Source organism: Streptomyces sp. NBC_00210, from assembly GCF_045160975.1.
GTDB lineage: Bacteria > Actinomycetota > Actinomycetes > Streptomycetales > Streptomycetaceae > Streptomyces.
Genome location: NZ_CP108120.1, coordinates 6,258,102 through 6,314,603, shown reverse-complemented (window position 1 = coordinate 6,314,603; position 56,502 = coordinate 6,258,102). Strand labels below are relative to the sequence as shown.

Sequence of the window (56,502 nt, the reverse complement as noted above, 5' to 3'; positions counted from 1 at the left end):
CCGCCCGGAGCGGGGAGATCAGGGTCCCAGGAGACGGCTGTCGAAGCCGTCGGCGAGGAGAGATTCGTACGCGGCATGCACGTCCTCCGGGACGTCCTGCTCGATGGCGAAACCGAGCTTCGGATACTCGATCACCCGCTGGAGGTCGCCGACGAGCATGTCCAGGACGAGTTTCTCGTCGCCGATGCTCTTGAGGTAGCCGTCGAACTTCAGTGGCTCCGAGGCACAGACGATCTCGACCTCCGGCCACAGCTTGCGGGCGGTGGCGAAGGAGCGTCGCTCCATATAGGGCTTGGAGACCAGAAGCACCGTCTTCGGCGTGATCCCGGCGGTGGCGAGCACGGCGCGCGACAGGGCGATGTTCTGGCCGGTGTTCCCGGCGTTCGGCTCCAGCAGGATCGCCGAAGCGGGGACGCCGAGCTCGATGGCGTGCTCGCTAAAGTGCACGGCCTCCCCGCGCGGGAACACCTTGGCGGTGGTGGGGCTGTTGCCGCCGGTGAAGACCAGGTGCGGGAAGAGCCCGGCGCGATACAGCTCGGCGGAGAACGCGGCCACTCCGAGGTCGTGGCTGCCCAGGCCGATCGCCGCGTCGGCGGGCCGGGTCTCGTGGTGCATCTGGTGGTAGTCCCAGATCAACTTGGCCTGCTGCCACTGGTCCTCGGTGAGGGCCTGCTGGTTGTCGTTCACGCGCGTCTCTCCCTGGTCACCGTTGCCGGGGCCCCGTCGGCCCCTCACTCATGGCCCTGATGCCCTCGATACTGCGCAGTTGGTGCACGAGTCCGTACTGCGCGGCCACCTTGGCGGCCTGGTCGAGGACGAGAAGTCCATCATCGCGGGTGTCCCGGTCGGAAAGCAGGATGTGACCGTGGGCGGTGTCCAGTCGCACGCGTTGCATCGGTGAGTCCGTCGCCTGGCTGCTGCGGGCGATGTCGATGAAGTGCAGGGCGCCAGTGAGATCGCCGGCACCGCGGTGGGCGAGGGCGAGTTTCTGGTGGGCCACAGACCAGTCGTCGGGCTCGGCCAGGTCCTCGAACTCGCGGGTCGCCGCCTGCATGACGCAGGCCGCATAGTCGTGGTTGCCGTCCTTGCTCAGCGCGGTCCCCACCCACAGCCGGGCACGGGCCCGGTCACGGCGCGAGAGCCGGTCGTCGACGGCCAGGGTCTCGTAGTGGCGGGCGGCGATCTCCAGCTTCCCGGACATCTCCGTGACCACCGCCAGCGACAGGTCGAGCTGGGCGACGCGGCGGGGGATGTCGAGTTGGGCGAAGACCGAGCGGGCCCCGGCATAGGAGTGCTGAGCCGACAACGGCCCGAGCACGGCGCCCTGGTCGCGCTGGAGGTCGCCGAGCAGGGCGGTGGAGCGGGCGAACAAGTACAGGCCCTTGTCGTCCAGCTCCGGCGGTCTCCACTGGTTGATCCACCGGGTCAGCAGGCTGGAGGCGAAGGTGAAGTTCTGGCGGGAGAGCGCGACCACGGTCCGGTCCAGGTCGTCGGTCCACGACTCGTAGTCCCACATCCGGGGTCCGCTGGTGGTGACCCGCCGCCCCGGGCCTGCGGCGGTGGTCCGGCCGCTCTCGTACAGCAGTGTCTCGAACCGCAGGTGGACGGCGGCGTCCGCGCGGGCGAGCGCGGTGTCGAGGATGGCCTGGGTGTCCGGGCGCGGTTCGGTGGCGGCGGCGAGCTTGTCCCACTTGGAGACGGTGCGGACGGCGACACCGAGGTGTTCGGCGAACGCACGAACGCTCATCCGCAGCGCGAGACGCAGAGCATGGGCCTCCAGGCCGCTCCAGTGGTGCACGGTCGCCACGCGTCGCTCCTTTCCGAGAAGTCATCGAAGCACGGAGCACGCACGGCGGGGGACGCAAGTGCAACGGAAGTACAACACCCGGTCATTTCACGTCCGTTGGATTGCCGTCACGCTCAATTGAAGGGGCCGAAACCGCAAGCCACGGCCCCCGCCCGCTCTCTGTCTACTTCCCTTTGGACGGTTGGAAGCATGGAACCCCTCACGGAGCATCGCCGTGTCAGCGGCCCGGTCGTCTATGGCTTCCTGCGGCTGGTGAACGTCTCCGGCGCCCGGGAGATCGCCCTGACCGCATCGCTTGCCGAGTACTGCCAGCAGCACGAGCTGACGCTGTCGGGGGTGTTCACCGACCGCACGGCCACGGCCGGGCCCGTCTCGGCGGCGTTCACCGGGCTGCTGGACGTGCTCGCGCTGCCCGACACCTACGGCGTCGTGCTGCCCGCCGCCTCCCACCTGGGCCCCAAGGCGATGGCGGCCGAGCGGAAGAGGCGCATCGAGACGGCCGGAGCCCGCCTGCTGCTGGTCCGCGGCACCCGCCGGTCCCGCCCGGCCGGCCACGGCCACTCCGTCCCTCCCGGCGGGCCCGCCCGCCGCCAGATCCCAGGACACGCCCCGGCCCTGGACGCTGAGACATGAGGCTCACCATGCCCGACCCCACGCAGCAGTACTTCACCGCGAAGCCCGAATCGGTGGGCCAGGCCCGCGACTTCGCCCTGACCACCCTGGACTCCTGGGGGTTGTCCGCCCGCGCCGAGGACATCCGCCTCTGCGTCTCGGAGCTGGCCTCCAACGCCGTCGTCCACGGATCCGCTCCCGGTCACGGCTTTCTGGTCAAGCTCGAAGCCGACGACGACTTCGTACGCCTGGAAGTACACGACAGCCGCAGCCACCGCCCCGCAGTCCGGCATCCTTCCGGCACCGACCCGTCGGGCCGGGGCCTGCGGATCGTCGAGGAGTTCTCCGACGGCTGGGGGGTCGAGGACCGCCTGCCGTTCGGCAAGGTCGTCTGGTCGCACTTCAAGGCCAGGGAGACGCCTTGCTGACACGCCCTGCGGCGCCAGCAGCCGCCGCTTCCGGTCCCGGTCTGCTGGTCTCGCTGGGAGCCTGGACCTGGCCGGGCACCGATCCGGCCGGGCAGAGCATCGCGCACATCCTGCTCGCTCATCCGCCCGGCCGCACCAGCCACGACACCGCTGAGATGATCGAGGCCCGGATGCGCCACATCGCCGAATCGCTCGGCGGTCTGGCCGCAGCCCGCGAGAGCATCCCGGACCTTCACGGGCGTCTGCAAGTCATCGGCGGCCGGGTGCTGCTGAGGTTCCACGGCGCCCGCTACGGCCTGCGGCTGCCGACCCACCCGAGCTGGACCGATCTCCTCACCGGCAGCGGCCGGGCCGTCCTTCTGCTCGGCCTGGACCCGCTGCCGCATTCCGCCGACGCCTCCCGCGTCGACGCCTACCTGGACGCCACCCTCGCCACCGACCGACTCCCTGTTCGGCCTCGCCCACACCACCTGAACCACCAGCCTCCCCATGCACGGCCCGCACTCTCAACGAGAGGGAACTGCCATGGAATCCTTCGAACGCGCCCGGCTGGACGCCTACTTCGCCAAGATCGCCGCCGAGTTCGCCCCCACCGAGCAGGCAGCGTCGTTCCTGGTCACCCACCTGCTTCCCGAGCGGCCCGGCTTCGTCCGCGCGGTCGCCTCCCTCTCCAGGCTGCGGGCGGTGCTGCCCAAGCCGAAGTCCATCAGCCCGTCCGCCCAGCGCGAGGTTGAGCAGAGCTTCCCGGTCGACGCACTGACCCGCGAACTGTTCGCCGAGACCGACACCGCGCTGGACTACTTCGAGTCCCGGGCCGCCGGCGAGCCGGTCGCACTGCTGGACGTCGGCGGCAACTTCGCCCCGACTCTCACCGACCTCCACGGACGCTTCTCCGGCCGGATCGCCGGGGTGATCGAGGACACCGAGAACGGCCACCGCCGTTACGAGGACCTCGACAAGCTGCCCTGCCCGGTCATCTCGGTCGCCCGCTCGCCGCTGAAGGACCCCGAGGACTTCCTCGTCGGCCAGTCCGTGGTCTTCTCCACCGAGGCCGTCATGCGCGGACGCGGCGACATCCTGCACGGACGGCCCGCCCTGGTCATCGGCTTCGGCAAGCTCGGCTCCAGCATCGCCCGGCTGCTGCACGCGAAGGGGGTCCAGGTCACCGTCTTCGACATCGACCCTGTCCGCCGCACCCAGGCCCTCTCCCAGGGTTTCGCCGTCGCCCGCGACCGTGAGAGCGCGCTGACCGGGGCCGGGCTGGTGCTCTGCGCGACCGGCGCGGTCTCCCTGCACGGCGAGGACTTCCCGCACCTTCGCAACGGCGCCTACGTCGCCACCGTCACCAGCAGCGAGGACGAACTCGACCTTGCCGGGCTGCCGAACGTCTACACCCGCACGATGGTCGGCGACCACGTCACGCGCTACCAGACCACGGGTCATTACTTCTATCTGGCGAACGGCGGGAACGCCGTCAACTTCCTGCACGGCGCCAGCGTTGGACCGTTCATCTTCCTGGTCCAGGCGGAAATCCTCGCCGGGATCAGGATGCTCACCCGCGGTGACCTCGACCCCGGTATGCACGAGGTCAGCGCGGCTGACCGAGCCGCTGTCGCGGCGACCTGGCTCTCCTACTTCAACAGGTGATCGACTTGCCCATCACTGAAGCCCACCTCCGCACCACCCTGACCGCCTACCTCGACGAACACCCCGAGGAGAAGCCCGGCCTCGCACCGGTCCTGGACCTCCTGGACTCCGGCGCCGACCTCAGCGCCCGCAGCGAGTTCCGCGGCCACGCGACCGCCGGCGCGATCCTCTCCGGAGCGGACGGGCGCATCCTTCACGTCCACCACCTGGCCCTGGACAAGTGGCTCCTGCCCGGCGGCCACTTGGAGAGCGTGGACGATGCGCTGCTGGAGGCGGCCCTGCGGGAGCTCACCGAGGAGACGGGTATTCCCGCTGACGCCGTCACCACGGTGACGCACCGGCCCGTTCACATCGACGTCCACCCCATCGCCGCCAACGACACCAAGGGTGAACCGGACCACCAGCACATCGACTTCCGCTTCCTCTTCCGCACCACGGCCGACATCGGTCAGCTCCAGGCCGAAGAGGTGACCGGCGCCGCATGGCGCGACGCCGACACCATCGGCGACCAGACCCTCCGGCAGCGCATCGCCCAAGCCCTGCGCTGACACCCGATCCGGCCGCCCCTGCGCGCGCCTTGGGGGGCAGCGCAGGGGCGGCTTTCCCTGCTCCTCTCCCGAACGTGCCTCAGGTCCCTGCATGCCTCTCAGCGAGCACGGGAAGTTGCACGCCTCAAGGCCGCGTAGAAGAGCGTTTTCTACCGGCGCGCCTGCGCGGTGGTGCCCCGGACCACGAGTTCGGGCTGGAACACATACTCCGTGCTCTGTACGGGACTTCCCTGCAGCTCCTCCAGCAGCGCACCGACCGCCGCGGCCGCCATCGCCTTCACCGGCTGGCGCAGCGTCGTCAGCGGCGGATCCGTGAACGCCACCAGCTGCGAGTCGTCGAACCCGACCACCGAGAGGTCGTACGGCACATCGAGGCCACGCTCCCGGGCCGCGCGGATCACGCCGAGAGCCATCATGTCGCTGCCGCAGACGACGGCGGTGCACCCCTTGTCCAGCAGCGCACCGGCCGCCGCATGGCCACCCTCGACGCTGAACAGCGAGCGCTGGACCAACTGTTCGGCCGCCGCGGCGGTGTAGCCCAGGATGGAGCGGAGACCGTCGGTGAAGCCCTCGGCCTTGCGGTGGGCCGGCACATAGCGGAGGGGGCCGATCGCGAGGCCGATCCGCTCGTGCCCCAGCTCGGCCAGATGGTGTACGGCCGTCCGCATCGCCGCACGGTCGTCGCACGAGACGCACGGCGCGCTGATGTGCTCGCTGTAGCCGTTCATGAGGACGAACGGAACACCCCGGTCCACGAGTTCGGCGTACCGGGTGTGGTCGGCCGAGGTGTCGGAGTGCTGCCCGGACAGGAACACGATGCCGTTGACACCGCTCTCCTGGAGCTGCTCGACCAGCTCGTCCTCGGTCGCGCCGCCCGGCAGCTGGGTGCAGAGCACCGGGGTGTAGCCGTGCCCGGCCAGGACCTGCTCGACTGCCTGCGCGAAGGCGGGAAAGATCGGGTTGGTGAGCTCGGGAGTCAGCAGGCCGATGAGGCCCGCGCTGCGCTGCCGCAGCCGTACGGGCCTCTCGTATCCGAGCACGTCGAGCGCCGCGAGCACCCGCTGACGGGTGCCGCTCGCCACCCCCGGTTTGCCGTTCATGACCCGGCTGGCGGTCGCCTCGCTGACCGATGCCTGGGCCGCGATGTCCGCGAGCCGCGGGGCGGCGCCGGACTGGACGGCGCCGACCCGTGACGGGGAGATCGTCACACCGTCCACCACACAGCGCAGTCCGCGGGCAGTTCGGTCTCGCCGTTCTCCGACTGCACGGCGCTGCTGGCCAGCAGGACATGGCCGGGGGCCGATATCCGTACCGCCGCGCCCGTCGTGTTGACGGTGCAGACGAAGCCGCCCGGGCGACGGAGGACGAGCACGCCCTCGGGGGCGTCCAGCCACTCGACCGCGTCGCCCGCGCCCAGCGCCGGGTGCTCACGGCGTGCCGCGAGGGCGCTGCGGTACAGCTCCAGCGTCGAGTCCGCGTCGCCGGTCTGCGCCTCGACACTGAGCCCGGCCCAGCCCTCCGGCTGGGGCAGCCAGCTGCCGCCCGCGCCGAAGCCGTACGAAGTTCCCTCGGCGGTCCACGGAATCGGCACCCGGCAGCCGTCGCGGAAGCCGTCCTGGCCCTCTGTGCGGCCGAACGCCGGGTCCTGGCGGACCTCGTCGGGCAGGTCGGTGACGTCGGGAAGTCCGAGCTCCTCGCCCTGGTAGAGGTAGGCGGAGCCGGGCAGCGCCAGCATCAGCAGGGTCGCGGCGCGGGCCCGCCGCAGACCCAGTTCACGGTCGCCGGCCTCGCGGATCTGGGTGCCGGCCGCCGGGCCCGCGAAGCGGGTGGCGTGCCGGGTCACGTCGTGGTTGGAGAGCACCCAGGTGGCCGGGGCGCCGACGGGCCGCATGGCGTCCAGCGACGCATCGATGACCCGGCGCAGCTCGGCCGCGTCCCACTGGGTGCCCAGATACTGGAAGTTGAAGGCCTGGTGCAGCTCGTCGGGGCGTACATAGTTGGCGGTGCGCTCGACGGTGGGGGTCCACGCCTCGGCCACCGCGATGCGGTCGCCCGGGTACTCGTCGAGGATCGTGCGCCAGGCGCGGTAGATCTCGTGGACACCGTCCTGGTCGAAGAACGGCATGACATCGTTACCGAGCAGCTTCAGCTGGTCGCTCCCGCCGATGTCGGGCAGACCCGCCGCCTTGACCAGGCCGTGGGCCACGTCGATCCGGAAGCCGTCGACGCCCATGTCGAGCCAGAAGCGCAGGATCGAGCGGAACTCGTCGGCGACGGCCGGGTTCTCCCAGTTGAAGTCGGGCTGCTCGGGGGCGAAGAGATGCAGGTACCAGTCGCCCGGGGTGCCGTCCGGGTTCCGCGTACGAGTCCAGGCGGGGCCGCCGAAGATGGACTCCCAGTCGTTGGGCGGCAGTTCACCGTCGGCGCCCTTGCCGGGACGGAAGTGGTAGCGGTCGCGCAGCGGGGATCCCGGGCCCTCCTTCAGCGCGCGCTTGAACCATTCGTGGGCGTCGGAGGAGTGGTTGGGCACCAGGTCGACGATGATGCGCAGCCCGAGGTCGTGCGCGTCCCGGATCAGCGCGTCGGCGTCGAGGAGCGTGCCGAACATCGGGTCGATGGCCCGGTAGTCGGCGACGTCGTAGCCGGCGTCGGCCTGCGGCGAGGCGTAGAAGGGGCTCAGCCATACGGCGTCGACGCCGAGTTCCCTGAGGTACGGCAGTCGGCTGCGGATGCCCGGAAGGTCGCCCATGCCGTCGCCGTTCCCGTCGGCGAAGCTGCGGGGGTACACCTGGTAGATGACGGCGTCTCTCCACCAGTCCGCGCGCGCCGCGGTCAGGTCGGTGTGATGGGCGTCAGCCAGGTACTGGGTCATTCTCGATCCCTCTGAGGCTCGGTGCAGCGATTCGGGCGAAACATCAGGCAGCGGGGCGCACCCGGCCGGTCAGGCGGCCGGGTGCCCCGGTTCGTGGGGGTCAGGATTTGGCGGCGCCGGCGGTGAGGCCGGTGACCAGGTGGCGCTGGACCAGGTAGAAGAACAGCGACGCGGGGATGGCGATCAGCACGGAGGTCGCGGCCATCAGGTCCCACTGGGTGTCGTGCTCGCTGATGAAGGTGGTCAGGCCGATGGCGAGGGTGTACTTGTCGTCGCTGAGCATGAACACCGACGCATAGGCGACCTCGGCCCAGGCGGTGAGGAAGGTGTAGAACGCGGCCACCGCCAGGCCCGGCCGGGCGAGCGGCAGGATCAGCCGGTAGAAGGTGCCGAACGGGGTGAGTCCGTCGATCCGGCCGGCTTCGTCGATCTCCGCGGGGATGGTGTCGAAGTACCCCTTGAGCAGCCAGGCGCAGTACGGGATCGCCGTGGTGCAGTAGACCAGGATCAGGGCCCAGTAGGTGTCCAGCAGACCCAGGTTGGCCAGGATGTTGTACAGCGGCACCATGAGGATGGCGACCGGGAACATCTGGGTGACCAGGAAGGTCCACATCAGCTGACGGTGGCCGGGGAAGCGCATCCGGGAGACCGCGTAGCCGGAGCTGGCGGCGATGAAGACGCCGAGCAGGCAGGTACCGAGCGCGACGATCAGCGAGTTGACGAACCACTGGAGGAACGACGTGTCGTTCAGGACCGTCGTGTAGTTCTCGAAGCTGATCTTGTCGGCGATCTTGCCGGGGTGAAGGAAGTCGGTCTTGTCCGGGCCGAGCGAGATCCAGGCGATCCAGCCGATCGGGAAGGCCGCTATGAAACTCGCGATGATCAGCACGGAGTGGATCAGCAGGGATGCGGAACGGGGACGCTCTCCGCGCTTCAGCTGCCGCTTGCTCGCAGAGCGCTTGCGGGGCGGGACGGCGCCAGGCGCCTCGGCCGCTCCCGCGACCGGGAGATCTGCTGTGGTGCTCATGGGGTTGGCTGCCCTCTCTTTCGTCATGGCTGGTGCTGTTGCTCGACGGCCCGGGGCGGCCGTCAGGCGGCCTTCTCGTTGCGGGCCAGCCAGCGCCGGTAGAAGGAGGCGAAGACGATGAGCATCGACAGGATGATGACGCCGTACGCGGCGGAGCCGGCGTAGTCGCGCGGGTCCTGTCCGAAGCCGAGGCGGTACGCCCAGGTGACGAGGATCTGGGCTTCGGTGCCCGAGTTGTTGCCGAACAGCAGGAAGATGACGACGAACTGGTTGAAGGTCCAGATGACGCCGAGCAGAACGACCGTGCTGCTGACCGAGCGCAGGCCGGGCAGCGTCACATACCGGAAGCGCTGCCAGGGCGTGGCGCCGTCCACCTCGGCGGCCTCGTAGAGCTCGGGCGGGATCGACTGCAGTCCGCCGAGGAGAGAGACCATCATGAAGGGGACGCCGACCCAGGTGTTGACCATGATGGCGGCGGTCTTCTGCCAGAAGGGATCGCTGAGCCAGGCCGGGGTGGGCAAGCGGGCCCATTCCAGAGCCATGTTGAGGACGCCGCCGTCGTCGGCGAGGATCAGCCGCCAGGCGAAGACCGTGACGAAGGTCGGCACCGCCCACGGCAGGATCAGGACCATCCGGTAGAAGGTGCGGCCGCGCATCTTGCGGTTCAGCAGCAGGGCGAGCCCCAGGCCGATCCCGTAGTGCAGGGTCACACAGACCATCGTCCAGACGATGGTCCAGGTGAAGTGGGGCCAGAACTGGTGGTCACCGCCGGAGAGGATCTCCGTGTAGTTGTCGAAGCCCACCCACGAGAAGCTGTCGGGGATCTTGTTGACGCCGATCGTCCGGCCGACGTTGCTGCTGTCGGCATCGGTCAGCGACAGGTAGATGCCGCGGCCCAGGGGGTAGAGCACCAGCACGCCGATGACCGCGACGACCGGGGCCACCATCGCCCAGGCATACCAATTCCGGTTGTACGACTGCCTGATACGGCTCATCGGCCCGGGGCGCGGTGCATTGCCACGCTGGGTCTTTCGGCTTCCGCCCTCGACGGCGACGGTCATCTTCGACACCTTTACGACAGATTCTTGAGCGGGTGTACGCGGGGCGTGGTGGTACGGACCGCCCCGGACGGGGACGTGGCCGTACCACCACGGGCGGCCGTCCGTCCCGTCCCTGTGCGGGAGCGGTCCGGACGGCCGGTGGGTGCCTTAGGAGAAGTCCTTGAGCAGCTTCTTGTAGGACTCGGCGGTGGTGTCGAGGCCCTTCTGGGTGCTCACCTTGCCCTGAAGGATCGCGGCGAGGTTGGTGCCGAGGTCGGCGAAGAGCGAGCTGTACTCGGGCAGTTCCGGACGGGGCCGGGCGGAGCCGGAGAGGATGCTCTGGAACTCGGCGATGCCCGGGGTGGCCTTGACCGCCGCGGTGTAGGCGGAGGCGCGGGTCGGCAGGGTGCCGTTCTTCAGCGCGATCTTGGCCTGGGTCTCACCCGAGGTCATGAAGCCGACGAACTTCTGGGCCGCGACCTGGTGCGCCTTGTCGGAGCCGGCGTAGACGGAGAGGTTGTGGCCGCCGGTCGGGGCGCCGGCCTTGCCGGTGGAGCCGGCCGGGACACCGGAGATGCCGAGGTTGGCCTTGTCCTTGAAGGCGGCGCCCTTGTAGATGTTCGTCAGCTCCCACGGGCCCTGGACGATCATCGCGACCTTGCCGGTGTTGAACGCGTCCATCATGTGGGCGTAGGAGTCGGCGGTCACATCGAGCTTGGCGACACCCGGCGAGGCGAGCAGAGCCTTGCTCGCCTCGACGGCCTTGACCGCCTCGGGCGAGTTGACCGTGATCTTCTTCCCGGCGGCGTCGACCATGTCGGTGCCCTCGCCGAAGAGGTACGGAAGCTCGAAGTAGGCGTCGGCGCGGAGCTGGAAGCCGTTGACTCCGGCCTTGTCCTTGATCGCCTTGGAGACCTTCTTGACCTCGTCCCAGGTGGTCGGCGCCTTGTCGAAGCCGGCCTTCTTCAGGATCTCCTTGTTCCACATCAGGCCGAGGGAGTCGGTGACGAACGGGGCACCGTAGGTCTTGCCCTGGTACTGGGCCTGCTTGAGCAGCGAGGGAGTGATGTCCCCGGTGTCCTTGAGCGCGTCCGTGCCGTCCAGGGGGGCCAGGAACTGCGACTTCGCCCACGAGGCGGTCCAGCCGACCTCGGCGCGGATGATGTCGGGAGCGCCCTTGCTGCCGGCCGCGGTCTGGAACTTGTTCTGCGCCTGGTCGAACGGGACGTTGACGTACTTGACCTTGATGTCCTTGTTCGCCTTCTCGAACTCGGCGATCATCGCCTTGTACGTCGGCGCCTCGTTCGTCGCGTTGGACGTGTCCCACCAGGTCAGGGTGACCGGGCCGGCGGCCTTGTCGCCATCGTCGCCCCCACCGCACGCCGTCGCTGCCAGTGCCAGTGCCGCTACCAGCGCGGTGGCCGCTATGCCACGCCGCATGTGAACTCCTTCAGAGATGCCCGAGATGGCGGAGGCGACCAGGCCCCCTGCCGACCGCTCCCTCGCGGCGCCGGGTTCGGCAGGAACGTAACAAGGATGAAAGAGAGCCGAAAGACCTTGCGGCAATTTTCTGCAAGAGCGAGGGATCGTTACATCCACGTGTCCTGAGGGTTGCCATTGCATCGCTTGACGGCGGCCCAGTTGCGCTACTCGGGGCACCCTACGGAGGTCTGCAAAGACCTTCGCAAGCCCTTGCAGAGACTGTATTTTGGTCCTCAGCACACCGTCACTACGGGCCCACACCCACGTTGACCTCGTTAGATGTACGTCCCCCCGCCCCGGACAGTAACGAGAGGGACCCCTTTATGACCCACGAGCTCGCTGCCGCCATCGGCCTTCCGGCCCCCACGGCCGCCGAAGGGCCGCACCCTGCAAGCTCTTCCAACGAGGGCCCGGGCTGGTGGCGCGATGCCGTCATCTACCAGGTGTACGTGCGCTCCTTCGCCGACAGCGACGGTGACGGCATCGGCGATCTGCGCGGGGCCACCCAGCGCCTGCCGTATCTCGCACAGCTGGGCATCGACGCCGTCTGGCTCACGCCCTTCTACGCCTCCCCGCAGGCCGACGGCGGCTACGACGTCGCCGACTACCGGGCCGTCGACCCGCTCTTCGGGGATCTCGCCGACGCGGACGATCTCGTACGCACCGCGCACGAGTTGGGCCTGAGGGTGATCGTGGACGTCGTCCCCAACCACACGTCGGACCAGCACCCGTGGTTCCGGGCCGCGCTCGCGGACCATGCCAAGGGGGCAGACCGCGCCGGGGGTGCGGACCGTGCGCGCTACCACTTCCGGCCCGGCAAGGGCCCGGCCGGTGAGCTGCCGCCCAACGACTGGGAGTCGGTCTTCGGCGGCCCCGCCTGGACCCGGACTGGGGACGGTGAGTGGTACCTCCATCTCTTCGCGCCCGAGCAGCCCGACCTCAACTGGGAGAACGAGGAGGTGCACGAGGAGTTCGACTCGGTGCTGCGTTTCTGGCTGGACCTCGGCGTCGACGGCTTCCGTATCGATGTCGCGCACGGCATGGTCAAGGCGGCCGGCCTGCCGGACATCGGCCACAAGGAACAGGCCAAGCTGATCGGCGCCCAGACACTGCCCTTCTTCGACCAGGACGGGGTGCACGAGATCCACCGCTCCTGGCGCAGGCTCCTCGACTCCTACCCCGGCGACCGGATCGGCGTCGCCGAGGCCTGGGCCCCCGGCCCGGACCGGCTCGCGCTGTACGTACGCCCCGACGAACTGCACCAGGCCTTCAACTTCCAGTTTCTGCGGTGCCCTTGGGACCCTCAGGCGATGCGCAGCGTGATCGACGAGTCACTGGCCGCCACCGCCTCGGTGGGGGCGCCGACCACCTGGGTGCTCTCCAACCACGACGTGGTCCGCCACACCACCCGCTACGGCGGCGGCCGGCAGGGGCTGCGCCGGGCCCGCGCGGCCGCGCTGCTCACGCTGGCGCTGCCCGGTTCGACGTACATCTACCAGGGCGAGGAGCTCGGGCTGCCCGAGGTCACCGACCTGCCGGACGAGGTGCGCCAGGACCCCGCCTTCTTCCGGGCGGCGGGGCAGGACGGCTTCCGCGACGGCTGCCGGGTGCCGATCCCGTGGTCGGGCCAGGAGCCGCCGTACGGCTTCGGACCCGGAACCAGCTGGCTGCCCCAGCCCCGCAGCTGGCGGGGACTGTCCGTGGCGGCCCAGACCGGCGACCCGGATTCGACGCTCGAGCTCTACCGCTCGGCGCTGGCGCTGCGCCGTGCGCTGCCGGGCGGCGCGATGCGGTGGCTGCCGGGGCCCGAAGGGCTGCTCGCGCTGTCCCGCACGGGCCTGGTCTGCACCCTCAACACCACCGGATCGGAGATCGAACTGCCCCTGCCGGGTCGGCTGCTGATCTCCTCCGCGGCCATGGAGCCGGTGGGTGACACAGCCCGTATTCCCGGTGATTGCTGTGCGTGGTGGGCAATCTGACGTGCGACCGGTAAGGTCCAGTCCCGTGACCGCACGGCTTGCCGACATCGCAGCCCAGGCGGGGGTCAGCGAAGCCACAGTCAGCCGCGTGCTCAACGGCAAGCCCGGTGTGGCCGCGGCCACCCGCGAATCCGTACTCGCAGCGCTCGACGTGCTCGGATACGAGCGCCCCGTGCGGCTGAAGCAGCGCAGCGCCGGCCTGGTCGGCCTGATAACTCCGGAGCTCGACAACCCGATCTTCCCGGCGCTCGCCCAGGTCATCGGCCAGGCCCTGACCCGGCAGGGCTACACCCCGGTCCTGGCCACCCAGACCCCGGGCGGCTCCACCGAGGACGAGCTCACCGAAATGCTGGTGGACCGCGGCGTCTCCGGAATCATCTTCGTCTCGGGCCTGCACGCGGACACCACCGCCGACATGCAGCGCTACGACCAGCTGCGCGGACAGGGTGTCCCCTATGTCCTCCTGGGCGGCTTCTCGCCCAAGGTGAAGGCCCCCTTCGTCTCGCCCGACGACCGGGCCGCGATGCATCTCGCCGTGACCCATCTCGCCTCACTCGGCCACACCCGGATCGGCCTGGCGGTCGGCCCGAAGCGTTTCGTGCCCGTACTGCGGAAGATCGAGGGCTTCCAGCAGGCCATGGAGGCCCGGCTCGGTCTCGCGCCCGAGGAGTCCGAGGAACTGATCCAGCACTCCCTCTACAGCCTCGAAGGCGGCCAGGCCGCGGCGGCCGCCCTGATCGGGCTCGGGTGCACCGCGGTGGTGTGCGCGAGCGACATGATGGCGCTCGGCGCGATCCGCGCCGCGCGTGGGCAGGGCCTGAAGGTACCGGGCGATGTCTCTGTGGTGGGCTTCGACGACTCTCCGCTCATAGCGTTCACGGACCCGCCGCTGACCACCATCCGGCAGCCGGTCCAGGCCATGGGGCAGGCCGCTGTGCGCACCCTCCTGGAGGAGATCGGCGGGACCCCCGCACCGCACAGCGAATTCGTCTTCATGCCGGAGCTGGTGGTACGGGGATCGACCGCTTCGGGGCCCGTACAGCGCCCCTCACCGGGACCCGGTGCAGACAGTCGTCCCTAGGGCGTAGACAATGCAAACAGGACCAGACCGAGGGATGATCGGTGTGGGACGCGAATCTGACAGACTCTCTCCCTATGGGCGAAGCGACCGTGAAGACACTGGAAGGCCGGACGGCTACCCCGTCACCCATGGTGGACGAAGCCGCCGCCGACGTGCCGCCTGCGCGCACCCGGCTGCAGAAGCTGCGGTCGCCCCGTCGCCCGCGCATCTGGTTCGAAATCCTTCTGATCGCGGTGAGTTACTGGACGTATTCACTGATCCGCAATGCGGTGCCGGAGCAGAAGGCACAGGCGCTGCGTAACGCGGACTGGATCTGGGACGTCGAGCACTCGCTGGGCCTGGCGGTCGAGCAGTCGGTCAATCACGCGATGAACTCCGTGACTTGGCTGATCGTGTCGATGAACTACTACTACGCCACACTGCACTTCGTCGTGACGATCGGTGTGCTGGTGTGGCTGTACCGCCGGCATCCGGGCCGCTATGCATCTGCCCGTCTTGTCCTTTTTGCCACTACGGGTGTGGCACTGGTCGGCTACTACCTGTATCCGCTCGCGCCGCCTCGGTTGATGAACGGCCACGCCTTCATCGACACGGTGCTGATCCATCACACGTGGGGCTCGATGGCCTCGGGCAACCTGAAGAACATGTCGAACCAGTACGCGGCGATGCCGTCGATGCATATCGGCTGGTCACTGTGGTGCGGACTGATCATCTTCGGGCTGGCGGCCACGCCGTGGGCGAAGATTCTCGGCCTCCTCTACCCGACGCTCACGCTCGTGGTCATCGTGGCCACGGCGAACCACTTCTGGCTGGACGCGGTAGGCGGCATGCTCTGTCTGGCCTTCGGCTTCGCCCTCTCCTACGCCTGGTACCGGCAGCTGCCGCACCAGCTGCCGCAGCTGGTTCCCGCGGTGGCTGAGGACGCGAGCCGCCCGCGGCTCGCCCGCCGCCCGGTAAGCCTCTCGCGCCGCTAGGGCCTGCCTTCCGGAAGACGGGCCCTAGCGCCGGACGGCTTCGTCCGCGTCCTGCTCACCGGGGAACGCGTCACGCCCCGTAGAACAGCTCCTCCACCACTGCCCGTGCCCGCCTCGTCACCCTCCGGTAGTCGTCCAGCATGTCCCCCACATGCCCCGGTTCATAGCCCAAGTACCGCCCCACCGCCGCCAATTCCCTCCCGTCCGACGGGAACGTGTCGCCCGGGCGGCCCCGGACCAGCATCACCCCGTTCCGCACCCGGGTCGCCAGGACCCACGCCTCGTCGAGGATCTGGGCGTACTCGGTCGCGATCAGGCCCGCCGCATGCGCAGCGGCCAGGGCGAGCCGCGTGCGGGTCGTCCGCAGGCCCGGCTCCGCCCAGCCGTGGCGCATCTGGAAGAGCTGGACCGTCCACTCGACGTCGCTCAGACCGCCCCGGCCCAGCTTTGTGTGCAGCGTGGGGTCAGCCCCGCGCGGCAGGCGTTCGGACTCCATCCGGGCCTTCAGCCGGCGGATCTCCCGGACCGCGTCCTCCCCGAGCCCCTCCGCGGGGTAGCGCAGCGGGTCGACCAGATCGATGAAGCGGCGCCCCAGCTCCTCGTCCCCCGCCATCGACTCCGCCCGCAGCAGAGCCTGGCTCTCCCAGACCAGCGACCACCGGCGGTAGTACGCCTCGTAGGAGGCAAGCGTGCGGACCATCGGCCCGCTCTTGCCCTCCGGCCGCAGATCCGCGTCGATCAGCAGCGGCGGGTCGGTCGTCGGCAGCTGCAGCAGCCGACGCATCTCCGTGACGACCGTGTTCGCCGCCCGCGTCGCCTCCTGATCGTCCACGCCCTCCCGCGGCTCGTGGACGAAGAGCACATCCGCGTCGGAGCCGTAGCTCTGCTCGTGTCCCCCGAAGCGCCCCATGCCGATGACCGCGAACCGTGTCGGCAGCTCGTCGCCCCACTGTTCGCGCACCGCGGCCCGCAGAGCGCCGGCGATCGTCGCCGCGTTCAGGTCGGTGACCGCGTTCCCGACCCGGTCCACCAGGGCACCGGGGTCCGCCTCGGCGGGATTGTCCTCGGTGCCGTACGAGCCGATCAGGTCCGCCGCGGCGGTACGGAACAGCTCGCGGCGGCGCACCCCACGAGCCACCGCGACCGCCACCTCCGCGGTGTCCGCCCGCCCCACCGCCGCCAGGATCTCCTGCTCCAGATGGTCCCGGCTGCGCGGCTTCAGGCCCTCCGGATCGCCGAGCAGGGCGACCGCTTCGGGCGCCCGCAGCAGTAGGTCGGGAGCGAGCCGCCCGGCGGACAGCACCCGGGCCAGATTCTCCGCGGCCGCGCCCTCGTCCCGCAGCAGCCGCAGATACCAGGGCGTCTTGCCGAGCGCGTCGGACACCCTGCGGAAGCCCAGCAGACCGGCGTCCGGATCGGCCGAGTCCGCGAACCAGCCAAGCAAAACCGGCAGCAGGGTCCGCTGGATCGCCGCCTTCCTCGACACCCCGGACGAGAGCGCCTCCAGATGACGCAGAGCCGCCGCGGGATCCGCGTAACCGAGCGCTTCCAGACGCTGCCGCGCCGCCTCCGCGCTGAGCCGCGTCTCGCCGGGGGCGAGCTGCGCGACTGCGTCGAGCAGCGGCCGGTAGAACAGCTTCTCGTGCAGCCGCCGCACCACCGCCGCGTGCCGCTTCCACTCCTTGTTGAGCTCGGCGACCGGGTCCGTACGCAGTCCGAGCGAGCGCCCCAGGCGGCGCAGATCGGCCTCGTCCTCCGGCACCAGATGCGTACGCCGCAGCCGGTACAGCTGGATGCGGTGCTCCATGGCGCGCAGGAAGCGGTACGCGGAGTCCAGCTGCGCCGCGTCCGCACGCCCCACATAGCCACCGGCCGCCAGCGCCCGCAGGGCCTCCAGCGTGCTGCCGCTGCGCAGCGTCGCGTCGCTGCGCCCGTGCACGAGCTGCAGCAGCTGTACGGCGAACTCGACGTCCCGCAGCCCGCCCGGGCCGAGCTTGAGCTCGCGCTCGATCTGGGCCGCCGGGATGTTGTCGACGACGCGGCGGCGCATCTTCTGTACGTCGGCGACGAAGTTCTCGCGTTCGGCGGCCTGCCAGACCAGCGGCTCGACGGCCTCGATGTAGTCCTCGCCGAGCGCGGGGTCGCCGGCGACCGGCCGGGCCTTGAGCAGGGCCTGGAACTCCCACGTCTTGGCCCAGCGCTGGTAGTAGGCGAGGTGGCTGGAGAGCGTGCGCACCAGCGGGCCGTTGCGTCCCTCGGGCCGCAGATTGGCGTCGACCGGCCAGATCGTGCCCTCGACCGTCGGCTCGGAGCAGATCCGCATCAGATGGGACGCCAGCCGGGTCGCGGCCTGCATGGCCTTGCTCTCGTCGGCGCCCTCGGCCGGCTCGCCGACGAAGATGACGTCCACGTCGGAGACGTAGTTGAGCTCGTGGCCGCCGCACTTGCCCATGGCGATGACGGCGAGCCGGCACAGCACGTCGTCGCCGGGGGCCGCGGCGCGGGCGATGGCGAGGGCGGCGCGCAGCGTGGCCGTGGCGAGGTCGGCCAGTTCGGCGGCGGCCTCGGCGACATCGGTCGTACCGCACACATCGCGCGCCGCTATGGACAGCAGGCACCGGCGGTAGGCGATCCGCAGCGACACCGGGTCGGTGGCGTCGGCGAGTCCGCGCTCGAACTCCGCGACGCCGGGATGCAGATCGGTCGCCTCATAGGTGACGAGGGCCTGCCAGTCGCCCGGGTGGCGGGCCAGGTGATCGCCGAGCGCCTCGGACGCGCCGAGCACTCCGAGCAGCCGGTCGCGCAGCGGTTTGGCGGTGACGAGGGTGTCGAGGAGGCGGCGCCGGGCCGTCGGCTCCTGGGCCTCCACCAGCCGTACGAGACCGCGCAGCGCGAGGTCGGGATCGGCGACGGCGCCGAGCGCGTCGAGCAGGACCGGGTCGGACCGTACCGATGCCATCTCGGGGAGGCCGAGGAGCCGTTCGGCGACAGCGGGATCGGTGAAGCCGTGCCGCAGCAGGCGGGTGAACGTACTGCTCCTGCGCCCCGGCACCGTCATCCCGCCGTCTCCCGTCCTGCGATCAAGGTCCGGACTCGAGCTTAGGCCGAACCACCCGCGGTGGACCCCAGTGATCCGCGCCCTTGCGGCGAGCGGGCGCCGATGGCATGACATTCACAATCTTGGGCCCGCCCGCCACCTGAGGCCACCCGTACCGGGGCCGGGGCGGACCGATGAGTACGGGAACCGACCACGGTCTACACATTCGGTGACCCCCGGACGGAGAGGACCCCGCCATGCCCGAACCAGTGCTCCAACCAGTGCCCGAGCTGGACCCCCGCTACAGCGACCCGAAAGCCACCGTCGGGGACTGGTCCCGGGCGGTCGACCGCCTGAAGGCCGCCGAGCTCTTCTGGCTGTCGACCGTACGACCCGACGGCCGCCCGCACGTCACCCCGCTGATCGCCGTGTGGCACGACGGCGGGCTGCACTTCTGCACCGGCGTCGAGGAGCGCAAGGCTAAGAACCTCCGCCAGAATCAGGAGGTGGTCCTCACCACGGGCGCGAACGCCCTGAACGAGGGCTATGACCTGGTGATCGAGGGCGAGGCGGTGCGCGTCACCGACGAGGCGCAGTTGCGCGCCATCTCCACGGCGTATGTCCAGAAATACGGCCCGGACTGGGAGTTCGAGGTCAGCGAGGGCGGATTCATCAGCTCGGGCGGCCCCGACCTGGTGTTCCGGGTGGCGCCGCGCACGGCATTCGGCTTTGCGAAGGGCGACCCGTTCGGCCAGACCCGCTGGCAGTTCACGCGGTGAAATTCAGTGAAATCCGTGCAACTCAGTGAAATCAGTGAATCAGCGAAATCAGTGAAGGAGCTCCGTCGATGGAACTGACTCTTGAAGTGATCATGGTCCCGGTCTCCGATCCCGACCGGTCGAAGACGTTCTACGAGGAGGGCTGCGGCTTCAAGGTCGACCTCGACCAGGAAGTGGCCCCCGGCGTCCGCATCATCCAGCTCACCCCGCCCGGCTCCCGCTGCTCGATCGCGATGGGCAGCGGCCTGCCGGGCAACCCGGACCAGCCCGCGATGCCCCCCGGCTCGCTCCAGGGCCTGCAACTGTGCACGACGGACATCGCCGCGACCCGAGCGGCGCTCGTCGAACGGTCGGTGGACGTGAGCGAGATCCAGCACGTGGGCAAGACGGGCTGGGAGCCCGGCCCCGGCGAGCGGTGGAACTCGTTCATGTTCTTCAAGGACCCGGACGGCAACGGCTGGATCGTCCAGGAGGCGCCGTCGCCGCTGTCGGAGCGCTGAGCGGACGCGAGTGTGTGACGCCGCACGGCGTCACACAACTCCCGTTCCTGACAAGCCCGTTGTCCAACCCGCGTATCCCCTGGCCGAATTGGCCGACTCCCCCGCCCCGCTCTTTCTTCAGTCACCGACAGTGATCATAAATGTGGCAGGGGAGATGAAACGCACCTATCTTGATGGCAGTGACGCGATACTTCCGTGACAAGGACAGTAATGGGCTCTCCACGCGTACTCGTTATCGAAGACGATCTGGACGTCAGCGCCCTGCTGAAGCGTCATCTCAGCGGGCTGGGGTGCCAGGTGGCCATGGCGGACACAGGCGAAGAGGGCCTGGAACTTGCCTTCGCGGACCCACCGGACATGGTGGTCATCGACATCCTGCTCCCCGGCATCGACGGCCGGGAAGTCATCCGCCGACTGCGCGCGGACAGCCGCACCAGCAAGTGCCACCTCGTCGTCTCCTCCGTGCTCGACCAGCAGGACCTGTCCGAGTTGGCGGTGGACGAGATGCTGGCCAAACCGTTCCGGCGCTCGAGTGTGCTGCGCCTCCTCGACTCCTTCCGGAATTCCCCATCCCAGGAGACGTAATGGCTCGCATCCTCATTGCCGATGACGACGTCGACATACGGGACCTTGTCGCGTTCAAGCTGACCCAGAGCGGCCATGAGGTCATCGCCGTGGAGGACGGTATGGCCGCACTCAAGGCAGCGCGCAGCCAGCCGGTGGATGTCGCCCTGCTCGACATACGCATGCCCGGAATGTCCGGTCTGGATGTGTGCCGCGAACTACGCGCGGCGCCCGAGACCGAGTCACTCCCCGTCATCCTGATCACGGCCCGCTCCCAGGAGGGAGACGTCGAGACGGGATTCGCCGCGGGAGCCGACGACTACATCATCAAGCCGTTCAGTCCGCGCGAGCTGAGCAGCCGGGTCCAGGCCGTGCTCACCCGGGCCACGCGGTGATCGCCACCAGTCTCGTCACCGGCGCACTGGTGTGCCTGGTGTCCGTCGTGGTGCTGCTGGGGGTACTGATCGTCGGCATGCGCGTCGTACGTCGGTACCGGCAGCGCCGAAGAGAGCGGATCGTGGCCCCGGTGCGGGGGGTGCTGCTGGAGCTCGTGTGCGCGGAGGAGGACGAGCAGAGCGAGGCGCTGAACCGGCTCTCGGAGCTCGACGACCGCACCTGGGGGGCTCTGGAGCCAACGGTGGCGGTGATGTTCGGCAAGGTCGCAGGGCAAGCCAGGACCGCGCTCATCGAGCTGTTCGAGCGGCGCGGTGCCACCGCGCATGCCGTGGCGGATCTGGGCCGTTGGGGCGCGGTCCGACGGGGCCGCGCCGCGGAAGTGCTCGGCCAGCTCAGTCACCGGCCCGCGGCGCCACCGCTCTGCCGCCTGCTGAACGACCGCGACCCGGAGGTGCGGTTGGTCACCGCACGGGCGCTGGGCCGGATCGGAGAACCCTCGGTCGTCCCGCAGCTGCTGGACTGCCTCTACGGACCGCGGACCGTACCGCCCGCCGTGGTCACCCGGGCGCTGACGTCCTTCGGGCCGGAGGCCCTGCGGAGCATCGCGGCGGGCCTGGAGCACCCGGAGCCGCTCGTCCGGGCCGTGGCGATCGAGACGCTGGGCGCGATCGGCGGGGTCTCCAGGACCGCTGAGATCGCGCGCGCTCTGAGCGAGGATCCCCATGCGGAAGTGCGCATCAGGGCCGCCCGCGCCTTGGGCAGGCTCGGCATGCCCGACGGTCTTGAGCCGCTGCTGGCCGCGGTGGACCCCGGTCAGCCGGTCGCCCTGCGCACGGTGGCCGCCGGTGCCCTGGGCAACCTGGGTGCCGTCGCCGCTACAGCCCGGCTGCGGGGCCTGCTCGGCGACCAGGATGATCATGTAGCTGCCACCGCGGCCCGGTCCCTGCTGCGGCTGGGCGAGGTCGGCGGCGCCGAATTGCGGGCGGCCGCCGACGGCCGTTCCGGCCCGCGGGCGGCGGCGCAGGCCAGGGCGGCGCTCGCGGAGTCGTCCGTCGTGGGCGCGTCCTCCAGTCACGTCGTCGGGGCGGCCCCGTGAGTACGGCGAGCGCGGCCGGCACGCTGAGCCCGGTGAACGTGCCCGGCGCCACGAGCGTGGCGAGCGACGGGCCGCTCGGCTGGCTCCGGGACGCGGCACACGCCCTGATCGCGGTGAGCGACGGCGTGATCCTCACGTACTTCGCCGTCATCAACACCTGCTACCTGTTCTTGATCGTCCTCGCCGTCGGAGAGCTCGTCCGAAGGCTGCGCCGGGCATCCTTCGCAGGCTACGACGACACCTCCGCGAACCCCTTCACCCCGCCGGTGTCGCTGATCATGCCCGCGCACAACGAGGAGGCAGGGATCGCCGAGGCGGTCCGAGCCATGCTCCTGCTGCGCTACCCGGTCTTTGAGGTCGTCGTCGTCGACGACGGCTCCACCGACGCGACGCTGGACAGGCTCCGGGAGGCATTCGACCTCGTCGAGGTGGAGCGCGTCGTGCCCGACGACGTACCGGCGCGCGGCGCGGTGGAGTCGGTCCATCTGCCCAGGGGCGGCCCGGTGCCCCTGGTGGTGGCCCGCAAGGTGAACGGCGGCAAGGCCGACGCGCTCAATGTCGGGGTCAACGTGGCGCGCTATCCGCTGCTGTGCATGGTGGACGCGGACTCGATCCTGGACTCCGAGGCGCTGCTCGCGGTGGCCAAGCCGTTCTGCGACGACCCGTTGCGGGTGGTGGCCTCCGGCGGCGTGATCGGCATCGCCAACGACTGCACCATCGTCGCGGGGCGCGTCGTCGAGGCGCGGATGCCCCGAAACCTGTTGGGCCTCATCCAGGCTGTCGAGTATCTGCGCGCCTTTCTGCTCGGCCGCACCGGGTGGTCGAAGGTCGGCGGGCTGCTGGTCATCTCCGGCGCCTTCGGCCTCTTCCGCCGGGACGTGGTGGTGGCGGTGGGTGGAATGGATCCGGACTGCATCGGCGAGGACGCCGAGCTGGTCGTCCGGCTCCACCGGCATCTGCGTCAGCAGGGCCGCGACTACCGCATCGTGTTCGTCAGCGAGCCGATCTCCTGGAGCGAGGCACCGCCCACGGCAAAGGTTCTGGCGCGGCAGCGGCGGCGATGGCACCGCGGGCTTACGGAGATCCTGATCAAGCACCGCCGGATGATCGGCAATCCCCGGTACGGCCGGATCGGGCTGGTGTCGCTGCCTTTCTACGTGGTCTTCGAACTGCTCGCCCCCGTCATCGAACTGTCCGCCCTCGTCCTGATCCCGCTGGGCCTGCTGTTCGGAGCGGTCGATCTGGACTTCCTGTGGCGCTTCCTGCTCGTCTCGTACGGCTACGCCCTGGTGGTCACTCTGGTGTCGGTCGCGGCGGAGGAGTACGCCTTCCACCGATTCGTACGGTGGGGGGACACCGGGGGCGCCCTCGTCGGGGCGACCGCCGAGAACCTCGGATACCGCCAGCTCACGGCGTGGTGGCGACTGCGCGGCATTTGGGACGCAGTGAGCCACGCACCGCAGGTGTGGGGCTCCATGCCCCGCAGCGGATTCTCCGAGTCCGGGCAGGCGCGAGCGAGCGAAGGTGATCGAGCGTGAGCGGCGGCAGGGAACTGGGCGGCTACTCCGTGACGCGGCGGCTCGGCACCGCGTTCGGCGTGCTGATCGGCCTCATCCTGCTGGTCGCGGCCGGGGTGCTGACCGCTTCGTCCATCGCGCACGGGGCGTCCGACGAGATCATCGACCGGACGCAGCCGGCCCTCGCCGACAATCTGCGGCTGCATGGCCACGCTGCCGACATGCAGCGTTCCATGCGCGGCTTTCTCCTCACCGGCGATCAGAAACAGCTGGACGCCTACCGAACGGCGCGCGAGGAATACCCGGCGGTACTCGCCTCCGCTGTTGAGGATGGCAGTCCCGAGACCGACCGGAATCTGAGGACACAGGCACAGCAGCTCGAGGCGTATCTGCGCATAGCCGACCAACAGATGAGAGCCAGACCGGGCAGCGAGAAGGCAGCCCGGCTCACCCGGATGGGCACCGTCCTGTACAACGCGTTCGATGCCACCAACCACAAGTTGGAAGTCCAGTTGACCGAGGAAGCCCAGCGGCTGGACGACCGCGCCGACAGGATCGTCCACGTCAATCTCGCGGGTGTCAGCGCCCTTCTGGTCGCGGCGATCGCCGCCGCTGTCTACACGTCCCTGCGAACCACCCGTGCCCTGGTCAGGCCCCTCAAGGGCGTGGAGAAAACTCTCGGGCGGCTCACCGCCGGGGAGCACTCGGCGCGGGCGGAGCAGCAGGGGCCCGCTGAGATCCGCGCGGTGGCCCGGTCGGTGAACACGCTCGCCGAGGAGAGCGACCGGCTGCGCAGGATCGAGGAGGAGCGGCGCCGACTGTCGGGGATTGCGCGCGACGTCGGCATCCGGATCCGGGAGCGCCTCGATGTCGATCAAGTCCTGGAGGTGACCTGCGCAGGGATGGGCGAGGGTCTGGACGCGGATTACATATTCGTGCTGCTCTCCGACGGGGACAAGCCGACCGTGCCTGTGTCGCGAGCATGGTCCGCAGAGCAAGGCCTGCTGCCCACGGAGGAACAAAGGGCGCTTCCCCCCGTGCCCGCCGAAGTGATCCGCGATCACTACCGCCGGGGAACGACCTGGTCCATCAACGATCTGTCCGACTACCTGTCCGATACCACGCCCGTGCCGGGCGCCCCCGGCTCCTTCGGCAAGGCGGGCATACCGGAAGAGAACCGGGATGCCGCCGCGTCCATGGGCCTGGTCTCGGTGGTGTTCATCCCCCTCGGAGTGGGCGAGGAGCCCATGGGTGCCGTGGTCCTGGCCCGCACCCGGCCGGAGCATCGCTGGCGGGCGGTGGACATCGACATCGCGGAGTCGATGGTCGCCGGTGTCGGCCGGGCACTGCACAACTCGATGCTCTACGGTCAAGAAGCGCGTCTGGTGGAGAAGTTGCGGGCGCTGGACCAGGCCAAGAGCGACTTTCTGTCGACCGTCTCCCACGAGTTGCGGACTCCGCTGACCAGCATCGTCGGATATATCGAGCTACTGAAGGACGACGACACGGGCCCGCTCCTGGAGCCGCAGCGGCGCATGCTGGACATCGTCGACCGCAATGCCAACCGGCTGCGCGCGCTGATCGAGGATCTGCTGACCCTGTCCCGGATCGAGGCCGGCACCTTCAGTTCGCAGAAGAGCGAGATCGACCTGCGCCAACTGGTGACCTCGGCGGTGGACACCATCAAGCCCGCCGCCGAGGCGGGTTCCGTCCGCCTGGAGATCGACTGCCCCGAAGTGCCGCTCGTACTGGAGGCGGACAGCGACCAACTGGACCGGGTCCTGATGAACCTGCTGTCCAACGCCGTGAAATTCACTCCCAGCGGCGGGCTTGTACGCGTCGAGGCTGCCGCGGACGACGGCCATGCGGTCCTCAGCGTCAGCGACACCGGCATCGGCATCCCCGAGGAGGAGCGCAAGCAGCTCTTCAGCCGGTTCTTCCGCGCCTCGAACGCCGTGGACGCAGCCATCCCGGGCACGGGACTCGGGCTGACCATCGTCAACACGATCGTGACGAACCACGGAGGCACGACGGAAGTCCACTCCCAGGAGGGCGAGGGCACCACGGTGACCGCACGGCTGCCGCTGGTGGCCGCGCCCGAGGTCGTGCAAGCCCCCTGAACTCTCCAGCGGGGTCGGCTGCTCACGGCCGGGCCAGGAGGTGCACCCCGATGAAGCTGCCGCCCGGGGCCCGTCGCACGTGCCTGGCACTGGCGTCCGCACTCGCCGCGCTCTGCGTGGGCTGTGCCCCACCGGCTGCGCATGCCGGTGAGCCGTCCACCGGCGGTTGGACCGTCGAGTGGACCGACGACTTCGACGGCAGAGCCGGAAATGCGCCGGACACCGAAGACTGGATCATCGACGTCGGCACCGGATACCCAGGCGGTCCGCCCCAGTGGGGAACCGGCGAAGTCCAGAGGTATACGACCGACCCCGCCAACCTGAGCCAGGACGGCCGGGGCAACCTGCGCATCACACCGCTGCGGGACAGCGCCGGACGATGGACTTCCGGCCGCATCGAGACGCGCCGCAGTGACTTTCGGCCGGCGGACGGCACGAAGCTGCGCATTCAGGCCCGCATCCGGCTCCCTGCAATCACCGGCGCCACGGCCGCGGGGTACTGGCCGGCCTTCTGGACCCTGGGCGGGCCTTTCCGTACCGGCGAGGGGGTATCACCCACCGTCGGCGAGTTCGACGTGATGGAGAACGCCAACGGCGCCAACCGGGTCTGGGGCGCGATGCATTGCGGGACGAGCACGGGCGGCCCCTGCAACGAGAGCACGGGCCTCAGCGCCAACACCACCTGCCCCGACTCGGACTGCACCGGCCGCTTCCACACCTACACCGTCGAGTGGGACCGCAGCGCCGAGCCGGAGCGGGTGAGCTGGTACGTCGACGGCAGGCGCTACCACTCCGTCAGCTCGGCACAGATGGACGAGGCCACCTGGGACGCCGCCACGGGCCACGGGCACTTCATCCTCCTCAACGTGGCCGTCGGCGGAGGCTTCCCCAAAGCCGTCGCCGGGCACAGCACGCCCATCCCGGGGACGCGCCCCGGCAGTCCCATGCTCGTCGACTACGTCACGGTCCTGACCACAGGGACCCCGTGACGCGGGATCCCCTGCGCTGCCGGAGCGCTGAGCAGGTGCGGGCGGGTGACGCTGCATGGCGTCACACACATCTCCCGTTCCTGACAGGCTCGTTGGCGTTGCATTAGGTTTGAGTCGTCACGCCTGCAACAGGGCAAACGGGAGGGGGATGCCGTGAGTGATCTTGCGCCGGAGTTGAAGTTCACTGCTGAGGGCATGATCCGCGGGTCGATGGGGCTGCTCGATTCCATGCGTGGGGCCCGGGACACCACAATCGCCCTTTTTCACGAACTGGCTCGCCAGCATGGCATGGCCGGGGACGACGATGCCGGTCGAGCGTTCGCAAAGGTTTACCGTGCCGCGGCCGCTACAACGCTCGACAAGACAGGCTTCAGTGCCTACGTGTTGGGTGAGACATCTCGGGGCCTGATGCGCAATGCGCGTGAGTTCATGGCCGAGGAAAGCCGCCGCGTAGCCGCATTCCTGGGAAGACAGCAGGACATGACCGCCGGCATGGGCCGCCCCGACGAAGGTTGCTCGGAGAATTTCCTCGGGCGGGGGCAGGAGCTGCCGGAGGTGGTCGGCGAGACCGCCTGGTACGACCAGTACGCCCCGGTGGGCAGGAGCGACCGATTCCGCGGATCTCCGGAGAAGATCCGCGACGTGGCCAAGACATGGCGGCACGCGGGAAAGCTGATGCAGCGTTTCCTCGAGGATGCCCAGACCTGCGCACTGACCGCGAGCAATGCCCATTCCGGTGAGGCGGCGGACTCATTCCAGACGTACTTCAAGTACTGCGTGGGCTTCACCTGCCCGCCGGCAAAGGCTCAGGCAGACGAGCCACTGGTAACCAACCTGGTTGCCGCTTGCAATCAATTAGCCAAAGCCTGTGAATGCTATGCCGATCACGTGGACGCCGCGAAGGAAAAAATCCAGCAGCACCAAGCCGATCTTTTCGCGGTCGACATGCCTTGGGACAGCCCCTTGTTCGGCAACAACGGCTACGACGGTGGGCTACTTGACGCGGTCCTCGGCGATCCGTGGATACGGGATCTCGGCGAGATCGCTCATGCTCTCGACACCGCAGAGGGGCGCATCAAACTCCCGCAGCCGGAGGGCGGCGACTCGGGATTCCCGCTGCTGCCCCTCATACCGATCCCAGTGCCAGTTCCGGTGCCGCTCGTGCCCGCGTCGTACCGCGGCCGCGCGCCGGCAGTCCTCCCGCTGGGCAACCCGTACGACCCTGCCCTCACCAGGGACCCGATACCGCCCGAGCCCGGGAGCACACGTATCCTCACCGCATCGGAGCAGGCCTCCTTCCGCGCGTGGGCCAATGGTCTGCCGCCCGGAGGCTTCGCAGGCGGCGGAGGGCCCACCAGCCCGGACAACGCCTACCAACTGCGCGTGGCCGGATATCCGGAACGCGAAGTGCCCCTCCCCGCCGCATCCACGGGTCGCAGCGGACGCGGACTCATGGTCGACGGCGTACGGCCGATCGACGGCTACGCAATCGAAGCCAAGCATGTGCGTGAGCCGGATTGCAAAAAAACCTTCCGCAGCCTCACCGAGGTCGACAAGACCCTGGCTACTCCACCAAAGACCGACGCCCAGGGGAAGCTGCGTTTCGACCCTCGCATCGACGGTATGTACGGGTCGGACGAGCGCGAACTCGTCCGCTACCGTGCAGCAATGTCAGACCCTCGCAACAGGGAGCTGCGCGGTCTGGAAATCGTCACGAACGACACAGACTCCGCCGGCTACTGGCAGAGCATGATGGCCATGAACGGCGTCAATGGCACCGCACGCTATGTGCCGTGACACAGGAGATGAAGGCATGACTGACTACCGTGACATCCGCACCACGTTCATCCTTCACCCACCGGTTGACGACGCAGCCTCCTGGCACATGACAGTCGACGGGTTCGTTCAGGCGCTCACCCGGTCGTTCCCTGACGCCTTTACGAAGTTCCGCACCAGCCACCTACGAGGAAACGATGTGGTCGACTTCGAGGTCGAAGTCGGGCCGGGCATCTGGATCGAGGGAACGGCGCAGACTCCCGTACCGGAGTGCGGGGTCATCACGTTGGCCTTGGCGAGTGCCACGGAGGCGGCGCGGTTCGCGACGTGGGTACGAGATGACCTCATTCCGTCACCCGGCATCCTGCGGTTCAGCACCGAACCGGCGATGCAGGCCGGCAGTCAGGACGAATGGACGGTCCCCGCCGCCGGAGATGAGGAGGCAATGACAGTCGTCTTCCTTGAACACCTCGCAGCGTTCGGCTGAGCGGCCGGTCGGCTCGCTTCAGAACCGTGTGCCTATGCCGCCACTGCGACCTACGAGACCGTACGGGTGATGACGCGGCCCGACGGCAGGCTTCGCGGGTCCGGGCGAGGTAGCCGTGGGTTTCCAGCTCGCGCAGGGCGGCGGCAATGCGGACCTCACCTTCGGGGAAGCGGTCCGCGAGGGCCTTCATCGAGACCTTCGCTCCGGCGGGCAGCGACTGGATGTGCGCGGCACGCCCGATGGCAGTGAGCGGCATCCGGCACATCAACCGGGTCGTGAGAACCATGATGCGGTCAGAGCGGCACAGGAGAGTCGATCTCGGCCCATACGGTCTTGCAGGGCGCAGGCCCGACCACGGTCCCCCACCTGTCGGCGTACGCCTCGACCAGCAGCAGCCCGCGGCCCGACTCGCCGTCGGGGAGCGGGCCTTCAGGCGCCTGGGGCAGCAGGTCGGCGCGGGTGTCGGTGACTTCGATGCACACCGTCCCCGTTTCCGTCAGACGGACGGTGAGGCGGAAGTCCCGCCCGACCACCCGCCCGTGCAGCGCGGCGTTCGCGGCGAGCTCGGCGACGATCTGCCCGGCGGCCTCGTACGGCTGCCCCCAGTCGATGAGGTGCTGCACCGTCAGCCGACGGGCGAGCCGCGCGCCCCGGCGGGTGGGCGAGAGCAGCACGGTGAAGTGGCGTACAGATGTCGCAGTTCGGGTGATTTCTTGGTTCACATCACTCAGCGTGGCCATCCGCACCTACTCTGAACAGCAACGACGTCGGTACGCAGCGTTACTGTCCGGGCGGAGTCAGGGCCGGTCCGGGCAGTGCGGATGCGCGGAGGAGGGCGGCATGGACGACGGTGCGGAGCAGCAGAGTTGGGACGACGAGAGCGGGGCCGTGCTCAGGGCGGTTGGCCGTCAACTGAAGGCGTGGCGGGAGGCGGCGGGGCTCAGGCAGGCGGAGCTGGGGACGGCCATCGGGTACAGCGAGGAGCAGGTCTCGTCGGTGGAACGCGGACGGCGCGTCCCGAAGGACGTGTACTTGCAGAGGGCTGACGACGTCCTGGGAGCGGGCGGCAAGATCACCGCGATGCAGAGGGATGTGGAGGAGGCCAGGTATCCGAAGAAGATCAGGGACCTGGCGAAGGTGGAGTCCGAGGCGGTCGAGCTCGGCGCGTTCAACAGCGGGGTGATCCACGGGCTGTTGCAGACCGAGGACTACGCGCGAGCGTTGTTCCGCATGAGACGGCCTCTGTACACAGAGGACGTCATTGAACGCGAAACAGGTGCCCGGATGGCACGCCAGGACATCATCGACAAGACGCAAGCCCTGCCTGTCTTCAGCTTCGTTCAGGACGAGGTGACGCTGCGTCGGCCGGTCGGCGGCAGAATGGTGCAGCGACGGCAGCTCGAACGGCTGTTGGAGGTCGGGCAGTTCCGGAACGTCGAGATCCAGGTGATGCCGACCGACCGCGAGGAACATGCTGGTCTGACTGGCGGGTTCCGGATCTTCAAGCTCCGAAGCGGTGTGACGCTGGGATATGCGGAGGTGCTGCACTTCACGCGCCTGATCTCCGAGCCGAGGGAGGTGCAGTTCCTCGAGATGCAGTATGGAAGCATCCGAGCGCAGGCTCTCACGCCACGAGAGTCGCTGGCCCTCATCGAGAAAGTGCGGGGAGAGACATGAGCATCGAGCCCAAGCTCGACTGGTGCAAGAGCAGCTACAGCAGCCCCGAGCCCGACTCCGACTGCGTGGAAGTGGCGTGGTTCAAGAGCAGCTACAGCACCGGCGAAGCCGGCTCCGACTGCGTCGAGGTCGCCGGCACCCCCAGCGCCATCCGCGTCCGCGACTCCAAGAACACGCGCGGCCCGCAGCTCGCTTTCGCCCCTCGGGCATGGGCAGACTTCGTGACGCACGCAGCCAACCGCTGACCGCCAGGAGGCACCGGCATGGACTGGACGCTCGAAGTGATCGTGGTCCCCGTCTCGGACGTGGACCGGGCCCGAGACTTCTACCGTGACAAGCTCGGCTTCAAGCTCGACGTCGACAGACAGGTCACCGAAGACATGCGCATCGTCCAGCTGACGCCTCCCGGCTCCGGGTGCTCGATCGTCATCGGTGAGGGCATCGGAGGCCCGGAGGGCGGCCCGGAGCCGGGCTCCTACGCCGGGCTTCAGCTCGTCGTCGCGGACATCAAGGCTGCCCACGCCGAGCTCGTCGAGCGCGGCGTGGAGGTCTCGGACCCGGTCGAGATCGCGCCGAGCGACGGCGGGACCTTTATGCACTTCAAGGACCCGGACGGCAACGCCTGGGCGGTGCAGGAGTATCGAGTACGCGCCACGAAGCCGCTGCACGAGGTGCTGCGCCCCAGCGCCGATTAGACCCTGTTCGGGCAGCACGCGCTACGGTTCCTGCCATGCCTCGATCAACTGAAGCCGGACGCCTGCCCGTCACCGCGGACGACGTCGACCAGGCCGTCCAGCTCGCCGTCGCCGCACTCCGAGAGGCGCCCCCGGCGGCCTGGGACGGCAAGGCCGGCTCGCTGGAGTGGGACTGCTGGGAGACCGTCGAGCACCTCAGCGACGACCTTTTCGTGTACGCAGCCCAACTCGGCCCCAGGACACCGCCGTTGGACGGCCATGTGCCCTTCGTATGGGAAGGCCGACGGCCCGGCGGGCCCGGGAACGCCATCCACGCGGACCGTGCGGCGGGGGTCACCGGACTGCTGCAGCTACTGGAGGCGAGCGGCGCGCTGCTGGTCGCCATGGTGCGTACGACACCGGCGACGGTCCGCGCGTACCACAGTTACGGGGTGTCGGACCCGGAAGGTTTCGCGGCGATGGGGGTCGTGGAGACCCTTGTGCACACCCACGATCTGGCCGAGGGACTCGGGCTCGCCTGGGACCCGCCGGCCGATCTGTGCTCGCGGGTGCTGACCCGGCTGTTCCCGGACGCCCCGGAGGACTCCGCTTCCTGGCCCACCCTCTTGTGGGCCACGGGGCGCGCCGAACTGCCCGGACACCCGCGCCTGACCACATGGCGCTGGAACGGCGCACCGCGGCCCTAGACAGCGGCGGCCGGGGACGCAGCACGGTCAGGGCTGGGGGCGGTCCTCGCGGCCCGTGCCGAACTCGTCCTTGAGCTTGTCCTGGCCGGTGTCGACCTGGCCGCTGTACTTGCCCTGGGTCTTGTCGTCGACGGCATCGCCCGACTTGTCGATGCCCTTGTCGGCCTGCGACTCGTGGCCCTTCATCATTTGCTTGAGCTTGTCCATCATGGACATGGAGTCATCCTCCTTGCGGCATGGGCCCCCACCCCTCCAGGGTCACCGCACACCGCATGGTTCGCATCCTCAGCCAATGAGGACATGATCTGTCCTAGTTGCCGCCTACCTTCGTTGTCACGCATCCGCTGGAGCGAACGAAGGGACAGGACCATGTTGCGAGGACTCGCCACCGTCAGTTTCTGGGCAGCCGATCTGGCCGCGGCAAAGAGCTGGTACACCGAGCTGCTGGGCATCGAGCCGTACTTCGAACGCCCCGGGTACGTCGAGTTCCGCATCGGCGACTACCAGCACGAGCTGGGCCTGATCGACGCCGCCTACGCCCCCGCCGGCGTCCCGGACGTGCCGGGAGGGGCCGTCATGTACTGGCACGTCGACGATCTCAACGCGACCTTCGAGACCCTGCTCGCCAAGGGCGCGAAGGAGTACCAGGCCCCCACGGTCCGCGGCGAGGGCTTCGTGACCGCGTCCGTGATCGACCCCTTCGGGAACATCCTCGGTGTCATGTCCAACGCGCATTACCTGGACGTCCTGGGACAGCGCTGAGCGATCTCACGGCTCAGGGCCGACGGTCATCGACCGTCGGCCCTGAGTGGGTACAGCTGATCCCGCTTACAGCACCGGCAGGTTCCTGCGGAGCTCGACCGGTATCAGCCGCCCAGCCCGTCGGCGGCCTTCTTGATGTCCGCCGCGAAGGTGCTCACCTCGGTGTAGACACCGGGCTTGCCCGGGCGCGCGCAGCCCTCGCCCCAGCTGACTATGCCGACCTGGATCCAGGCACCCGCTTCGTCCTTGCGGAACATGGGGCCGCCGGAGTCGCCCTGGCAGGTGTCGACGCCGCCGGTGTCCAGGATCCCGGCGCACAGCTCATCGGCGGGGGTCAGCTGGTCGCCGTACGCCTTCTGGCAGGTGGCGTCGTCGATGGACGGGACCTTGGCCTTGAGCAGGTAGCGCTGCTGGTCGCCGCCTTCCTTGTCCGCGCCCCAGCCGGCGATGTCGAAATCGCCGGTGTTGAGCTTGTCGTCCCCGGCGATCGGCAGGGTCGGCAGATCGATCGGCTTCTCGAGCTTGATCAGCGCCCAGTCCTTGCCCTTGCCGTTGTAGCCGGGCGCCTGGAGGACCTCGGTGGACTTCGCGCTTATCGCGTTGGAGTCCTCCAGGTCGACGACGCCCGCCGTCGCGGTGATGCCGGTGTTGGGGCCGCTGCCGTCGACGCAGTGGGCGGCGGTCAGAACGATGTCCTTGGCGTACAGCGCGCCGCCACAGCCCATGGACAACCGGACCATGAACGGGAATTCACCCTGATCGGCCTTGGTCCCGCCGACAACCGTCGCGCCTACTTCGCCGCGTGAGGACGGCGGGGTGGCGGCGTTGGCCGCGCCGGGCTGGAGGCTGAAGGCCGCGAGGGCGACGGCACCGATCGCGGTGGTCGTCCTGAGGTGCTTCAGGTAGCTGTTCAACGGACTTCCTCTCGTGGGGGGTACGCCTCGATGACGAGCTCATGCCAACCACGGGAACCGGAAGTCACCACCGCATGAAGTGCGTTGGAAAAACGGCAGCACGCCGCAAGGCGTCCGAACCCAGTGGGGGATGAGTCCGCAAAGCGCCCTGCGATTATGTGGAACAAGCGACCGCGGTGGCAAGGGTGCGCGATGCCTCAACTACCGCTGAAAATAAGGCCCGTTGGGTTCATACCGCCGATTCCAACCGCTAATGCCGCCTGCCGTTACACGAGTGATACGAAATCTCCGGAAGGCTGTGTCATTGGCGCCATCGCCAGCGGTGAGAGTGCGGAATCCAGCCGGTTTCTGACGTGAACCCGGGAAGTCGGCACAGCCGCAGGGCCACCCAAGAAGGCCCGCCACCGCGCGGGCGGAGGTCCCATCACACCGACGCGAAGGACGCAGAATAGGCGCGGTCGGGGCACAGCGTGATCGCCGCTCTCCGCGCGAGCAGACGCGTCCGGATCTCGCCCCCATCTCCGCCGAGGCGGGTTGGCCGCACGGCCTCCGTCACTCTTCACCGAGGGTGAGGCCGGCGTAGGAGGCCAGGCTGGCTGCGGTCGGGAATGCTGTGCCGCCGCCGATCGTGACCAGGAGAATGACGCAGGTCCTGACGCCGATGCCGGGCATCGAGGTCAGGACCTGGGAAAGAGGGTGGGCCTCCAGCAGTTTAGGGCTCCTCGGTGGCGGGGCCTTCTTCGGTCGCCCCCATCCTGGCCTTGATCAGCGGAGTGATGATCAGGTCGTATACGAGGACGCCGGCGACTCCGCCGATGAGCGGGCCGACGATGGGGATCCACCAGTAGTGACTGAACCATTGGAAGGTCCCGGGGAGAGCAATTGAACCCCAGCCTTCGAAGTAGGTGAACAACCTGGGGCCGAAGTCACGTGCGGGGTTGATCGCGTACCCGGCGTTGGTGCCGAAAGTCAGACCGATCGCCACGACCACCAGGCCGATGAGGAACGGGCCGAGATTGGACATCGGAGCCAAATTGCGCGTGTCGATGAGTGCACAGATCAGCAGGAGCAGGATTCCGGTCCCCACGATCTGGTCGAGCAAGGGGCCCCACCATGAATCGCCGAAGTATTCGGCGGGGAACGTGGCGAAGATCGAGTATGTGCCAAGAGATTTGTCTCGAGGGACTCCCGTCTTGGCGTTGGACGCGTCGATCGCCCACCTGTAGGTGGCGTAGACGAGCGCGGCGGCGACGAAGGCGCCCACGACCTGCGCCAGCCAGTAGGGCAGGACCTTCCGCCAGGGGAAATCCTTTCGAACCGCGAAGGCGAGAGTCACCGCGGGGTTGAGATGGGCGCCGCTGATTCCGCCGGCCACGTATACGCCGAAAACCACGGCGAGGCCCCAACCCCACGCGATGATAAGCCAGTTGGCGGCACCGAAGTCCACGGTTTGTCGTCCTGAGCCGGGTAGACCGACGACTGCGACAGCCACCGACCCGATGCCCAGCAAAAGCAGAACGAAGGTTCCCAGGAATTCGGCAAGCATCTCACCGCCGGTACCTTCTCGATAACCGCGTCGATGCACAGTTCCTTCAGCCATCGGCTCTCTCCTCCGTCGGTATGGAACAGACCTACCCTCTCCTTACAGAAACGTAGACGGAGGGAAGCGCATTGGAGTGAACCTGCTGGCGAGACCCCGGAATGTTCCCCCCAATGGAGCACTATTGGGGTTCGTCTTCAAAGATCGTCAGGCGGGCTGTGTGGGGCGATATCAGGTTGTCCGGTCGGCCTCGCCCGCACGGCCGTGGAAGCATGTATGAGGGCGGGCACCGTTTCCGGGGCGGACGGCCCGCAGACGGCCCAGGACGGATAAGACAGGCGCGGGGCCTGCGGTCGTCAACCGCAGGCCCCGATTGCCGTTAGGCGGAAATGTGGCTCTGACCTGTGCTTACAGCACTGGGAGGTTCTTGCGGAGCTCGAACGCCGTGACCTCGCTCCGGTACTCCTCCCACTCCTGCTTCTTGTTCCGCAGGAAGAAGTCGAAGACATGCTCGCCGAGCGTCTCCGCCACCAGCTCGCTCCGCTCCATCAGCGTGATCGCCTCGCCCAGGTTCTGCGGCAGCGGCTCGATCCCCATCGCCCGGCGCTCCGCGTCCGACAGCGCCCACACGTCGTCGTCCGCGCCCGCCGGGAGTTCGTAGCCCTCCTCGATGCCCTTGAGGCCCGCGGCGAGCAGCACCGCGTACGTCAGATACGGGTTCGCACCGGAGTCGATGGAGCGGACCTCGACGCGGGCGGAGCCCGTCTTGCCCGGCTTGTACATCGGGACGCGGATCAGCGCCGAGCGGTTGTTGTGGCCCCAGCAGATGTACGAAGGGGCCTCGCCGCCCGCTCCCGCGCTGCGGGCCGAGCCGCCCCAGATGCGCTTGTAGGAGTTGACCCACTGGTTGGTGACGGCCGAGATCTCCGCGGCGTGCTTGAGCAGGCCCGCGATGAAGGAGCGGCCCACCTTGGAGAGCTGGTACTCGGCGCCCGACTCGTAGAAGGCGTTCCGGTCTCCCTCGAAGAGGGAGAGGTGGGTGTGCATGCCGGAGCCGGGGTACTCGCTGAACGGCTTCGGCATGAAGGTCGCCTGGACGCCCTGCTCCAGCGCGACCTGCTTCATGACCAGGCGGAACGTCATGACGTTGTCGGCGGTGGAGAGCGCGTCCGCGTACCGCAGGTCGATCTCCTGCTGGCCCGGCGCGCCCTCGTGGTGGCTGAACTCCACCGAGATGCCCATGGATTCGAGCATGGTGATCGCCTGGCGGCGGAAGTCCATGCCGACGTTCTGGGGGGTGTGGTCGAAGTATCCGGAATTGTCCGCGGGCACCGGCCGGGAGCCGTCCAGCGGCTTGTCCTTCAGGAGGAAGAACTCGATCTCGGGGTGGGTGTAGAAGGTGAAGCCCAGGTCCGAGGTCCTGGCGAGGATCCGCTTGAGTACGAAGCGCGGGTCCGCGAAGGAGGGAGAGCCGTCGGGCATCAGGATGTCGCAGAACATCCGCGCCGTACCGGGGGCCTCCGCGCGCCACGGAATGATCTGGAAGGTGCTCGGATCCGGCTTGGCGATCATGTCGGACTCGTAGACCCGCGCGAAGCCCTCGATCGCGGAGCCGTCGAAGCCGATGCCCTCGTCAAATGCCTGCTCAAGCTCGGCGGGGGCCACCGCGACCGACTTCAGGAAGCCGAGCACGTCGGTGAACCACAGGCGCACAAAGCGGATGTCGCGCTCCTCGAGCGTACGGAGCACGAATTCCTGCTGCTTATCCATTTCCACCCATCCTTGCTGGTCAAGCCGCCTGCTCCGCACGAGCATGCCACCCCAGGGTTTCAGGCGCGTTGCGTGCCGCGCCAAGGGCCGCAGTACCGGCTGAGCCCCATTGTGGGTCAGGGCCCACGCCGAGACGACCCCGAGGCCCCCCTGATCTCGTGCGTAACCACTTCTCCTGCCGCTTCGACGGCTGTTTTCGCGGCCCATATGAGGTGCCGGACGCGCCCGCACACTACGATCTGCGGCCATGGGGGGTTCCCGGCTCAACCACATCGCGCGCACTGCGCGTCCCATGGCACTGCTGAGTGCCGTGGCGACGCTCCTCGGCGCGCTCGTCATCTGTCTGAGCCCGACCGCCCCTCACCACGCCTCCGCGCCCCAGAGCGTCACGACCGAGGTCAGCTGTCCGTACGACGACGGCGCCTGCGGCCTGGTGCCGCTGGTCAAGGCCGCCGTGCTCACCGCGCCGCCGCTGGACGCCCCGCTCGAGGCCGGGGCCCAGCCCCCGCACCTCGGCCCGCCGCCGTTCACCGGCCGGCTGCCCCACTCGGAAGCGCTGCCACGCGCACCCGGCCTTCACGTCCTTCAAGTGCTGCGGACATAGCCACACAGCAGTCCCGCCACCCCAGCTCCTTGATCACACAGACCTGACTTCACGAAGGACGACAACCATCATGGCTTCCCGCAACAACGACCGCCGGGCCCGAATAGAGCAGATGCGCCGCGCCGAGCAGAGCCGCGAGCGCCGCAGCCGCATCATCACCATCGCCGTCAGCGGTGTGGTCGTGGCCGGTCTCGTCGGCTTCGGCGTGTACGCACTCAACAAGGAGTCGGAGAAGAAGGAGCAGAAGGTCGCCGAGGCCAAGGCTCCGGTCATCGGCGAGAAGTCCTGGGAGGCGAAGAAGCTCGGCCGCAAGCATGTCGACAAGGCGGTCACCTACCCGATGAAGCCTCCGGTCGGCGGAGACCACAACCAGGTGTGGATGAACTGCAACGGCGACGTCTACAAGGAGCCGATCCCCGACATGAACGCCGTGCACTCGCTGGAGCACGGCGCGGTCTGGGTGACGTACAACGCCAAGGCGCCGGCCGCCGATGTGACCAAGCTGAGCGCCAAGGTCAAGGAGACCCCGTACACGCTGATGAGCCCGGTCAAGGACCAGGCCGGAGTGATCATGCTGAGCGCCTGGGGCAAGCAGCTCAGCGTCGACCGCGCCGACGACCCGCGCGTGAGCAAGTTCCTCACCAAGTACGTGCAGGGCCCGCAGACCCCTGAGCCGGGCGCGGCGTGCACCAACGGGCTGGGCGGCAAGTGATCCGCATGAACCGTACGCAGTGGGCGGCGATCACGGCAGTCGTGCTCGCGCTCCTCTTCGCCGGGGCCGCCACGGTGGCCTCGGCGGGCGGTGGTGACTCCACTCCTGAGTCCACCTCCCGTACGCCGTCGGCGGATTCGGCGGACGCGGGCTTCGCGCGCGACATGGCGGTCCACCATCAGCAGGCGGTGGAGATGTCCTTCATCGTCCGGGACCGCACGCAGGACGACGAGGTGCGCAGGCTGGCGTACGACATCGCCAACACGCAGGCCAATCAGCGCGGCATGATGCTGGGCTGGCTGGATCTGTGGGGGCTGCCCAAGCTGTCGGCGGACAGCGAGCCGATGGCCTGGATGATGCCGGGCATGAAGGGCCACGACGGCCACATGGGGCATCAGGCCGAGGACGGTGCCCTGATGCCGGGCATGGCGACCAGGACGGACCTGGACCGGCTCGGCAGGGCGAGCGGCAAGCAGGCCGAGATCGAGTATCTCCAGCTGATGATCAACCACCACAACGGCGGGATATCGATGGCCGAGGGCTGTGTGAAGCTCTGCACCGTCGGTCCCGAGCGGAAGCTGGCCGAGGGCATGGTGGCCGCACAGCGCTCGGAGGTCGAGCTGATGGTGGACCTGCTGCACAAGCGGGGCGCCGAGGTCCGTACCTCCTAGGGCGCGTTCAGGGCGCGTTTCAGCAGGAGCGCCGTCCGCCCCGGTCACCCGCGAGGTGACCCGGGGCGGGCGGAAGGCCGCGCCGGACGTGCCACGTCAGGGGCTGTTTTTCACCCGTTCGGCCTACAGCGGTCGCGTACGCCGAACGGCCCAATCACGATGGGTTCGCTCGGGGACGTCATCTGCTGAGGAAGGACGACCCCATGACCACCGCCAGAGACATCATGCACCCGGGGGCCCAGTGGATCCCCGCGCACGAGACCATCGACCGGGCGGCGCTGCTGATGCGCGAGCTGAACGTGGGCGCCCTGCCGATCGCCGGGGTCGAGGGACGGCTCTGCGGCATCCTCACCGACCGCGACATCGTGGTCGGCTGTGTGGCGATGGGTCACGACCCCTCGCAGGTCACCGCGGGCGACATGGCCAGGGGCACCCCGCGCTGGGTCGACGCCGACTCGGACGTGGACGAGGTGTTGCAGGAGATGCAGGGCCACCAGATCCGCAGGCTGCCCGTGATCGAGCACAAGCGGCTGGTGGGGATGATCAGCGAGGCCGATCTCGCGCAGCATCTGACGGGGGACCAGATCGCGGCCTGGGTCGGCCAGGTGTACGCGCAGCAGATCTGACCCTGCCGACCCCCTCGCCGCTCCCCTCACCTATCGCGTCATCCCCCAGCACCGCCCGGGCCACCGCGTCCGGGCGGTCCAGCATCATCAGGTGGCCCGACGGGGCGACCGCCTCGAAACGGGCGCCGAGCAGCCCTGCCAGCGCGCGCTGCCGCTGTGCCCAGCGCGGCCCGCCCGCGCTCGCGGCCAGCACGGTGACGGGGACGTGCGGCAGCGGGTGGCGCTCGCGCAGGTCGAGGAGTTCGGCAGCAACCGCGCGGTAGTGGGTGTTCTCCAGAAGGGCGCCCTGCATCACCCGGGAGGTGGCGTAGCAGCGGCGTACGAGAGCGAGGGGTGCCGGGTCCCCGCCGCCGGTACGGGAGAGACGAACCGTCGTACGGCGGGTGAGCGGCCCCAGGGCGGCGGGCGCTCCGGCGGCCGAGAGCGCGGCGCCGAGCGCCCGGGCGGCGGCGGTACGCAGGGCGGGCGCGGCAGGCACGCGCGCGTGCTCCTCGACACTGGAATCGACGAGGACGGCGGCGGCCGTACGGGTGGGATGCAGGCGGGCGAAGGCCTCGACGTGGAACCCGGCGATCGAGTGCCCGACGACGGTGGCGGGGCCGTGCAGGCCGAGCGCGTCCAGGACGCCCGCGATGCGGTGTGCCTCCCCGGCGGCCGACGGCGGCACGCCGGCCGGGCCGCTCAGCCCGTGCCCCGGGCGGTCGAAGCGGACGACGGTGCGGTGCGGGGCGAGCAGGGGCACGACGGGGTCCCAGTCGAACCAGCTCATCGCGAGCCCGGCGCTCAGGACGCAGACGGGTCCGCTGCCCTCGACGACCACATGGTGCGGTACGCCTCCCACCCGTACGAATGTCACTTCGCGCCACCTTTCCCCTCCCGCGCCACAGACAGCGCGAGCACCACAGATCAGCCTGCCACGAACAGACGTCCGGAGCCGCTGCGGGCCCCGGCACCAGAGATGGCCGCGACCGCCCGGACGGCAGCGATGGCGTGGCCCGCATGTCGATGCATACCGGGTGGGGGTAAGCTGCCGCTCATGGTGATCGGTCGGCGCGCGCGGTTCGGACAGCTGCTGCTGTTCATTGCGCTGGTCTTCGGTATCGCCACGATGCACACGGTGGGACACCCGGCGCCGGGGCACGGTGGCGGTACCGCGGAGCACTCGATGTCCACCTCGACGTCCTCCGCCTGGACAGCGCACGCGATGTCCGTCTCGACAGCGCACGCGAAGTCCGCCTCGACAGCGCACGCGAAGTCCGCCTCGACAGCGCACGCGAAGTCCGTCTCGACAGGGCACATCGCGCCTCCAGGGCAGCAACAGACCGCCGATCCCGCGGGACTGGCGCACACCGGACCGGAGTTGCCCGGCACGGGCATGGACCCGATGGCCGTGTGCCTCGCCGTGCTCGACACGTTCACCCTCGTCCTGCTCGCCGGAGGACTGCTCCGGCCCGGACCCGTCACCGCCCTCGTGCCCTGCGACGCCCGGATACTCCGCGCACTGTGGCCCGACCCGCCGCCGCGCAGGGCGCTCCTCGCCAGGCTGTCGGTGCTGCGGATCTAGAAGAGGGCCCCGCTGCCTGGGAACCTCCGCGCTTCGAGCGGTGTACCAGAAGCAGCAGAAGCGCCCATCTGCACGCATCACCACCACCACGAGGTGTCTTCAGTCATGCGCACTCACCACACGCGCCGCGCCGTGCTCGGCGCCGCAATCGCCGCCGCCGGCACGGGAGTTCTGGCCGCCTGTTCCGAATCGACGAGCTCGGGCGGCCACGGCTCGATGAACCACGGCAGCGCCGGGGAGGCTGCCCCGAAGGGCTATGTCGAACCCAACGGCCCGGAGGTCCTCGCCGCCGAACGCAAGCGCGGCTCGGGTCCCGTCCGTAAGGTGAAGCTCACCGCCACCGCCACTCAGCTGGACCTGGGCGGCGGCCGCACGGTCAAGTCCTGGGCGTTCGGCGACCGGCTGCCCGGCCGGGAGGTCCGCGTCACCGCGGGTGACACGCTCGCGCTCACCCTCGCCAACAACCTGCCGCAGGCCACATCGCTGCACTGGCACGGCCTGGCCCTGCGCAACGACATGGACGGCGTCCCCCACCTCACCCAGAACGCCATCAACGCCGGCGCCTCCTTCGACTACCGCTTCACGGTGCCGCACCCCGGGACGTACTGGTTCCACCCGCACTCGGGCGTCCAACTGGACCGCGGTCTGTACGCCCCACTGATCGTGGACGACCCCAAAGAGCCCCTGAAGTACGACAAGGAGTGGATCGTCGTCCTGGACGACTGGCTCGACGGGATCGACGGCGCCACGCCGGACGCGGTGCTGGCGCACCTGACCCACGGCAGGGGCGGTGTGCACTCGGCCGAGGACATGGCGTCCCCGATGGCGACGGCCGAGCACATGCCGTCCCCGACGGCGACGACCGAGGGCCCGTCCATGATGATGATGGGCGCGACCAGCCCGCAGCTCGGCGGCGATGCCGGCGACATCAGGTACCCGCTCTACCTGGTCAACGGGCGCGCGGCCAGCGCCCCCTCGTCGTTCAGCGCCAAGCCGGGCGACCGCATCCGGCTGCGCATCATCAATGCCGCCGCGGAGACGGCGTTCCGGATCGCGCTCGGCGGCCATGAGCTGACAGTGACGCACACGGACGGCTTCCCCGTCCGGCACGCCAAGACCGACGCGCTGCTCCTGGGCATGGGCGAGCGGTACGACGTGCTGGTCACGGCGGGCGACGGCGTCTTCCCGCTGACGGCGATCGCCGAGGGCAAGCGGGCGGTGGCGATGGCGCTGCTCCGCACGGGCGGCGGGGCGGCCCCGGCCTCCTCCGCACGCCCGAAGGAGCTCTCCGGCCGACTGCTCACCGCGGACCGGCTGCGCGCGGCGGAGTCCGTCGCCCTTCCCGCACGGAAGCCGGACCGCACGATCAAGCTGCGTCTGACGGGCAGCATGGCGCAGTACAACTGGGCCTTCGACGGCAAGCCCTACACCCACGATCAGCGCCATCCGGTCCGGGCGGGCGAACGGGTCCGGCTGGTCTTCACCAACGGCACGAGGATGTGGCATCCGATCCATCTGCACGGCCACACCTACGCCCTGGCGAATGTCCAGAACGGCCCGCGCAAGGACACTTCGATCGTGCTGCCGAACGACACGCTGACGGTGGACTTCGACGCGGACAACCCCGGCCTGTGGATGCTCCACTGCCACAACGTCTACCACTCCGAGTCCGGAATGATGACGGTGCTGGGTTACCAAAAGTAGCCGGATTACCCGGAGGAGCAGTGTGGGGCGCCCGGCCCGCCGTACGGGGGCCTGCCGTACGGAGTCCTGCCGTGCGGAGTGGGGCGCCCCACACCCCTCCCCCAGGACATCGCGTCAGAAAGACGATTACACTGGGCCATGTGCCTCAACTACGCCTTGCTCTGAATCAGATCGACTCGACGGTCGGCGATCTCGCCGGCAATGCCGAGTCGATCGTGCACTGGACCCGGCACTCCGCCGAGCAGGGGGCGCATCTCGTCGCCTTCCCGGAGATGGTGCTGACCGGCTACCCCGTCGAGGATCTGGCCCTGCGCTCTTCCTTCGTCGAGGCTTCACGGGCCGCCCTGCAGGCGCTCGCCGCGCGTCTCGCCGACGAGGGTTACGGGGAGATCCCCGTGATCGTCGGCTATCTCGACCGCTCCGAGCGTGCGCAGCCCCGCTACGGTCAGCCCGCCGGAGCACCGCAGAACGCCGCCGCGGTACTGCACCGCGGCGAGGTGGTGCTGAGCTTCGCCAAGCACCACCTGCCCAACTACGGCGTGTTCGACGAGTTCCGCTACTTCGTGCCGGGCGACACCATGCCGGTGATCCGCGTGCACGGCATCGACGTGGCACTCGCGATCTGCGAGGACCTCTGGCAGGACGGCGGCCGCGTCCCTGCCACCCGCTCCGCCGGGGCCGGGCTGCTGATCTCCGTCAACGCCTCGCCGTACGAGCAGAACAAGGACGACACCCGCCTGGAGCTGGTACGCAAGCGCGCCCAAGAGGCCGGCTGCACCACCGCGTATCTGGCGATGATCGGCGGGCAGGACGAGCTGGTCTTCGACGGCGACTCGATCGTCGTCGACGCGGCCGGTGAAGTCGTCGCGCGCGCCCCGCAGTTCGCGGAGGGCAGCGTCGTCCTGGATCTGGAGCTGCCCGCGGCCTCGGCCGAGCCGCCGACGGGCGTCGTCGACGACGGACTGCGCATCGAGCGGGTCGTCATCTCCGAGGAGCCGCTGGACGCGTACGAGGCGGAGCTGGCCGGCGGCTATGCCGAGCGGCTCGACGACGACGAGGAGGTGTACTCCGCGCTGGTCGTCGGCCTGCGCGCATACGCCGCCAAGAACGGCTTCCGCTCCGTGCTGATCGGGCTCTCCGGCGGCATCGACTCCGCGCTCGTCGCGGCGATCGCCTGCGATGCGCTCGGAGCGCAGAACGTGTACGGCGTCTCCATGCCGTCGAAGTACTCCTCCGATCACTCCAAGGGCGACGCCGCCGAGCTGGCCCGCCGTACCGGGCTCAACTTCCGCACCGTGTCGATCGAGCCGATGTTCGACGCGTACATGGGTGCGCTCGGTCTGACCGGTCTCGCCGAGGAGAACCTCCAGTCGCGGCTGCGCGGCACGACGCTGATGGCCATCTCCAACCAGGAGGGCCACATCGTGCTCGCGCCGGGCAACAAGTCCGAGCTGGCGGTGGGGTATTCGACGCTGTACGGCGACTCGGTCGGCGCGTACGGGCCGATCAAGGACGTCTACAAGACGACCGTCTTCCGGCTCGCCCAGTGGCGCAACCGCGCCGCCGAGGAGCGCGGACAGGTCCCGCCGATCCCTGAGGCCTCCATCACCAAGCCGCCGAGCGCGGAACTGCGCCCCGGCCAGGTCGACACCGACTCACTGCCGGACTACGACGTACTGGACCGGATCCTCGCGCTGTACGTGGACCGGGACCAGGGCAAGGACGCGATCGTCGCGGCCGGCTTCGACGAGGAGCTGGTGGCCAGGACGCTGCGGATGGTGGACACGGCGGAGTACAAGCGGCGTCAGTACCCGCCGGGCACCAAGATCTCGGCGAAGGGCTTCGGCAAGGACCGCCGCCTCCCGATCACGAACCGCTGGCGGGAGACGACGAGCTGATCCGGCGCTCCTCGGTACGGGGGCTTCCCGCGGCGACAACGCGGGAGGCCCCCGTCGTCGTCTCCGGGCCGCCGCGGTCGAGGAGGCCGGCGACCGCGGCGATCGCCAGGCCGACGACCGCCAGCACCGCGCCGACCAGCGTCGGGGACATCCAGCCCCAGCCCGCCGCGATGGCCGCGCCGCCGAGCCAGGCGCCGCCCGCATTGGCCAGGTTGAAGGCCGAGTGGTTGGAGGCGGAGGCCAGCGTCGGGGCGTCCTGCGCCTTCTGCATGACCAGCATCTGGAGCGGCGTGGTGGTCATGAAGCCGACCGCGCCGAGGACGACGACCGTGGCCAGAGCGGCGGCCTGGTGGTGCGCGGTGAAGCGGAAGGCCACCAGCACCAGCGCAAGGGCGGTGAGCGACCCGTACAGCGTGGGGCGCAGCGCCCGGTCGGTCAGCGGTCCCGCGGCAAGCGCACCGAGCGTCATGCCGATGCCGAACAGCGCGAGGACGAGAGTGACGGAGGACTCGCCGAAGCCCATCACCTCGGTCGTCATCGAGGCGAGGTAGGAGTACACCGCGAAGACGCCGGCGAAGCCGAAGACCGCGGTGAGCAGGCCGAGCAGCACCTGACGGCTGCCGAGGGCGCGCAGCTCGCGGCGCACGCTCTGGTGCGCGTCGAGGGGCACATACGGAACGAGCCGGGCGAGTGCTGCCATGGCGACCAGGCCGATCACCGTGACCACCAGGAAGGTGGCGCGCCAGCCGAGGTGCTGGCCGAGCAGGGTCGCGGCGGGTACGCCGACGATATTGGCGACGGTGAGCCCGAGGAACATCGTGGCGACCGCGCGCGCCTGCCGCCCGTCGGCAACGAGCCGCGCCGCGACGACCGCGCCGACACCGAAGAACGCGCCGTGCGGCAGCCCGGCGAGGACGCGGCCGGCGATCAGCCAGCCGAAGCCGGGGGCGAGGGCGGAGGCGAGGTTGCCGACGGTGAACAGAGCCATCAGGAGCACGAGCATCCGCTTGCGGGGGATGCGGGAGCCGAGGGCGGTGAGCAGAGGTGCGCCGACGACGACGCCGATCGCGTATGCGGAGACGAGGTGGCCGGCGGTGGGGACGGAGGTGTTGAGGTCGTCCGCGACGTTGGGCAGGAGGCCCATCATCACGAACTCCGTTGTACCGATGCCGAACGACGCTATGGCGAGCGCGAGTAGCGCCAGGGGCATGGGAGAGCCTTTCCGAGTTAGTTCTCCTACGAAACAAAGGCTCTCATGGGGATTGTTCCCACGGATGAACGGGTGGTTGCCGTCACATAACTGGGGCTCTGCCTACGCTTCAATCACCGTCGAACTTGATTTGCCCCGGCCGCGCCGCTGGGGCACGCGTCCCGTCAGGGCTTCACGCGCGCCGCGATCGGCAAATGGTCGCTGTCCGTCCGCGGCAGCGTCCACGACGAGACCGGCTCCAGGCCCTTCACCAGGATCTGGTCGATGCGCGCCATCGGGAACGACGCCGGCCAGCTGAAGCCGAAGCCGTCGCCCGCCGCGCCCTGCGTGGACCGCATCTGCGAGGTGATGGACTTCAGCGAGCGGTCGTTCATCGTGCCGTTGAGGTCGCCGAGCAGCACGACCTTGGCACCCCGCTCGTGGGCGATCGCCTCGCCCAGCGCGACCGCGCTGTTGTCGCGCTGGTTGGCCGTGAAGCCCGCGTGGAGCTTGACGCGTACGGACGGCATATGGGCGACGTACACCGCGACAGCGCCCATGGGCGTCTGCACGGTGGAGCGCATGGCGCGCGTCCAGCCGAGCCGGGTGTCCACCGGAGCGGTGTCGCTCATCGGGTACTTGCTCCACAGCCCGACCGTGCCCTGCACCGAGTGGTACTTGTAGGTGCCGGCCAGAGCCTGTTCGTACGCGGAGACCTTGCCGAGCGGAAGCTCCTGCAGCGCGAGCACGTCCGCGCCCGATGCGGCGACCTCCTTGGCCGTGCCCGCGGGATCGGGGTTGTCGGCGTTGACGTTGTGTGTGGCGAGCGTCAGATCGCCGCCGCTCGCCGACTTGTCGGTGACCAGGCCGCCGAAGAGGTTGAGCCAGACGACGGTAGGGAGCAGCAGGGCGATCAGCGCGGTGGCCGAGCGCCGCCAGATCGCGAGGGCGAGGATCACCGGGACGAACACGCCGAGCCACGGCAGGAAGGTCTCGGCGAGGCTGCCGAGGTTGCCGATCCGGTTGGGGATCTGGGCGTGCAGGATCATCAACAGGGCGATCAGCACGGCGAAGCACGCGAGGGCGATGCCGCGTCGCCAGATCCGGTTGTCGCCGCGCCAGCGCCGGAACAGGCCCCGGGCCGGGGTTCCGGTGCGCCGGTCCTCCGGATTGCCGTTCCCCGTCTCCGTCTTGTACGCCTGCGCCATAAAGCTGTCCTCACTGCCTTGCCGTCACACCTCGCCGTCGACACTAGGCGATGGCGGGCGTTTTACCGCCGTCGCCGGACGGCCGTTACTGCCTCGATGACGACAAGGCGGAGGACGGAGTTCCTGGTAACGGCCCAGGTGGGGACGTTGTGACAGAACGCGCACACTTCGGGCGGGCCGCGACGGGCGAGTTGATGGCCCCTCAGCGTGGCGGGCGTACGCCCTGGAGTACGGCGTCGACGATGCGTTCCGCGCTGCCCACCTCGGGTGTGCCTCCCGGGCGCAGCACGGTCCGTACGAGCATCGGGCCGACGAAGAGGTCGCCGAGCAGATCGAAGTCGATGTCGGCGCGGATCTCGCCGCTCGCGATGCCGCGCCGCAGCACTTCGTCCATTCGCTCGCGGCGGGGGACGACGGAGGTGTGGTGGTACATGTCCCAGAGCTGGGGATAGCTCTGCATCTGCGCGAAGACGTTGTGCAGGAGGGCGGAGGAGCGTTTGGCGAGGCCGCGGCGGCGGAGCATCTCGACCATCGCCACGAGGTCGTCGCGGACGGAGGTGCCGGGCAGCGGGGGGTCGACGGGTTCCATGGAACGTACGACGTCGACGAAAAGGGCCTCTTTGCCCTCCCAGCGGCGGTAAATGGTGGCCTTGCCGACCCCGGCGGTGCGGGCGATGCGCTCGATGGACAACTCGGACAGCGGCACACCCTCTTCGAGGAGCCGCACGACGGCCTCGACGATGGCCCGCTCGACGGCCTCGCTACGGGGCCGGCCGCGCCGCCCCGCGGGCCCTGACGCACCGGACGAGGCGGGACGTGCGCCGGAGGCGCCGTCGCGCGCGCTTCGCGCCGCGGGGCCCTGGGCAGGGGCCACGGACGAGGCAGCACCCTGGCGGGCGCGCCGAGCCTTTGCCGGTGCCGGAGCGGACGACGCGCCCGTGGCCGGGGCAGGCCCCGCCCCGCGGGAGGCCGAAACCTGGGCAGGCCGCCCGACGGGTGCCGGGCCGCCCCCGGATGCCGGGCCGGCCGGAGCCGCGGCCCCCGGGTTGTCGTGGTGGTGCCTCAGCCGCACGTCCGCTCCGTCTCTCGCCGTCTCATCCGCCGCCGTCATCGCCGTCAGCTCCGTCAGCTCCGTCAATTCTCGCTGACCGACCTCGTGTCATGATCAGGCCCGGCACTCTCCCTCTCCGACCCGAGCTCGATCTCGGGCTCGGGCTCGGCCGCCGGTGCCCTCTTCGGGCGGCCGCCCGGCAGGAAGAGCAGGACCACGACCACACCGATCAGCGCCACGCCCGCCGACACCAGCGCGGTCAGATGCATCGCGTCCAGGAAAGCCTCGTGCGCAGGCGCGACCAGCTCCTTGCCCGCCTGACCGAGCTTCTGCGCGTAACCGAGCGTCGTCTCGATCGACTCCCCCGCGGCCTCCCGGGCCCCACTCGGCAGCACCTCGAGATGCCCCTCGATCCCGCTCCGGTACCGCGTGGAGAGCAACGAGCCGAGCACCGCGACACCCAGTGCCCCGCCCACCTGCCGGAACGTGTTGTTGACCGCGGAACCGGACCCCGCCTTCTCGCGCGGCAGCGCCTGCATGACCGAGACCGTCACCGGCGGCATGATGTGCGCCATTCCCGCGCCCTGCACGAAGAAGACCACTTCGAGCACCCACAGTGGCGTGTCCGCGTCGAACAGCGCGAACGCCGAAAGACCCACCGCGACCAGCAGCATTCCCGCCGTGCAGACCGCCCGCGCCCCGAAGCGCTCGACGACCAGCCGGGCGCGCGGCGCGAAGATCATCTGCGCCACGGCCAACGGCAGGATCAGCAGTCCGGCGTCCAGCGCGCTGTACCCGCGCACGCTCTGCAGATAGAACGCGGAGAAGAACGTCACGCCCATCAGCGCGAAGAAGACCAGCGCGATCGCGGCGACGGCCGCCGAGAAGGCCGGCTTCTTGAAGTACGAGATGTCGATCGCCGGATGGTCGCTGCGCTTCTCGTGCAGTACGAAGACGGCCAGCACCACAAGCCCGCCGAGCAGCGGAAGCAGCGAGGACGGCGCCAGGAAGTCCGCGAGCTCGCCGCCGCGGATGATTCCGTACACCAGCAGGACCAGGCCGATGACCGACAGCACCACGCCCACGGGGTCGATACGCCCGGGGTTCGGGTCCTTGGAGTCGGGCACCAGCACCACCATGGTGATCACCGCGATGATCACGATCGGCACGTTGACCAGGAAGATCGAGCCCCACCAGAAGTGCTCGAGGAGCAGTCCGCCGGCGATCGGGCCGATCGCGATGCCCAGCCCGACGCTGCCCGCCCAGATGCCGATCGCCTTCGGCTGCTCCTCGCGCTCGAAGACGTACATCAGCACGGCGAGCGTCGCCGGCATCACAAACGCCGCGCCGAAGCCCATCACCGCGCGGTACGCGATGAGTTCGCCGGGCGAGCCGGAGAACGCCGCGAGGGCCGAGCCCATGCCGAAGACGAGGATGCCGAACAGCATCACCTTCTTGCGGCCCATGCGGTCGCCCAGCAGTCCCGCCGTGAAGAGCAGTCCGGCGAAGACGAGCGTGTAGGAGTTGATCGACCACTCCAGCTCGCTCTGCGTCGCGCCGACTCCTACGGGCGCGGGACTGGCGATCGTCTTGACCGCCACGTTCAGGATCGAGTTGTCGAGCACGACGATGAGCAGGCTGAACATCAGGACGCCGAGGATGGCCCAGCGGCGGCGGTGGACGGCCTCGGGTATGCGGGGAACGGCAGCTGCGCCGGATGGAGTCGACATGATCCCCAGACTAGCCATATTTCGATACGAGACCGTCTCGTATAGAAACACTTTACCGAAGAAACGGGTCCTCTTCCTTCCGGACGGCACTAGGTGCCACCATGGGGGTGATCCGGGGACGCCGTCAGGGCGCCACGAGATGACGAAGGAGCCGTTCAGCCATGACGCTTCAGGCTGCCCAGAAGCCCACCGACAGCAGCAAGGCGCTGTACGGCGGCAAGGGCACTCGCCGCATTACGGTCCACGACGTCGCCACCGCCAAGGAGCGCGGCGAGAAGTGGCCGATGCTCACCGCTTACGACGCGATGACCGCGTCCGTCTTCGACGAGGCCGGCATCCCGGTCATTCTCGTCGGCGACTCCATGGGCAACTGTCACCTCGGTTACGACACCACCGTGCCGGTCACGATGGACGAGATGACCATGCTCTCTGCCGCTGTCGTACGGGGCACCAGGCGCGCCCTCGTCGTCGGTGACCTCCCCTTCGGCTCGTACCAGGAGGGCCCCGTCCAGGCGCTGCGCAACGCCACCCGGCTGGTCAAGGACGCGGGCGTCGGCGCGGTCAAGCTGGAGGGCGGCGAGCGCTCGCTGGGCCAGACCGAGATGCTGGTGCAGGCCGGCATCCCGGTCATGTCGCATCTGGGCCTGACCCCGCAGTCCGTCAACACCATGGGCTACCGGGTGCAGGGCCGCGGCAACGAGGATGCGCACCGGCTGCTGCGCGACGCCAAGGCGGCACAGGACGCCGGCGCCTTCGCGGTCGTCCTGGAACTCGTACCGGCCGAGCTGGCCGCCGAGGTCACCCGCAGCCTGCACATCCCGACCATCGGCATCGGCGCGGGCCCCGACACGGACGCCCAGGTCCTCGTCTGGACCGACATGGCCGGCCTCACCGGCGGCAAGGTTCCGCGCTTCACCAAGCAGTACGCCAACCTCCGCCAGACCCTCGGTGACGCCGCGAAGGCCTTCGCCGACGACGTCGTCGGCGGGGCGTTCCCGCAGGAGGAGCACACCTTCCACTAGGGCCGCCGAGGGACACCTTTCCCTGGGCCCCATAGCCACCTCCGGCACCAACGACAGCCCGCCGATCTTCCCCCGTCGGCGGGCTGTCGGCCTGAGCGGTGGCCATCAACACGCCCTGGCGTAGCCTGGAAAGTGGCCTCGGGGTTCCTCGCACCACCCCGCCGGGAGGCGGTAGTCATGGCCGGAATCGTGCGTAAGACCTTCGACTCCCCGGAAGAGACCCGTCCGTTCTCAGAGGGAACTGGGAGGCTCGACCTCCTCACCACGGAAGGCGGGCCGCCGGTCGGCCGTGCCGTGTTCGAGCCGGGCTGGCATTGGTCCAAGCACATCAAGCCCATCGCCGGGACCGACAGCTGCCAGTCGCACCATCTGGGCTATGTCCTCAGCGGTCGCATGAAGGTCGTCATGAATGACGGCGAGACCGATGAGATACGTCCCGGCGACTTCATCGACATCCAGCCCGGCCACGACGCCTGGGTGGTCGGCGATGAGCCCTGCGTCGCGCTCGACTGGGCCGGTTTCGTCGACTACGCCAAGCCTGCGAGCTCCTGACCTGCATCTTCAGCGGTGTCGGCGGGCTGTCGCCCGCTTGTCGGTGACCTGTCGGTGACGTGTCGGCGGCCTGTCGGCGACGCCCCTCATCGTTGACGGCATGACGCGAAACGACAAGAACCCAGACGGCACGCGCAGCGCCGTCCAGGTGCGGGGGCTGGTCAAGCACTACGGCAGTACCAAAGCGCTGGACGGCGTGGATCTCGACGTCCGTGAAGGCACCGTGCTCGGTGTACTCGGACCCAACGGCGCCGGCAAGACCACTCTCGTACGCTGCCTCTCCACCCTCGTCGTCCCGGACGCCGGCCATGCCGTCGTCGCCGGCTACGACGTGTTGAAGCAGCCGCGGCAGCTGCGCCGCACCATCGGACTCACCGGACAGTACGCCTCGGTCGACGAGAAACTGTCCGGCTGGGAGAACCTGTACATGATCGGGCGGCTGCTCGATCTGCCACGGCGTGATGCCCGCCGCCGCGCCGACGAGATGCTGGAACGCTTCTCGCTCACGGACGCCGCGAAGAGGGCCGCGGCGACGTACTCCGGCGGCATGCGCCGCCGCCTCGACCTGGCCGCCTCGATGGTCGGGCAGCCGGCCGTGCTCTATCTGGACGAGCCCACGACCGGCCTCGACCCCAGGACCCGCAACGAGGTCTGGGACGAGGTGCAGCGGATGGTCGCGGAGGGGGCGACCGTACTGCTCACCACCCAGTACATGGAGGAGGCCGAGCAGCTGGCGAGCGAGCTCACGGTCATCGACCGCGGGCGCGTCATCGCGAACGGCCGCGTCGACGAGCTCAAGGCGAAAGTCGGCGGCCGCACCCTGCAGATCCGGCCCAGCGACCCGGCGCAGCTGTCCGCCATGGCCCGCATGCTCGGCGAGTCGGGCCTCGACGGGGTCACCGGTGCGACGGTCGTCCCCGACGAGAGCCTGCTGTACGTACCGATCCTGAGCGATGAGCAACTGACCGCCGTCGTCGGCCTGTTGGGCGCCCACGGTTTCGGGATCGCACACATCGGCACCCATCTGCCCAGCCTGGACGAGGTGTTCCTGGCCATCACCGGTGAGAAGACGCCCGTGTCCGACGCCATTCCCGAGGAGGTCGCCGCATGAGTACGGCAACGTTGCAGCACTCGAAGACGCCCGCGCCCGCCCCGGCGAAGGCGCTTCCCGGCGAGGGCCGGATCGGCCTGCGGGCCAATCTGCGGCACATCGGCGCGCTGGTGCGCCGTAACGCCCTGCAGATCAAGCAGGACCCGGAGTCGATGTTCGACGCCCTGCTGATGCCGGTCATCTTCATTCTGCTGTTCGTGTACGTCTTCGGCGGCGCGATCTCCGGCAAGGGCAACCAGCAGCAGTACGTCAACTACGTGGTCCCCGGCATGATGGCGATGATGGGCATGAACATCGCCATGGCCGTCGGCACCGGCGTCAACGACGACTTCAAGAAGGGCGTGATGGACCGCTTCCGGTCCATGCCCATTGCCCGGTCCTCCGTCCTCATCGCGAAGATCGTGGTCGAGGTCGGCCGGATGCTGGTCGCCACGACCGTACTGCTCGGCATGGGCTTCCTGCTCGGCCTGCAGATCCACACCTCGGTGCTCGAACTGCTCGCCGCGGTCAGCCTCTCCCTGGTCTTCGGCGCCTCGCTGATGTGGATCTTCATCCTGCTCGGTCTCACCATGAAGACGGCCCAGGCCGTGCAGGGGATGGCCATGATGGTCCTGATGCCGCTCCAGTTCGGCTCGTCGATCTTCGCCCCGCCGACCACGATGCCCGGCTGGCTGCAGACCTTCACCGACTACAACCCGCTCTCCAACCTGGCGGACGCGGCCCGGAATCTGATCAACGGCGGCCCGGTCGCCCACGCGGTGTGGATGACGCTCGGCTGGGCGGCGGTGATCACGCTCGTCACGGCGCCGCTCGCGGTCGCCAAGTTCCGTAAGAAGACGTGATCCCGACAGGGGGTCAGGGGTCCTGGACCAGGGCGGCGGCTTCATCGAAGGTGAGGCCGCCGCCCTCGGCGTACGCGGCCTCGTACGCGGCATCGTCGAGCAGGGCGCGTACGGCTTCCTCCGCCTCGACCCGGCTCTCACTCTCGTACAGCGGACGGAAATGACCGGGCGGCAGATCGGCGTCGGCCGCGCCGAGCACCCGGGCCGCGTCCTCGGCGCGGCCGGGCCGGCCCTTGGCCAGGGCAGTCGCGGCGGTCACCAGGTGCACCGAGGCCAACTGCGGCGCGACCATACGGGCCAGCGGGTCGTGCGCCCTGCGCAGCGCCACACGGACCCGTTCCAACGACTGCTCGTAGCAGCCGTCCATCACGTCCAGCCAGGCCTGTACACCGACGACCATGCCCTCGAAGATCGCGAGGGTGCTGGACTGGAACTGCTGCAGCAGCTGCGTGATCTCGGCCCGCGCCTCCTGGACGCGACCGCTGCGGGCCAGCCACAGCACGAGGTACAGCCGGGCGATGGCCGCCGACTCGTTGCCCATGCCCTTCTCGGCCAGCACCTCGCGGATGATCGCCTCGCCCCGGTCACCCTCGCCCGACTCCAGGAGGATGCCGGCGAGGCGGGAGCGCAGCACCGCGGTCTGGGCCTGGGCGCCGATCCGCTCGGCATACCCGATCGCGGCCGTGAAGTCCTCGGCGGCCAGCCGGTATTCGCCGCGCCGCTCGTGCGCCTCGCCGCGCGCGGACAGTGCCTCGGCCGCGCCCCAGGCGTCGCCGAGCCGGGTGAACAGCTCCAGCGACTCGTCGGCGTCACGGGTGGCGTCACCCGCCCACTGGGTGCGGTTGGCGAGGACATTGGCGCGGGCCTGGAGCGCGGCGGCGAGCTCCCACTCGTATCCGTAGGCACGGCAGGCCTTGACGGTCTCGTTGAGCAGATCCTTCAGGTCCTCGGCGTTCCCGGTCAGCAGTACGGCGAAGAACCACAGCGAGGCCGGCGGGCGGCAGGTCTGCGGCAGCCCCGGGTGATAGGCCCGGGTGACCCCGCGCAGCCACTCGGTCCGCTCCGGGGTCGTCCACTCCTCGATGTTGTACTCCATGAAGACCATGCGGATCAGCCCCGCGCTGCGTCTGGCCTCCTGCAGCAGCTCCGGCGACATGGGCGGCGGCGCGTCGGTGAACCGCTCGAAGATCGGCGGGGCGGGTTCGACGGGCGCGCGGAAGGGGTCGGGGCCCAGTGCGCCTGCGGCCGCGGCCCAGTGTCTGGCCTCGCTGCGCAGATCCCGCATCTGCCAGTACCAGGACAGCGAGAGAACGAGGCAGAGCACCTCCTGCTCGTCACGGGCTGCGGCAGCGCGGCGGAGCGCGGTGCGCAGATTCTCGTACTCGCGCTGCAGCAGGGCGATGGCCCCGCGCTGGCCGTGGCCGCGCAGGAGGGGGTCGGTGGTGCGCGCCAACTCCCGGTAGTGGAGCAGGTGCCGGCGCTCCGCGGCGTCCCGCTCCTCGGCTTCGTCGAGGCGCTCGGCGGCGTACTCGGCGACGGTTTCGAGGAGGCGGTAGCGCATCTGGTCGTCGGGGGTCGGGGCGGCGACGACGAGTGACTTGTCGATGAGCGACCCGAGTACGTCGAGGGCGGTCGCGCCGCAGACGGCCTCGGCGGCGGCGATGTCGCAGCCGCCCGCGAAGACCGACAGCCGCCGCAGGACGGCGCGTTCGGTGTCCTCCAAGAGGTCCCAGGACCAGTCGACGACCGCTCTGAGCGTCTGCTGGCGCGGCAGTACGGTGCGGCTTCCGCTGGTCAGGAGGCGGAAGCGGTCGTCGAGCCGGTCGGCGATCTGGCGGGGGGTGAGCATCCGCAGCCGGGCGGCGGCGAGTTCGATGGCGAGCGGGAGCCCGTCGAGGCGGCGGCAGATCTCGGCGGCGGCGTCCGGGTCGTCCTCGATGCGGAAACCGGGCCGGGCGGCCGTGCCGCGGTCCGCGAGCAGTTGCAGGGCCATGGGGTCCGGCAGCGGGTCCACCGGGCGCACCAACTCGCCCGGGACGCCGAGCGGTTCGCGGCTGGTGGCCAGGACGGTGACGGCCGGGCAGCTCTCCAGGAGCCGCTCCGCGAGGGTGGCCGCGGCGTCTACGACATGCTCGCAGTTGTCGAGGAGGAGCAGCATGCGGCGGCGCGAGCAGTGCTCGGTGAGCCGTGCGAGGGGGTCGTCGCCGTTTCGCTCGGCGGCGCGCAGCTCCTCGGCACCGGCACCGCGGAGCACGGTCTCGCGGGCGCCGAGGGCGGTGAGGACGGCGTCGGGAACGGTCTCGGGGTCGTCCACGGGCGCGAGCTCGGCGAGCCACACCCCGTCGGGCCACGCCTCCGCGGCCCGTTCGGCCGCCTCCTGCGACAGCCGGGTCTTTCCGGCACCGCCGGGGCCGAGGAGGGTGACGAGGCGGGAGTGGGTCAGGTCGGCGTGGATGGTGAGGATGTCGGCATCGCGCCCGACGAAGGAGGTGAGCCGGGCACGCAGATTCCCGGCGGGGCTTCCCTCCTGGACCCGGGCCATCCCGTCCCGGTTTCCTTCGCCGCTCCGCGGCGGGAGGGATTCACCGGGACGCAGGCCCCCGGCCTCTGCGCCGCTCCGCGGCGTGAAGGGTTGCCCGGGACGCGGTCCCGGACCCCAATCCCCCGCCCAGGCTTCGCCGGTCGCTTCGGTCGCTTCTTCGCCGCTCCGCGGCGAGAACGGTTCCCCGGGACGCGGTCCCGGTGCCCAGACCCTCGCCCCGGCTTCGCCGGAAGCTCCGGAGGCGTCCCCTGCGGGAGCCCGAGGGCCCTGTTCCGCGCCGCCCCGCGGCGGGAACTCTGGCCCGCTGCCGGGCCCGGGCACAGCCCCAGGCGTCACCCACGGGGGCTGGGGCGCAGCCCCAGGGTCGGGGAGGGGCGGGGCAGGGGGAACATCCGGGCGCAGCAACTCCGCGTGGAGCAGACGCAGTTCGCGGCCCGGGTCCGCCCCCAGTCGGTCCGCCAAGTCCGCCCGTATCTCCTCGTACGCCGCCAGCGCCTCCGCCGGCCGGCCCGCAGCCCGCAGCGCCCGCAGCCGCAGTGCCTGGAGGCGTTCGTCCAGCGGGTGCTCCCCGCAGAGGGCGACGAGCTCCGGCAGCGCCTCCTCCGCGCGGCCCAGCGCCAGCGCCGACGCGAGGCGCGCGCGGCGGGCGTCCAGGCGGCGGGCGTCCCAGCGCG

At 69.5% G+C, this 56,502-nt stretch carries 53 protein-coding genes and 2 pseudogenes (2 of these 55 running past the window's edge); 33 read left to right on the top strand and 22 right to left on the bottom strand.

The features are described 5' to 3' along the window. The 3 genes in view from OG729_RS28520 to OG729_RS28510 are tightly spaced (at most 16 nt apart) and all read right to left on the bottom strand, a layout consistent with a single transcriptional unit that may run on beyond the window. On the bottom strand, nt 1-77 hold the beginning of the coding sequence (locus tag OG729_RS28520; RefSeq protein ID WP_405808715.1) for a WbqC family protein. The gene continues 721 nt to the left of window position 1, outside the view; the window shows 77 of its 798 coding nt (coding positions 1-77); its start codon is at nt 75-77; the stop codon falls past the left edge of the window. Beyond that, nucleotides 19-687: a YdcF family protein gene (locus tag OG729_RS28515; protein WP_405808713.1), complete on the bottom strand. Its 669-nt coding sequence runs from the start codon at nt 685-687 to the stop codon at nt 19-21. The genes OG729_RS28520 and OG729_RS28515 overlap by 59 nt, the downstream gene beginning before the upstream one ends. Before the next feature lie 16 nt (nt 688-703). Then, the gene (locus OG729_RS28510) at nt 704-1,807 is read right to left on the bottom strand and encodes a helix-turn-helix domain-containing protein (protein WP_405808711.1); all 1,104 of its coding nucleotides are present in this window, start codon (nt 1,805-1,807) and stop codon (nt 704-706) included. Nucleotides 1,808-1,996: 189 nt separating this feature from the next. On the opposite strand from OG729_RS28510, the gene OG729_RS28505 reads away from it, so the two are divergent. The 4 genes from OG729_RS28505 to OG729_RS28490 all read left to right on the top strand — a co-directional run bounded on the left by OG729_RS28505 (nt 1,997) and on the right by OG729_RS28490 (nt 5,042). Further along, nucleotides 1,997-2,440, top strand: coding sequence for a hypothetical protein (locus OG729_RS28505; protein WP_405808710.1), 444 nt, complete (start codon nt 1,997-1,999; stop codon nt 2,438-2,440). Between the two features lie 8 nt (nt 2,441-2,448). Further along, nucleotides 2,449-2,847 (top strand): ATP-binding protein, encoded by a 399-nt coding sequence (locus OG729_RS28500; RefSeq protein ID WP_405808708.1) that lies wholly within the window; start codon nt 2,449-2,451, stop codon nt 2,845-2,847. A 525-nt stretch (nt 2,848-3,372) separates the two neighbouring features. Continuing rightward, the gene (locus OG729_RS28495; protein ID WP_405808707.1) at nt 3,373-4,494 is read left to right on the top strand and encodes an adenosylhomocysteinase; all 1,122 of its coding nucleotides are present in this window, start codon (nt 3,373-3,375) and stop codon (nt 4,492-4,494) included. Continuing rightward, nucleotides 4,491-5,042 (top strand): NUDIX hydrolase, encoded by a 552-nt coding sequence (locus OG729_RS28490; RefSeq protein ID WP_405808705.1) that lies wholly within the window; start codon nt 4,491-4,493, stop codon nt 5,040-5,042. Before OG729_RS28495 ends, OG729_RS28490 begins: the two co-directional genes overlap by 4 nt. Before the next feature lie 149 nt (nt 5,043-5,191). Here OG729_RS28490 and OG729_RS28485 read toward each other — a convergent pair whose 3' ends face one another. From OG729_RS28485 to OG729_RS28465, 5 genes are all read right to left on the bottom strand, one after another. Then, nucleotides 5,192-6,262, bottom strand: a complete 1,071-nt coding sequence (locus tag OG729_RS28485) for a LacI family DNA-binding transcriptional regulator (protein ID WP_360877191.1) — start codon at nt 6,260-6,262, stop codon at nt 5,192-5,194. Beyond that, nucleotides 6,247-7,914 carry a glycoside hydrolase family 13 protein gene (locus OG729_RS28480; protein WP_405808703.1) on the bottom strand — a complete coding sequence of 556 codons (1,668 nt, stop codon included), beginning with the start codon at nt 7,912-7,914 and terminating at the stop codon, nt 6,247-6,249. Before OG729_RS28480 ends, OG729_RS28485 begins: the two co-directional genes overlap by 16 nt. 100 nt (nt 7,915-8,014) lie before the next feature. Continuing rightward, entirely contained in the window at nt 8,015-8,941 is a 927-nt protein-coding gene (locus OG729_RS28475) for a carbohydrate ABC transporter permease (RefSeq protein WP_360877185.1), read from the bottom strand. A 62-nt stretch (nt 8,942-9,003) separates the two neighbouring features. Beyond that, entirely contained in the window at nt 9,004-10,002 is a 999-nt protein-coding gene (locus tag OG729_RS28470) for a carbohydrate ABC transporter permease (RefSeq protein WP_405808701.1), read from the bottom strand. 147 nt (nt 10,003-10,149) lie between these two features. Then, on the bottom strand, nt 10,150-11,421 hold the full coding sequence (locus tag OG729_RS28465; RefSeq protein WP_405808699.1) for an extracellular solute-binding protein: 1,272 nt from the start codon (nt 11,419-11,421) through the stop codon (nt 10,150-10,152). A gap of 365 nt (nt 11,422-11,786) precedes the next feature. Here OG729_RS28465 and OG729_RS28460 point away from each other — a divergent pair, with 365 nt between their 5' ends. From OG729_RS28460 to OG729_RS28450, 3 genes are all read left to right on the top strand, one after another. Further along, entirely contained in the window at nt 11,787-13,442 is a 1,656-nt protein-coding gene (locus OG729_RS28460) for an alpha-amylase family glycosyl hydrolase (protein ID WP_405808697.1), read from the top strand. 25 nt (nt 13,443-13,467) lie between these two features. Then, nucleotides 13,468-14,523: a LacI family DNA-binding transcriptional regulator gene (locus OG729_RS28455; protein ID WP_360877173.1), complete on the top strand. Its 1,056-nt coding sequence runs from the start codon at nt 13,468-13,470 to the stop codon at nt 14,521-14,523. A gap of 74 nt (nt 14,524-14,597) precedes the next feature. After that, nucleotides 14,598-15,497, top strand: coding sequence for a phosphatase PAP2 family protein (locus OG729_RS28450; protein ID WP_405808695.1), 900 nt, complete (start codon nt 14,598-14,600; stop codon nt 15,495-15,497). A 70-nt stretch (nt 15,498-15,567) separates the two neighbouring features. Here OG729_RS28450 and OG729_RS28445 read toward each other — a convergent pair whose 3' ends face one another. Beyond that, nucleotides 15,568-18,555, bottom strand: coding sequence for a bifunctional [glutamine synthetase] adenylyltransferase/[glutamine synthetase]-adenylyl-L-tyrosine phosphorylase (locus OG729_RS28445; RefSeq protein WP_405808694.1), 2,988 nt, complete (start codon nt 18,553-18,555; stop codon nt 15,568-15,570). A 236-nt stretch (nt 18,556-18,791) separates the two neighbouring features. On the opposite strand from OG729_RS28445, the gene OG729_RS28440 reads away from it, so the two are divergent. The 10 genes from OG729_RS28440 to OG729_RS28395 all read left to right on the top strand — a co-directional run bounded on the left by OG729_RS28440 (nt 18,792) and on the right by OG729_RS28395 (nt 28,758). Next, complete coding sequence (locus OG729_RS28440) at nt 18,792-19,313, top strand: pyridoxamine 5'-phosphate oxidase family protein (RefSeq protein ID WP_405808692.1); 522 nt, start codon at nt 18,792-18,794, stop codon at nt 19,311-19,313. Nucleotides 19,314-19,381: 68 nt separating this feature from the next. Next, entirely contained in the window at nt 19,382-19,813 is a 432-nt protein-coding gene (locus OG729_RS28435; RefSeq protein WP_360877161.1) for a VOC family protein, read from the top strand. 195 nt (nt 19,814-20,008) lie between these two features. Continuing rightward, nucleotides 20,009-20,398 carry a response regulator gene (locus OG729_RS28430; protein ID WP_405808691.1) on the top strand — a complete coding sequence of 130 codons (390 nt, stop codon included), beginning with the start codon at nt 20,009-20,011 and terminating at the stop codon, nt 20,396-20,398. Further along, nucleotides 20,398-20,772, top strand: a complete 375-nt coding sequence (locus tag OG729_RS28425; RefSeq protein WP_405808689.1) for a response regulator transcription factor — start codon at nt 20,398-20,400, stop codon at nt 20,770-20,772. Before OG729_RS28430 ends, OG729_RS28425 begins: the two co-directional genes overlap by 1 nt. Next, a complete protein-coding gene (locus tag OG729_RS28420) occupies nt 20,769-21,869 on the top strand; it encodes a HEAT repeat domain-containing protein (protein WP_405808687.1) in 1,101 nt (366 codons plus the stop codon). The genes OG729_RS28425 and OG729_RS28420 overlap by 4 nt, the downstream gene beginning before the upstream one ends. After that, complete coding sequence (locus OG729_RS28415) at nt 21,866-23,407, top strand: glycosyltransferase (protein WP_405808685.1); 1,542 nt, start codon at nt 21,866-21,868, stop codon at nt 23,405-23,407. The genes OG729_RS28420 and OG729_RS28415 overlap by 4 nt, the downstream gene beginning before the upstream one ends. After that, nucleotides 23,404-25,506, top strand: a complete 2,103-nt coding sequence (locus OG729_RS28410; RefSeq protein WP_405808684.1) for an ATP-binding protein — start codon at nt 23,404-23,406, stop codon at nt 25,504-25,506. The genes OG729_RS28415 and OG729_RS28410 overlap by 4 nt, the downstream gene beginning before the upstream one ends. Before the next feature lie 50 nt (nt 25,507-25,556). Then, the gene (locus OG729_RS28405; RefSeq protein WP_405808682.1) at nt 25,557-26,495 is read left to right on the top strand and encodes a glycoside hydrolase family 16 protein; all 939 of its coding nucleotides are present in this window, start codon (nt 25,557-25,559) and stop codon (nt 26,493-26,495) included. Between the two features lie 153 nt (nt 26,496-26,648). Then, the gene (locus OG729_RS28400; protein ID WP_405808680.1) at nt 26,649-28,292 is read left to right on the top strand and encodes a restriction endonuclease fold toxin-2 domain-containing protein; all 1,644 of its coding nucleotides are present in this window, start codon (nt 26,649-26,651) and stop codon (nt 28,290-28,292) included. 16 nt (nt 28,293-28,308) lie between these two features. Continuing rightward, on the top strand, nt 28,309-28,758 hold the full coding sequence (locus OG729_RS28395) for a hypothetical protein (RefSeq protein ID WP_405808679.1): 450 nt from the start codon (nt 28,309-28,311) through the stop codon (nt 28,756-28,758). 53 nt (nt 28,759-28,811) lie between these two features. Here OG729_RS28395 and OG729_RS28390 read toward each other — a convergent pair. Continuing rightward, nucleotides 28,812-29,044 (bottom strand): annotated as a pseudogene (locus tag OG729_RS28390) (hypothetical protein); the annotation flags it as partial. A gap of 7 nt (nt 29,045-29,051) precedes the next feature. Continuing rightward, a complete protein-coding gene (locus OG729_RS28385; RefSeq protein ID WP_405808677.1) occupies nt 29,052-29,498 on the bottom strand; it encodes an ATP-binding protein in 447 nt (148 codons plus the stop codon). Nucleotides 29,499-29,598: 100 nt separating this feature from the next. Between OG729_RS28385 and OG729_RS28380 the strand changes: the two genes are divergently transcribed. The 4 genes from OG729_RS28380 to OG729_RS28365 are packed head-to-tail and all read left to right on the top strand — an operon-like array spanning nt 29,599 to nt 31,816. Then, entirely contained in the window at nt 29,599-30,435 is an 837-nt protein-coding gene (locus OG729_RS28380) for a helix-turn-helix domain-containing protein (RefSeq protein WP_405808675.1), read from the top strand. Then, nucleotides 30,432-30,680 (top strand): DUF397 domain-containing protein, encoded by a 249-nt coding sequence (locus OG729_RS28375; protein ID WP_405808674.1) that lies wholly within the window; start codon nt 30,432-30,434, stop codon nt 30,678-30,680. The genes OG729_RS28380 and OG729_RS28375 overlap by 4 nt, the downstream gene beginning before the upstream one ends. Nucleotides 30,681-30,698: 18 nt before the next feature. Further along, nucleotides 30,699-31,130 (top strand): VOC family protein, encoded by a 432-nt coding sequence (locus OG729_RS28370; protein WP_405808673.1) that lies wholly within the window; start codon nt 30,699-30,701, stop codon nt 31,128-31,130. A 35-nt stretch (nt 31,131-31,165) separates the two neighbouring features. Then, nucleotides 31,166-31,816, top strand: a complete 651-nt coding sequence (locus tag OG729_RS28365) for a hypothetical protein (RefSeq protein WP_405808671.1) — start codon at nt 31,166-31,168, stop codon at nt 31,814-31,816. Nucleotides 31,817-31,843: 27 nt separating this feature from the next. On the opposite strand, the gene OG729_RS28360 is transcribed toward OG729_RS28365, so the two are convergent. Beyond that, the gene (locus OG729_RS28360) at nt 31,844-32,032 is read right to left on the bottom strand and encodes an antitoxin (RefSeq protein ID WP_360877120.1); all 189 of its coding nucleotides are present in this window, start codon (nt 32,030-32,032) and stop codon (nt 31,844-31,846) included. Between the two features lie 153 nt (nt 32,033-32,185). Here OG729_RS28360 and OG729_RS28355 point away from each other — a divergent pair, with 153 nt between their 5' ends. After that, nucleotides 32,186-32,578, top strand: coding sequence for a VOC family protein (locus tag OG729_RS28355; protein WP_405808669.1), 393 nt, complete (start codon nt 32,186-32,188; stop codon nt 32,576-32,578). Between the two features lie 104 nt (nt 32,579-32,682). Here OG729_RS28355 and OG729_RS28350 read toward each other — a convergent pair whose 3' ends face one another. The 4 genes and pseudogenes from OG729_RS28350 to glnA form a co-directional block, all read right to left on the bottom strand. Next, entirely contained in the window at nt 32,683-33,492 is an 810-nt protein-coding gene (locus tag OG729_RS28350; RefSeq protein ID WP_405808667.1) for a S1 family peptidase, read from the bottom strand. 570 nt (nt 33,493-34,062) lie between these two features. Beyond that, nucleotides 34,063-34,203 (bottom strand): annotated as a pseudogene (locus OG729_RS28345) (transposase); the annotation flags it as partial. Between the two features lies 1 nt (nt 34,204). Further along, entirely contained in the window at nt 34,205-35,092 is an 888-nt protein-coding gene (locus tag OG729_RS28340) for an MIP/aquaporin family protein (protein ID WP_405808665.1), read from the bottom strand. A gap of 348 nt (nt 35,093-35,440) precedes the next feature. After that, on the bottom strand, nt 35,441-36,802 hold the full coding sequence (gene glnA, locus OG729_RS28335; RefSeq protein WP_360877114.1) for a type I glutamate--ammonia ligase: 1,362 nt from the start codon (nt 36,800-36,802) through the stop codon (nt 35,441-35,443). A gap of 292 nt (nt 36,803-37,094) precedes the next feature. Between glnA and OG729_RS28330 the strand changes: the two genes are divergently transcribed. The 4 genes from OG729_RS28330 to OG729_RS28315 all read left to right on the top strand — a co-directional run bounded on the left by OG729_RS28330 (nt 37,095) and on the right by OG729_RS28315 (nt 39,415). Next, nucleotides 37,095-37,406 (top strand): hypothetical protein, encoded by a 312-nt coding sequence (locus tag OG729_RS28330; protein WP_405808663.1) that lies wholly within the window; start codon nt 37,095-37,097, stop codon nt 37,404-37,406. Between the two features lie 70 nt (nt 37,407-37,476). Then, nucleotides 37,477-38,118 (top strand): DUF3105 domain-containing protein, encoded by a 642-nt coding sequence (locus OG729_RS28325; RefSeq protein ID WP_360877108.1) that lies wholly within the window; start codon nt 37,477-37,479, stop codon nt 38,116-38,118. A 5-nt stretch (nt 38,119-38,123) separates the two neighbouring features. Beyond that, nucleotides 38,124-38,789: a DUF305 domain-containing protein gene (locus tag OG729_RS28320; protein ID WP_360877105.1), complete on the top strand. Its 666-nt coding sequence runs from the start codon at nt 38,124-38,126 to the stop codon at nt 38,787-38,789. A 203-nt stretch (nt 38,790-38,992) separates the two neighbouring features. Next, the gene (locus OG729_RS28315; RefSeq protein ID WP_360877102.1) at nt 38,993-39,415 is read left to right on the top strand and encodes a CBS domain-containing protein; all 423 of its coding nucleotides are present in this window, start codon (nt 38,993-38,995) and stop codon (nt 39,413-39,415) included. Here OG729_RS28315 and OG729_RS28310 read toward each other — a convergent pair. Next, the gene (locus OG729_RS28310) at nt 39,333-40,271 is read right to left on the bottom strand and encodes an alpha/beta fold hydrolase (RefSeq protein ID WP_405808661.1); all 939 of its coding nucleotides are present in this window, start codon (nt 40,269-40,271) and stop codon (nt 39,333-39,335) included. The two genes, OG729_RS28315 and OG729_RS28310, sit on opposite strands and share 83 nt — an antisense overlap. Before the next feature lie 180 nt (nt 40,272-40,451). On the opposite strand from OG729_RS28310, the gene OG729_RS28305 reads away from it, so the two are divergent. The 3 genes from OG729_RS28305 to OG729_RS28295 all read left to right on the top strand — a co-directional run bounded on the left by OG729_RS28305 (nt 40,452) and on the right by OG729_RS28295 (nt 44,581). Beyond that, entirely contained in the window at nt 40,452-40,979 is a 528-nt protein-coding gene (locus OG729_RS28305; RefSeq protein WP_405808660.1) for a hypothetical protein, read from the top strand. A gap of 105 nt (nt 40,980-41,084) precedes the next feature. Further along, entirely contained in the window at nt 41,085-42,683 is a 1,599-nt protein-coding gene (locus OG729_RS28300; RefSeq protein WP_405808658.1) for a multicopper oxidase family protein, read from the top strand. A 140-nt stretch (nt 42,684-42,823) separates the two neighbouring features. Then, on the top strand, nt 42,824-44,581 hold the full coding sequence (locus OG729_RS28295) for an NAD+ synthase (RefSeq protein ID WP_405808656.1): 1,758 nt from the start codon (nt 42,824-42,826) through the stop codon (nt 44,579-44,581). On the opposite strand, the gene OG729_RS28290 is transcribed toward OG729_RS28295, so the two are convergent. From OG729_RS28290 to OG729_RS28275, 4 genes are all read right to left on the bottom strand, one after another. After that, a complete protein-coding gene (locus tag OG729_RS28290) occupies nt 44,550-45,791 on the bottom strand; it encodes an MFS transporter (protein WP_405808655.1) in 1,242 nt (413 codons plus the stop codon). The two genes, OG729_RS28295 and OG729_RS28290, sit on opposite strands and share 32 nt — an antisense overlap. A 164-nt stretch (nt 45,792-45,955) precedes the next feature. Continuing rightward, nucleotides 45,956-46,978, bottom strand: a complete 1,023-nt coding sequence (locus tag OG729_RS28285; protein WP_405808653.1) for an endonuclease/exonuclease/phosphatase family protein — start codon at nt 46,976-46,978, stop codon at nt 45,956-45,958. A 202-nt stretch (nt 46,979-47,180) separates the two neighbouring features. Then, nucleotides 47,181-47,852, bottom strand: a complete 672-nt coding sequence (locus OG729_RS28280) for a TetR/AcrR family transcriptional regulator (RefSeq protein ID WP_405808652.1) — start codon at nt 47,850-47,852, stop codon at nt 47,181-47,183. 260 nt (nt 47,853-48,112) lie between these two features. After that, nucleotides 48,113-49,759 (bottom strand): MFS transporter, encoded by a 1,647-nt coding sequence (locus OG729_RS28275; protein WP_405808650.1) that lies wholly within the window; start codon nt 49,757-49,759, stop codon nt 48,113-48,115. A gap of 161 nt (nt 49,760-49,920) precedes the next feature. Here OG729_RS28275 and panB point away from each other — a divergent pair, with 161 nt between their 5' ends. The 4 genes from panB (at nt 49,921) to OG729_RS28255 (ending at nt 53,286) form a co-directional block, all read left to right on the top strand. Beyond that, nucleotides 49,921-50,781, top strand: coding sequence for a 3-methyl-2-oxobutanoate hydroxymethyltransferase (gene panB / locus OG729_RS28270; protein WP_360877072.1), 861 nt, complete (start codon nt 49,921-49,923; stop codon nt 50,779-50,781). 177 nt (nt 50,782-50,958) lie between these two features. After that, nucleotides 50,959-51,333 (top strand): cupin domain-containing protein, encoded by a 375-nt coding sequence (locus OG729_RS28265; protein ID WP_360877069.1) that lies wholly within the window; start codon nt 50,959-50,961, stop codon nt 51,331-51,333. Nucleotides 51,334-51,433: 100 nt separating this feature from the next. Further along, on the top strand, nt 51,434-52,444 hold the full coding sequence (locus OG729_RS28260; protein ID WP_405808647.1) for an ATP-binding cassette domain-containing protein: 1,011 nt from the start codon (nt 51,434-51,436) through the stop codon (nt 52,442-52,444). Further along, a complete protein-coding gene (locus tag OG729_RS28255) occupies nt 52,441-53,286 on the top strand; it encodes an ABC transporter permease (RefSeq protein WP_360877063.1) in 846 nt (281 codons plus the stop codon). Before OG729_RS28260 ends, OG729_RS28255 begins: the two co-directional genes overlap by 4 nt. A 13-nt stretch (nt 53,287-53,299) precedes the next feature. Here the strand turns inward: OG729_RS28255 and OG729_RS28250 are convergent, their stop codons facing one another. After that, nucleotides 53,300-56,502, bottom strand: partial view of an AfsR/SARP family transcriptional regulator gene (locus tag OG729_RS28250; RefSeq protein ID WP_405808645.1) — the 3' portion only. The gene runs 436 nt beyond the window's last position; only the last 3,203 of its 3,639 coding nucleotides appear in the window; its start codon lies beyond the right edge, outside the window; it ends in the stop codon at nt 53,300-53,302.

Excerpts from the sequence above, each read along its gene's own strand:
- OG729_RS28505 (WP_405808710.1), top strand. The coding sequence starts at position 1,997 with ATGGAACCCCTCACGGAGCATCGCCGTGTCAGCGGCCCGGTCGTCTAT.
- OG729_RS28500 (WP_405808708.1), top strand. The coding sequence starts at position 2,449 with ATGCCCGACCCCACGCAGCAGTACTTCACCGCGAAGCCCGAATCGGTG.
- OG729_RS28495 (WP_405808707.1), top strand. The coding sequence starts at position 3,373 with ATGGAATCCTTCGAACGCGCCCGGCTGGACGCCTACTTCGCCAAGATC.
- OG729_RS28480 (WP_405808703.1), bottom strand. The coding sequence starts at position 7,914 with ATGACCCAGTACCTGGCTGACGCCCATCACACCGACCTGACCGCGGCG.
- OG729_RS28475 (WP_360877185.1), bottom strand. The coding sequence starts at position 8,941 with ATGAGCACCACAGCAGATCTCCCGGTCGCGGGAGCGGCCGAGGCGCCT.
- OG729_RS28470 (WP_405808701.1), bottom strand. The coding sequence starts at position 10,002 with ATGACCGTCGCCGTCGAGGGCGGAAGCCGAAAGACCCAGCGTGGCAAT.
- OG729_RS28465 (WP_405808699.1), bottom strand. The coding sequence starts at position 11,421 with ATGCGGCGTGGCATAGCGGCCACCGCGCTGGTAGCGGCACTGGCACTG.
- OG729_RS28460 (WP_405808697.1), top strand. The coding sequence starts at position 11,787 with ATGACCCACGAGCTCGCTGCCGCCATCGGCCTTCCGGCCCCCACGGCC.
- OG729_RS28450 (WP_405808695.1), top strand. The coding sequence starts at position 14,598 with ATGGGCGAAGCGACCGTGAAGACACTGGAAGGCCGGACGGCTACCCCG.
- OG729_RS28445 (WP_405808694.1), bottom strand. The coding sequence starts at position 18,555 with ATGACGGTGCCGGGGCGCAGGAGCAGTACGTTCACCCGCCTGCTGCGG.
- OG729_RS28440 (WP_405808692.1), top strand. The coding sequence starts at position 18,792 with ATGCCCGAACCAGTGCTCCAACCAGTGCCCGAGCTGGACCCCCGCTAC.
- OG729_RS28435 (WP_360877161.1), top strand. The coding sequence starts at position 19,382 with ATGGAACTGACTCTTGAAGTGATCATGGTCCCGGTCTCCGATCCCGAC.
- OG729_RS28425 (WP_405808689.1), top strand. The coding sequence starts at position 20,398 with ATGGCTCGCATCCTCATTGCCGATGACGACGTCGACATACGGGACCTT.
- OG729_RS28405 (WP_405808682.1), top strand. The coding sequence starts at position 25,557 with ATGAAGCTGCCGCCCGGGGCCCGTCGCACGTGCCTGGCACTGGCGTCC.
- OG729_RS28395 (WP_405808679.1), top strand. The coding sequence starts at position 28,309 with ATGACTGACTACCGTGACATCCGCACCACGTTCATCCTTCACCCACCG.
- OG729_RS28385 (WP_405808677.1), bottom strand. The coding sequence starts at position 29,498 with ATGGCCACGCTGAGTGATGTGAACCAAGAAATCACCCGAACTGCGACA.
- OG729_RS28380 (WP_405808675.1), top strand. The coding sequence starts at position 29,599 with ATGGACGACGGTGCGGAGCAGCAGAGTTGGGACGACGAGAGCGGGGCC.
- OG729_RS28375 (WP_405808674.1), top strand. The coding sequence starts at position 30,432 with ATGAGCATCGAGCCCAAGCTCGACTGGTGCAAGAGCAGCTACAGCAGC.
- OG729_RS28370 (WP_405808673.1), top strand. The coding sequence starts at position 30,699 with ATGGACTGGACGCTCGAAGTGATCGTGGTCCCCGTCTCGGACGTGGAC.
- OG729_RS28365 (WP_405808671.1), top strand. The coding sequence starts at position 31,166 with ATGCCTCGATCAACTGAAGCCGGACGCCTGCCCGTCACCGCGGACGAC.
- OG729_RS28360 (WP_360877120.1), bottom strand. The coding sequence starts at position 32,032 with ATGTCCATGATGGACAAGCTCAAGCAAATGATGAAGGGCCACGAGTCG.
- OG729_RS28355 (WP_405808669.1), top strand. The coding sequence starts at position 32,186 with ATGTTGCGAGGACTCGCCACCGTCAGTTTCTGGGCAGCCGATCTGGCC.
- OG729_RS28340 (WP_405808665.1), bottom strand. The coding sequence starts at position 35,092 with ATGGCTGAAGGAACTGTGCATCGACGCGGTTATCGAGAAGGTACCGGC.
- glnA (WP_360877114.1), bottom strand. The coding sequence starts at position 36,802 with ATGGATAAGCAGCAGGAATTCGTGCTCCGTACGCTCGAGGAGCGCGAC.
- OG729_RS28330 (WP_405808663.1), top strand. The coding sequence starts at position 37,095 with ATGGCACTGCTGAGTGCCGTGGCGACGCTCCTCGGCGCGCTCGTCATC.
- OG729_RS28325 (WP_360877108.1), top strand. The coding sequence starts at position 37,477 with ATGGCTTCCCGCAACAACGACCGCCGGGCCCGAATAGAGCAGATGCGC.
- OG729_RS28320 (WP_360877105.1), top strand. The coding sequence starts at position 38,124 with ATGAACCGTACGCAGTGGGCGGCGATCACGGCAGTCGTGCTCGCGCTC.
- OG729_RS28315 (WP_360877102.1), top strand. The coding sequence starts at position 38,993 with ATGACCACCGCCAGAGACATCATGCACCCGGGGGCCCAGTGGATCCCC.
- OG729_RS28305 (WP_405808660.1), top strand. The coding sequence starts at position 40,452 with ATGGTGATCGGTCGGCGCGCGCGGTTCGGACAGCTGCTGCTGTTCATT.
- OG729_RS28300 (WP_405808658.1), top strand. The coding sequence starts at position 41,085 with ATGCGCACTCACCACACGCGCCGCGCCGTGCTCGGCGCCGCAATCGCC.
- OG729_RS28290 (WP_405808655.1), bottom strand. The coding sequence starts at position 45,791 with ATGCCCCTGGCGCTACTCGCGCTCGCCATAGCGTCGTTCGGCATCGGT.
- OG729_RS28285 (WP_405808653.1), bottom strand. The coding sequence starts at position 46,978 with ATGGCGCAGGCGTACAAGACGGAGACGGGGAACGGCAATCCGGAGGAC.
- OG729_RS28275 (WP_405808650.1), bottom strand. The coding sequence starts at position 49,759 with ATGTCGACTCCATCCGGCGCAGCTGCCGTTCCCCGCATACCCGAGGCC.
- panB (WP_360877072.1), top strand. The coding sequence starts at position 49,921 with ATGACGCTTCAGGCTGCCCAGAAGCCCACCGACAGCAGCAAGGCGCTG.
- OG729_RS28265 (WP_360877069.1), top strand. The coding sequence starts at position 50,959 with ATGGCCGGAATCGTGCGTAAGACCTTCGACTCCCCGGAAGAGACCCGT.
- OG729_RS28260 (WP_405808647.1), top strand. The coding sequence starts at position 51,434 with ATGACGCGAAACGACAAGAACCCAGACGGCACGCGCAGCGCCGTCCAG.
- OG729_RS28255 (WP_360877063.1), top strand. The coding sequence starts at position 52,441 with ATGAGTACGGCAACGTTGCAGCACTCGAAGACGCCCGCGCCCGCCCCG.